Source organism: Uniformispora flossi (genome assembly GCF_049534875.1).
Classification (GTDB): Bacteria; Actinomycetota; Actinomycetes; order Streptomycetales; family Streptomycetaceae; genus Yinghuangia; species Yinghuangia aomiensis.
In genome coordinates this window covers 1-56574 of record NZ_JBMULZ010000034.1, presented here as the reverse complement: position 1 = coordinate 56574, position 56574 = coordinate 1, and the positions used below count along the sequence as shown (strand labels likewise).

Here is a 56574-nt window from a genome sequence, read left to right as displayed (position 1 = left end):
CCTGTGCGTTGGTCGCGGCGTTGACGTTGGGTACCACTGCCGGGACCCTCGCGGTCTCCGGTACTGCGTTCGCCGCACCCGCGGCCGACGCCAAGCAGCACGGCAAGACGGTTCTGTCCGGCGCGGCGGCGGAGGTCGCGGCGGACGGTACCGTCACGCTGACGTGGACGGCGTCGGGCAAGGCGAGCGCGGTGCGCGTGTATGCCTCGACGCACCCGACGCTGCCGGCCTTGACGGGCCGTCAGGTGGCTGTGGTGAACGGCTCTTCGGCCACCGTGACCGGGCTGGACCCGGCGCAGCGCTGGTACTTCCAGCTCGTTCCGGACGGCAATCCGTTCGGCGGCGTGGTCGTCGCGCAGCGTGGCCTGGGGCTTCCGGACGCGCCGAACGCGCGGGACATCGGCGGGTACCGCACCGCGAACGGCTTCACGGTGCGTTACGGCCAGGTGTTCCGGTCGGACGCGCTGATCAAGCTCAACGACGCCGAGCTGGCGAAGCTCGCGAAGCTGGGCGTGGACACGGCGGCCGATCTGCGGACCGACTTCGAGGTGAACCTGAACGGCCCGGACAAGGTGCCGGCCGGGACGGACGTGCTGCGCGTGCCGGTGTCGGACGGTGGCATGTACGCGAAGCTCAACGAGGTCATCGCGAGCAAGGACCCGGTCAAGCAGGCCGAGGCGCTCGGCAACGGCAAGGCCGAGCAGCTGCTGATCGACGCGAACAAGTCGTTCGTCGCCGACGCGTCGCAGCGTCAGCAGTTCGCGGCGGTGCTGAAGAAGATCGCCGCGGGTGAGACGGTGCTCTACAACTGCTCGGCGGGCAAGGACCGCACGGGCTGGATGACCGCGATCATCCTGAGCGCGGTCGGTGTGGACCGGGCCACGGTGACGCAGGACTACCTGCTGAGCAACACGTACCTGAAGGCCTCGAACGACCGGACGAAGATGGGCCTGAAGTACGCGGGCCTCATGCAGAACCCGGACCTGCTCGACCCGCTGCTGGGTGTGCAGAAGCAGTACCTGGACGCGGCGTTCGACCAGGTGGCGAAGCAGTACGGGTCCTTCGACCGGTTCCTGCGGGACGGTCTGGGTCTGGACGGGCGGACGCTGGCGCAGCTGAAGCTGCGGCTGCTGAGCGTCTGACCGCGAGTACGTGACGTCCGCCCCCGCGGTCCCGGCACCGGGACCGCGGGGGCGGCGGCATGTCGGGGGCAGGGTGTGTGCGTGCGGGTGCGGGGCGGGTGTGGTGCCGCTCACGCCCCCTGCGTACGGTCCCGTATGGATCGGTCGGCGGGGCGGTGACTAGGGTGGTCTCGCGCGTACCGGTTGCAGCGCCCCGCGTCTGTCCGCGGGTGTTCCCGGCGCGCTTCGTTCTTGGACCAACACGGGAGCACCACCGTATGCGCGCTCGTCGCACTCGTTTTGCCGCCGTTGCCGTGGCATCCGCCTTGGCTTTCGGCATTGCCGGTTCCTCCGCCGCGCTCGCGGACGACGGCAGTGCCGCCGACCCGGCCGCGTCGTCGGCGTCTCTGGCTTCCCTGCTCGACGCGTCGGTGACCGCCGGTGCGGACGGCTCGTACACCGTGCGCTGGACGGGCGTGCTGGCGTACGGCCAGGTCGACGTGTACGCCTCGACCGACTCCCGCGACCCGAAGGGCACGGGCAAGAAGGTCGCGTCGTCGCGCTCCGGCAGTGCCGTGGTGAGCGGGCTGGACGCGGGCAAGCGCTGGTACTTCGTGGTCGCGCCGGCCAACGGCGGCTACAGCGTGGAGACCGCGACCCGCGGTGTCGGCGTGCAGGGTGCGCTGAACACCCGTGACCTGGGCGGCTACCGGACGGCGAACGGCCGGACCGTGAAGTACGGCGAGGTCTTCCGGTCGGACAGCTTCGGCAAGGCGACCGACGCGGGCGTCGCGAAGCTGGCCGGGCTGGGCCTGGATGCGGTCTACGACTTCCGGGTCACCGGCGAGATCGGCAGCAACGGCCCGAACCGCCTTCCGGCGGGCGTGGATTCGCGTTCGGTGCCGCTGTCCGACGGCGGTGTGCTGGCGACGGTGGTGGCGGCGGTCTCCAGCGGCGACCCGGTCAAGCAGCAGGAGATGCTGGGCGACGGCAAGGCGCAGAAGTTCATGGAGGACGTGAACCGGTCCTTCGTGAACGACCCGGCCAAGCGCGCCGAGTTCGCGGCGGTGCTGAAGGCGGTGGCGTCCGGTGCGCGGGTGGCGTTCAACTGCTCGGCGGGCAAGGACCGTACGGGCTGGATGGCGGCCACGCTGCTGACCGCGCTGGGCGTCGACAAGGGCACCGTGTACACGGACTACCTGGCGAGCAACGACTACCTCAAGCCGAGCATCGACGCGACGATCAACGGCATGGTGGCGTCGGGCGCGCTGCAGAACCCGGAGCTGGTGCGTCCGCTGCTGGGCGTGCAGACCTCGTACCTGGACGCCGGGTTCGACGAGGTGCGCAAGGTGTACGGCTCGTTCGACAACTACCTGCGCAACGGCCTGGGCATCGACGGCCTGACGCTGGCGAAGCTCAAGCTGCGGCTGCTGTCGGTCTGATCCGGCCTTCCGGACGGCCTTCCCGGCGCGGACTCGCGCTCGGTGTGGTCCCCGGGAACCGATCGCCCCGCCTCGACGTCCCCGACCGCGACACGGTGTCGCGGGCGGCGGCGTCCAGGCGGGGCGACAAGTTGCTTTTTGGACTTGTCCACGAGTCCTGGCCCTCCGGTGACGGCGTTCTCTCCCGGGGCGTTGCGATCACCGATGTGTGGTGGTTCCCCAACCATTCCTATGCGTTTCCTGGTGGGAAACGGCGGTCCTGCACGGTGTCCGAGCTTCCGCAGGCGCGGCCGACGGTGACGTTCGCGGTGGCGGTCACTGTGTCGACTGTCGTGCGGACGGGTCCCCTCCCGGTTCCCCCGCGCCCCCGTGGACGTGCGCCGCGCCGGTTCGCGGTGGAACGAAACTACGTTCAGCAGTCGCCCAGTTCGCTGCGCAGGCGGGTGAGCGTGCGGGACAGCAGGCGGGAGACGTGCATCTGCGAGATGCCCAGTTCGGTGGCGATCTGCGACTGGGACATGCTGTTGAAGAAGCGCATCATGAGGATCTTGCGCTCGCGGGCCGGGAGGCGGCTGAGCAGCGGGCGCAGCGCCTCGCGGTACTCGACGCCTTCGAGGGCCTGGTCCTGGTAGCCGAGCCGGTCGGCGAGCGTGCGCTCGTCGGAGCCGTCGGTGGCGTCCAGCGACGACGGCGCGTAGGCGTTGGTGGCTTCCAGGCAGGCGACCACTTCTTCCTGCGTGACCTGCAGGTATGCGGCCATCTCCGCGACGGTCGGCGCCCGGTCGTTGGCCTGCGACAGGGTCTCGATCGCCTCGGAGAGGGACAGCCACAGTTCCTGGACCCGGCGGGGGACCCGCAGGGACCAGCCGCTGTCGCGGAAGTAGCGCTTGATCTCGCCGATGATCGTCGGCATGGCGTAGGACGGGAACTGCACGCCGCGGTCGGGGTCGAAGCGGTCGATGGCCTTGATGAGGCCGATGGTGCCGACCTGGACGACGTCCTCGTGCGGTTCGTTGCGGTGCCGGAAGCGGTTGGCCGCGTAGCGGACCAGCGGCAGGTTCTGCCGGATGAGCTGGTCGCGGACGAAGGTGTGCTCGGGGGTGCCGCGTTCGAGGGTGGCCAGGCGGGCGAAGAGCACGGCCGACAGCTTGCGGACGTCGGAGCCGGCGCCGTCTTCGGCGTCCGTTCCGGCATCGGATACGGCGTCGGGCGAGCGGGCGGTGAGCTGTCCCGGGTCGGCGGCGGACCGCCGCCCGGAGGGGACCTCGGGGAGAGTGCGAGGTACCGGTTCGGACTGAACGTGCTGCTGAACGTGCTGGCTCTCGAGCAGGGCAGACATCCGTACCTCATCGCGGGGTCGTCTAGTACCGGCGTTTCCGGACTGGCCGGATCGATACCGGTCGGTGTCCATCAGATCAATACCAGAAGCGCGGGCCTTATCAAACCGCTTCGGGTAAACCAGACATTTTGCATCAAAATTCTTCATATCACACAGACTTGGTAGTGGTACAGGTCAAATCAAGGCGAATGTCGATCAAGATACGTAGCTGTTTATGCTCACGAGTGGCGCGAATGGGCTGTTATTGCTATAGGTGTGTTGTCCAGCCAAGCCGTTTACCACCCGCGTAACCTTGCGCGACGTACGCCACAGGGAGAGCGCGCGTGACGGTGACGGGAAAACGGGTATCCGGCGGCGATGAGCAAGCGGAGCACGGGGATCACGGGGAACACCGCGCGGGACAGGCCAGGTGAGGCTATGAGCAGTGCCGTGACGCCGCTTCCCGGCCCTCGCGCGGTCGGCGCGTACGCCCCCGCCTGGTCGTGGTCCGGCCTGCAGGACGCCCTCGAGCCGCTGCTCGCCGACATCACCGACACGTGCGCCGGCTTCGCCGAGGTCGCCGCGGTCCTCGTCCACGTGTCGCACGACGACATCGCCGAGCTGCGCGGCGCGGCCGGCCTGGTGGCCGACGGCACCCCGGAACCGGCGACCGTGCACCTCTACAGCCGGATCCTGCACGACGAGCGCCTGCCGGTCACCGACGCGCTGCACACCGGCCGCCCGGTGATCCTCGAAGACCGCGTCCTCGGCACCGCCCGGTACCCGCGGCACGACAGCCGGACCTGGGGCGAGGGCGCCGGCGCCTGCGTGTGCGTGCCGATGAGCGGCACGATAGGCAGCGCGCCCGATCCCGCGGAGCCCGCACGCGGCGTGCTCACCGTGGCGTTCCGCGACACCGTCCCGTTCGACCGGCGGCTCCTCGCCCGGATCCGCGCCTACGCCGAGCTGATCGGCGACGAGATCGCCCGGCTCGGCGACCCGCCCCGGGCCGAGGACTTCCTCGGCGCGCACACCGACGCCGCCCCGCGGCGCGCGTCCGGCCGCCGCTCGGCCGCGCTGGCCCGCGCCGAGGCCACCCTCGCCACCCTGGACGCGGTCGGCACCGGCACCTTCGACTGGGACCTGGCGGCCGGCCAGGTCGCCTTCGACACCCGGCTGAGCCGGGTGTTCGGTCTGGAAGGCCGCTACTCCGGCCCCATCGAACCGGTGCTGTGCGCCTTCCACCGCGACGACTTCCCCGGACTGCGGCTCCAGCTCGCCGAGGCGTTCACCGCCGACGACGTCTTCCACGTCGGGCACCGCCTGCACGACGCCGACGGCCGCGAGCACTGGGTCGAGGTCCGCGCCGGGGTCGCCCCGGCCGACCGGGACCGGCCGCGCCGCCTGCGCGGCGTGGTCACCGACGTCACCGAGCTGCCCGACCTACGGCTCACCCTCGCCCGGCAGGCCGAGGAGATCGACGCCCTGGTGATCGTTGTCGACGGCGAATGGCGGCTCGTCTACGCCAACGCCGCCAGCGAGCGGCTGTTCCGCCGCCCGCGCGCCGACATCCTCGGCCACCCCCTGCACGCCCTGCTCCCCGAAGCGCGGCACCACGGCTGGGGACGCCGGCTGTTCACCGCACTCCAGGAACACCGTGCGCAAACGTTCACCCTGCATGTCCCGGAAGACGACCGCTGGTTCCGGGTCAGCGCGTATCCGCGGCAGCGGCAGATGCTGCTGTTCTGCGTCGAGATCACCGCGGAACGCCGCCACGAGGCCAAGCTCCGCGAAGCCGCGCAGGTGGCCGCCGCCCAGCAGGCCCGCATCCAGCTGCTGACCGCCGCGCTCGCCGAGTCCCTCACCGTCCACGAAGTGGTGCGCGCCGCACGGCGGATGCCCGCGGTGTGCGGTGCGGACGGGCTGGCGATCGGCATGGTGCAGGACGGGCGGCTGCGCGTCGTCGGGCACGCCGGGTATCCGCCGCGCGCCGCCGCCGGATACCCGGTGTGGGAACTCGACGACGACGCGCCGTTCGTCGAGGCGATCCGGCGCCGCAGCGCCTTCGCGATCCGGTCACGGGCCGAATACCTGCGCCGCTACCCGCACTTGGACATCCTCGCCGACGCCGCGGGGCGGCAGGCGTGGGTGTTCCTCCCGCTGATCGCGTCGGGGGAGTCGGTCGGTACCGCGGTGCTGTCGTACAACCGCGAACGCGACTTCGGGCCGGACGACTTCCGGCTGTTCGGGCAACTGCGCGCACTGCTCGCCCGCGCGCTGCACCGGGCGCGCCGCTACGACGACGAGCACGCGATGTCCGCGGGCCTGCAGCGCGGCCTGCTGCCCGGGCGGCCCGCACGCATCGGCGGCCTGACCATCGCCACCCGGTACATACCCGCGACCGTCGGCATGCAGGTCGGCGGCGACTGGCACGACGTGATCTCGCTGCCCAACGGCAAAGCCGGGCTGGTCATCGGCGACGTGCAGGGCCACGGCGTGGACGCCGCGGCGATCATGGGCATGCTCCGCACGGCGGTCCTGGCGTACGCGGTGGAAGGCCACGAACCGTCCGAAGTGGTGCGGCGCACGAACGCGCTGACCGCGGGGCTCGGCACCGACCTGTTCGCGACCTGCGCGTACGTCGAATTCGACCCGTCGAACGGCCGCGCGGTGATCGTCCGCGCCGGACACACGCATCCGGCCGTGCTCGGCCGCGACGGCACCCGGCTCGTCGACGTGCCCGGCGGCCTGCCGCTGGGCATCGACACCGGCGCCCGCTACCCCGCCACCGAGGTCGCGCTTGCGCCCGGCGACGTGCTCGTGCTGTGCACCGACGGACTGGTCGAGTCGCGCGGGCTCAGCCTGGACGACGGTGTCGCGTGGATGCTCGACACCCTCGAGCACGGCCGCGGCATGACCCCGGACGGCCTCGCCGGACACCTGATCGCCCGGCGCATCGGCGAACTGGGCGACGACATCGCCCTGCTGCTCGCCCGGTACGACGGCGCCGGCCGGGCGTAGGGCATGCCCGGGTGCGTGCCCTGGTCATGCCGCTGCCACGCCCCTGGGACGCCGCCGGTTGCCGCGTTTCCCCGGTCTTCCCAGGTTTTCCCAGGTTTTCCCAGGTCTTCTCGGGTCTTCTCGGGTCTTCTCAGGTCTTGTCGGGTCTTCTCGGTTCTTCTCAGGCGGACAGGTCCGCGCGCAGCCGGGCCAGCGCGCGGGCCAGCAGCCGGGACACGTGCATCTGGGAGATGCCGAGCCGTTCGCCGATCTGCGACTGGGTCATGTTGCCGAAGAACCGCAGCATGATGATCTGCCGGTCACGCGGTGCCATCCGGGCCAGCAGCGGCCGCAGCGCTTCGCGGTACTCGACGCCGTCGAGGGCTTCGTCCTCCTGCCCGAGGCGCGCGATGAGGGCGTTGTCGCGGTCGTCGTCGAGGTCGTGGGCGTCCAGCGAGGCCGGCGAGTAGGCGTTGGCCGCCTCCATGCCTTCCAGCACCTCGTCCACGGTCATGCCGAGATGCCCGGCGAGTTCCACCACGGTCGGCGCACGGTCGTGCTTGTGCGAGAACTCCTCGGTGGCCTCGGCCAGCGCGAGGCGCAGCTCCTGGAGGCGCCGCGGGACCCGCACGCTCCACGACGTATCGCGGAAGAAGCGCTTGATCTCGCCGATGATCGTCGGAACGGCGTAGGTCGGGAACTCGACGCCGCGGTGCGGGTCGAACCGGTCGATCGCCTTGATGAGGCCGATCGTGCCGACCTGCAGCACGTCCTCGTACTGGTCGGTGCGGCTGCGGAACCGGTTGGCCGCGAACCGGACCAGGGGGAGGTTGAGTTCGACGAGCGTGCTGCGTACGTACGCATGCTCGGGCGAGCCTTCCTCGACCTCCGACAAGCGGAGCAGCAGGGTGCGGGAGAGCACGCGGGTGTCGAGTGACGCCTCCGCCGCACGTGGCGCGGGGACTGGCGCGGGCTGCGCCGCGGCGTCGGTCGTCTCGGTCGTTTCCGCCGCCTGCGCCGTCACGGCCGTCTCCGCAGTCTCTGCGGTTTCCACCGTGGCCACCGGCGCGTCCGTCTCGCGAACCAGCACGGGAAAGCCCACCTCCTCATCGGAGCCGAACCCGGTCGGCTGGTCCGCCCCGTCCGGCGGGCAGCCGTTGTTCGCTCTCCACATACCGGCGCCGCGCGCTCCCAAACCCCTTGCGACATCTTGGATTTGTCCGGTGAAGCGCATCAACTCGGGCGCTTGCACCGGTCAATCGGTGAGGAATCGGACAAAATTCGAGGCGGAAAGTCGAGAAATACACGAAAGTTACCCGCGGGTCACCGGGTTCGGGGCGTGCGGCGGGCCCGGATCCGGGTCGGTGCTCTTCCGGATCCGGGCCGCACGGAGGGGGCCCGGTACAGGCTTCGGGTCAGCTCTCCAGGTCGGCGATGACCCAGGTGGCGAACTCGCGCCACTTCGCCGCGGCGGCCTGGTGGTCCGGGTGGGTGAGGTAGCGCTGGAGGGCGTCGGCGTCGGCGACGTCCGAGACGATGGCGTAGTCGTACGCGATGTCCCGGTCGGTGATGTTCCAGCCGCACTGCCAGAAGGTCAGCTCGGGGATGGTGTCGCCGAGGGCCCGGAAGGCCGCGTCACCTTCGGCCACGCGCGGTTCGTCGCGCGAGACGCCCTCGTTGAGCTTGAAGAGGACCAGGTGGCGGATCATCGCTTACCCCTCGGATGGTTCGGATTTCTTCGGTACGGGTTTTCTCGGTCCCGGCGGCTTCGGTACCGGGGCCTCGGACGCCGGGGTCTTGGCCGCGGATGCCGACGACGGGTACAGGAGGTCGCACATCCGCACATAGACCGTGTCCGGCCACGGAACATACTCCACTGCCTGGAGCGCCTCCTCGGAGACTTCCGACTCCAGCACCAGCGTGCCGTGGCCGAGGATCCGGCCGGCCAGCGGCCGCTCGAACTTCAGCTCCGAGACCTCGGCGAGCGGCAGCATCAGCACCCGGCGGGTCAGCACGCCGGTGGTCACCATCACCCGCCGGTCGGTGACGAAGAAGTAGTCGTGCCGCCAGACCAGGTAGTGCCAGGTCAGCCACAGCACGGACGCGGCGACGACCGGCCACAGGGCCAGATGCACGACGACGTTCTCGTCCGGGAAGTACAGCGCGAGCAGGACGGCCAGCGCGGTCGCGCCGAAGGCGGTGGAGCCGGGCCGCAGCAGGACGGACCAGTGGCGGCGGACCGCGATGGCGCACCGCTCGCCGGGCAGCAGGTACCGCTGCACGGTCTTCGGGCGTATCGACGGGTCCAGCATCGGCGGCGGGTCTCGGGGCTTCCGGGTCAGGGTTCGGGCAGGCGTGGGGCGCGGGCGGGCAGGGCGGCGGGCGGTATCGGCACGGGTGTTTCGGGGCGCGCGGGCGTACCGCGCGGCTCAGTTGATCAGATTGCCGATCTGGTTGCCGACCCACTTGGACGACGACGAGATCGCCGAGAACCACTGCGCGATGAGGTCCGACGCCTTGTCCGGCGTGGCGATGATCGTATAGATGACGAAGCTTATGAGCAGTACGCCGACGATCTTCTTGGCCTGCACCTGCATCGTCCCGCCTCCCCTGAGAAGCACCGCCCAGGCGCTCACCCTCATTGATACCGGTCGCTGCGGACTGCGGCGAGCCTCCACGCCGTTCGCGCACCCGAAGGGCCCGAAGGCGTAGCTCGAATGTCCGGGAATGCGGGATTGGTCGCGGTCTCCCTGCCCGGAACTTGGCTTGCGCATTGCCCGTGCTTTTGCCGGGGGTGTGTCGCCTCGAGGCGAACGTCCGTGCGGCTCCGGGGGTGGCGTCCGGCCGCGCGAGGGCGGGGGAAGGGGCGGGCGGGAAGCGTGGACGGGAAGGGCCGGGACGGGCGGTCCGGGGCGGGACGGGCGGTCCGGGCAAGGGAAAAGGGAGCGGCCGCGGGGGGATGTCGGTCGCTCCCTCTTCCATCTGGGACCCGGCCGGAGCAACGGTGGGTCGTACCGTCGCAGGCATCGGCCCGGAGTCCCGGGGTGTCGGGGGCTCCTGCCCAGCCCCGGACACACCATCCAGTCTGCGCCGCACGGCGGCCCGCCGCATCCGGCGGACGTCCCGCCGCGCCGGGACTTTCGGCCCGGAAACACGGACGTGCTTGGCGGTACGGGGAGTTGGCGTGGGACGTCGGTGACGGTCGCCCGGTCGGCCGCGGCCGGACGGGTCAGGCGGTGCCGTACAGCCGGTCGCCCGCGTCGCCCAGTCCGGGAACGATGTAGCCGTGCTCGTTGAGCCGCTCGTCGACCGACGCGGTCACCACGGTCACCGGAACGGGCGCGTCCTTGAAGGCCTCCTGCATCAGTGCGACGCCTTCCGGCGCGGCCAGCAGGCAGATCGCCGTCACGTCGGCGGCGCCGCGGTCGATCAGCAACTGCGTCGAGGCGACGAGCGTGCCGCCGGTGGCGAGCATCGGGTCGAGCACGTAGGCCTGGCGGCCGGTGAGGTCGTCGGGCATCCGGGTCGCGTACGTCGACGGCTGCAGGGTGCCCTCGTCGCGGATCATGCCGAGGAACCCGACCTCGGCCGTCGGCAGCAGCCGCACCATGCCGTCCAGCATCCCGAGCCCGGCCCGCAGGATCGGCACCACGAGCGGCCGCGGGTACGACAGCTTCACCCCGGTGGTGGCCGCCACCGGCGTCCGCACCTCGACCTGGTCCACCCGGACGTCCCGGGTGGCCTCGTACGCCAACAACGTCACCAGTTCGTCGGCAAGGCGCCGGAACGTCGGCGAATCGGTGCGCTCGTCCCGCAGGGTCGTGAGCTTGTGGGCGACGAGAGGGTGATCGACGACGTGAATCCGCATGGTGAGACAGTATCGCGCGGCCGGGGGTGGGCCGGGACGGCGTGGTGGGCCCGGAGGTGAGGCTGGACGAGGCCGGCCAATGCCGGCGCGTCGTGCTCGGTCGTGCCTGGGGCGGCGCCGGGGCGGCCGGTGGCGGGCGGAGGTGTGGTCGGGGCACTCGGTGTGGGCTCGGGGGTGCTTGGTGGAGTCGGTAGGCCGGGTCGGAGCGCTGCTCGGCGGGCCGCCGATAGTTGCGGGCGGCCGACCGGGCTCGGCGCGGTTGTCAGGGGCGGGAATGGGGTGCCGTGTGACCGCCGGGGGCCCTGGCTTTGCTCCGCTATTCCGGTGGGCACCGTGGCGGTTTCCCCGGCGCTGCCGTCGCGGCGTTCGAGTCGGTGGCGGGGGCCGTCTGCTGGGGCGGATCCGACGGCTGTCGACTGCCGGTGGGGCGGTGTCGGCGGGGCGCGGGTGCGTGGGCGGCCGGTTTGCCCTGGCGAGGTCGGGGCACCGCCCCTGGCATGGGCCAGGTGTGCGGGGACAGTGTCGCGGGCTGGTTGCGGTGGCGCATTTCCGGCCGAGCGGGCAGGTTGGTGAGGTCGGGTCGTAGAGGTGCACCGCGAGGGGGCCCTATGGGGCAGCAGCCAGGGCGCAACACCAACGCGACCGAATCCGCCCCGGCGGCCGCCCGCTCGGCGCGCGGCGATCGTGCCGCCGGAGCGCGCGCGCCCGACGCCTCGGGTGTGTCACGCGACGGGTCCGCGGTGCCTGGGGAAGCCGCCTCGCGGAACGGGCGCGACGAAGCTGCCGCGCAAAACGGACGCGTGGAAGCTGTGGCGCGGAACGGAACCGCTTCGCGCCGGGACCCTTCACGTGCCACGGCGTCCCGTGCCGCAGGTGCGGTTGCGGCACGCAAGGCGTCCGTGGGGAGTGAAAGCGTCCGGGCTCGTCAGGAGGCCGCGTCTGCGGGCGGGGCTGTGGCGCGTACTGCGCGGGCCGGCACGACGGGCACCGCGGTGGCGGCGCTTCGTGCAGGTGAGGTCGCCAGGACCGGCGCCGGGGCTCCGCACCAGGCCGCGGCCGTGCGTGCGTCCGTCGCTGCGGGGGCGGTGTCCCGTGGCGGTGCCGCCGTAGCGGACGCCGAGGTGGGACATGGTCGACCCGTCGGGGACGCCTCCGGCCCGGCGTCCGGGCAGCCCGGCGACTCGTCCCTCGAACGCCCGCACGCGCGCTCGGCCACGGGGGCGGCGCGGGGTGGCAAGAACGGCACGGCCGCGGCCGCCACGGCCGGCTCGTCGCGATCAGGTGCGGACAAGGGCAAGGGCACGTTGGTGGAACGGCGCGGTGACTCGGCCTCGTCCGGTCGGCCGCGTGGCGGTGGCGACGCGGCGCGGGCGCAGTCCGGCGCGCATTCCGGTGAGCCGCGGGCGACCGGTTCGGCGGCCGGCAAGGCGCGCTCGGCGTCGGCGGCGCGAGTCGGTGACCAGGACGGTGCCGACCGGCCGCGGCGCAAGTCCCGTGACACCGAACCCGCCTCGGCCGCAAAGCCCGCGCGGGCCAAGCGGCGCACGGGGCGGGCGCCCGCGGCCGACCCCGAGCGCGCGTCCGGGCCGGCCGACGGGCCGGAAGCGACGGCGCGTTCCCGAACCCGCGCGGGCAAGGCATCACGCGGCAGCGGCAGCGGCAGCGGCGGCGGCAAGGCAGGGCGGGGCGCCGGCGCGACGTCCCGAGCCGGTGGCGAACAGGCGACCGACGGCGGCGCAGCCTCCCCTTCGGGTTCCGCAGGCCGCGCTGCCCCCGCTGACCGACGCGCCGCTTCGCCGCGTCGCGCCGGGCAAGACGCCGCTGCCGACGAGCGGGGCACCGGTCGTCGACGTCGTGCTGCCACCGACGACCGCGGCGCCGTCGCACGCCGCGCGGCCAACGCTCCTGCCGCCACGAGCCGCACCGCCGGCGCCACGTCGAGCGAACGCGGCCCGGTGGTCGCCCCGGGCGCCGCCGCAGGATCCTCGGACCAGGTCCGCAAAAGCGCCACCACCACGGACCGGCCCCCGACTCCGCAAGACCGCGACGCCGACGGCACTGCTTCGGCGGCCCGGCGTGCCTCCTCCCGGAGGCGTCGCGGCCCCGACGCCGCCACCGCTCAAGCCCGCGACGCAGCTCCCGACGACCAGACCGCTTTCGCGCACAAGCGCGAGGCCGACGGCATTGCCTCGGCGGCCCGGCGTGCGTCCTCCCGGATGCGCGGGCCTGACGCCGTCGCCTCCCAAGCCCGCGAAGCGGCGGTCGACGATGCCGCCGCCGACACCCGTGCCTCCGTCGGCCGACGCGCCGCGTCGTCACCCCAGCGGCCCGACACCGCCGCCGCCCAAGACCGCGGCGATGCCCCCGACGGCCACCCGGAGGACGCCCCCGACCCCGTCTCCGGCGACGTCCCCGTCATCTCCACGCCCATCCGCGCGCCCGAAGGGCGCCCCGAGGAGACCGACGCCGAGCGGCTGCGCCGACGGGCTTTGTTTCTCCGGGAGTTGGCCGAAGCGCACGAGCTGCGGGAGCGGATCCAGCCGCGCCGTACCCGCACCGCGCGACTGCGGCAGATGATGCGGATGCGGACATTCCGCTACTGACACTCCGTCAGGTCGACAAACCCCCGCACGACGCACCGGGTCGGGCATCCCCAATCCGCGCGGAGACGCCCCCGTTTCTGCCACGATGCGGGAGGGAAGCACCACCGTGGTTCCGGGCCCGGAACCGGCCCCTCCCGTTTCGCGAGCCGGGGGAAGGCAGCGGTGGGACCCGACAAAATCACGGCAGTGCGCGCGGACCGGGAGACCGGCCGCGCCGAGTCCGACGACCTGGGAGAGTCCGGTGGCGTACTTCGCCGCAGTGCTTGTGCGCACTGAACAGACATGGGAGGCGCGAGAGGTCGACCTCGACGACGTCGAGGACCTCGACGGGATCGCCGATCTCGCGCGCGCTTCCTCCGTCGACGAGGAGCCGGTCCTCGTGCTCGTCGAGCAGGAGGACACCTGGTTCGCCGTCGTCCGCGTGGACGGCGAAGAGGATCCGCGCATCTACGTCTCCGACGCCGCCGCGGTGGGCCGCAGCGCGTACGGCGACACCCTGCTGACCGCCGACGTCCTCGGGCACGACCCGGACGACGACGAGGAAGCGCCGCCGAGCGGCCCGGCCGGCGACGAGTCGGTCCTGGCCGACCTCGGCGTCACCGCCGACGAACTCGCCGAACTGGGCGGCGGCGGACGCCTCCCGGCCGACGCCCTCGTCGTCATCGCCGAACGCCTCGGCTGCGCCGACGAACTGGAGACCGTGCGTTGACGGACGTCCCGGATACCGCGCCGGACCGCCGAGGCCCGGTACGGACCCGGTACGAACCGTGGATGCGCCTCGCACTCGACGAGGCGGCCTTGGCCCCGGCCACCGGCGACGTCCCCATCGGGTGCGTCGTCCTCGACCGCGACGGCGCGGTGGTCGGCCGGGGCCGCAACGAGCGCGAGGCGCACGGCGACCCGACGGCGCACGCCGAGATCGTCGCCCTGCGCGAGGCCGCCAAGGCGGTCGGCGAATGGCGGCTGTCCGGCTGCACCCTGGTCGTCACCCTCGAACCGTGCACGATGTGCGCGGGCGCGATCGTGCTGGCCCGGGTCGACCGCGTCGTCTTCGGCGCGTGGGACGAGAAGGCCGGCGCGGCCGGCTCACTCCGCGACGTCCTGCGCGACCGCCGCCTCAACCACCGCCCCGAAGTGATCTCCGGCGTCCTCGAAAACGCGTGCGCCGAGGTCCTCACCGCCTTCTTCCGCGAATCCGGTTTCGGAGCACGGGGTGACGTCGGGTAGGCTCTCCCTCGGTAGCGTGTCCGAGCGGCCTAAGGAGCACGCCTCGAAAGCGTGTGAGGGGGCAACTCCTCCGTGGGTTCAAATCCCACCGCTACCGCTCTCAGCAGTAAGGAAGCCGAGTTGGTCCGTAAGGACCGGCCCGGCTTCCTGCTTTTCGGGCGCGGGGATTCGGGGGACCGGGTCGGAGTGAGCGAGCCTCGGCGGCCGGTGCGGCGGGATGGTGTGGCGGCAGGGGTGCCGGGTCGGGTGTGGTACGCGGCGTATGCGTCGAATATGCATGCGGCGCGGTTCGCCTGCTACCTGCGCGGCGGTCGGCCCGCGGGCGGGGCGCGGGTGTATCCGGGGTGCCGGGATGCCGCGCCGCCGGGGCGCACGGTGCCGGTGGTGCTGCCGGGGCGGCTGTATTTCGCGTTGGAGTCGCACGTCTGGACGGGTGGGCTGGGGTTGTACGACCCAGGCGACAGCGGGGAGGCGGTCGGCCGGGCGTACCTGGTCACCGTGGGGCAGTTCTCCGACATCGCGGCGCAGGAGATGCGTCGGCTGCCGGACGGCGACCTCGATCCGGCGCGGGCCGTGCGGGACGGGAGGGACGCGCTCGGTCCCGGGCGCTACGAGACGGTGGTGTGCCCCGGGTGGCTGGACGGATTCCCCGTGCTCACTGTCACTGCCCCGTGGCGGAGCGGCGATGTGCCGTGGAACGCGCCGGCCGCGGCGTATCTGCGGCATCTGGGGGCCGGGCTGTGCGAGGCGCACGGGTGGACGGCGGAGCGGAGCGCGGCGTACTTGGCGGAGTGCCCGGGGGCGCGGGGCGTGTGGTCGCCGGGCGAGATCGCGCGGCTCCTGCGGGAAAGCCCGCTGTCGCCGGAGTGCTGACCGTCGCGGTGGCGCCGACCGTCACGAGTGCCCGTGGTGTGGGCGGCCGGGATGCGGGTCGCCCGCCCGGCGGGCCTCGAGCCGGCGCCGCATCGGCACCGACCACGACACCAGGACGCATCCGGCGGCCAACAGTTGGAGCAGCCGCGTGTAGCGCGCGGGGTAGACGGCGCCTTGGAGGTAGGTGTCGATGAAGCCGTGCGTGAGGCGAGGCTGTCCGCCCTGTTCGCGTGCCCAGTTCTCCAGCAGGGTGAGCGGGCAGTCGACGGCCGTGACGACGATCGCCAGGCCCCACGCGGCGGCGAGGAGGTGGGGCCAGATCATCCGCGGGTGGCGCCAGGCCAGGAAGCCGCCGGACACGACGTAGCCGAGGAAGGCGAAGTGCACGACCACGGTGGCGTCGGCCAGGATCCGGTACCCCATACCGGTCCCATGCCCGGAAACCGGGCCGAATAGGGCCGCCGGCCGGACCGGAAACAGCGCTGCCCCGCCGCGGACGTCGCGCGGGGGGCAGCGGAGGTGCCGGAGGCAGGTCCGAGGACGGTGCCGAGGGCCGAAAGGAAAGGTCAGCAGTGCGCCGGTGTCGACGCCGCCGGAGCGGGCGGCGGGGCGAGGGCGGCCGCGGCCGCTTCCGGGGTGGCCAGGGTCTGGAACCCCTCGCCGAGGACCAGGTCGACCGACCCGTCGGTGCGGGCGTCCTCGACGGCCTGGGTGCCGGCCAGGTGGGCGGCGACGACGGTGCTCGGGCCCTTGCCGGGCACGCCGGCGCGGAGTTGGCCGGGTCCGGTGATCTGCTGCTTGAGCGGATCGTTGGTGACCTTGCCGATCACGAAGCCGCGCTTCTTCAGCTCGTCGGCGACGCCCTTGGCGAGGCCCGGCCGCTGGGTCGCGTTGTACACGTTGACCGTGATCGCGGACGGCGCGGGCAGGTTGGCAAGCGAGACCGGTTGGGCGGCCGGGGTCGCCGGTGCGCCGGAGGCGGAGGGCGACTTGCTCGGGCAGCCGGCGGCGGCGTTCGAGGACGAGTCGTCCTTCGTGAAGTGGTAGACGGCGAACGCGCCGGTACTCAGGACGGTGAGCGCGACGAGGCACGCCACGACCACCGGCCACTTGCGGCGCCGGCGGGTCATCCGCGGGTAGATCTTGCCGGTGATCTTGTACTGACCCCGCATGCCGCGGGGAGTGAGCATGCTCATCGACGCGCCCCCATCCTCCTCGCGCCCCCGGCTGACGACCGGTCAGGGCGATGTGTGTGTGCGCGCCGGAACCCGGCGTCGGTCCCGGTCGCCGTGCTGCCGACACTAACGCCGCACCCCGCGAACGCGCGCGCGGGAGCCGGGCCTACGACCGCCGTCGGCTGCGCCGTCCGGGCGAGCCCGGACGGGTGGCGGCGGTTCCCCCCTCGCCCGTCAGCCGAGGTCGAGCACGCGGGCGTGGAGCACTTGGCGTTGCTGGAGGGCAGCGCGAACCGCGCGATGGAGCCCGTCCTCCAGATAGAGGTCGCCTTGCCACTTGACCACGTGGGCGAACAGGTCGCCGTAGAACGTCGAGTCCTCGGCCAGGAGGGTGTCCAGGTCGAGCTGGCGCTTCGTCGTGATGAGCTGGTCCAGACGCACCGGCCGCGGGGCGATGTCGGCCCACTGGCGGGCACCCGACCTCCCGTGGTCCGGGTACGGCTTGCCGTCACCGATCCGCTTGAAGATCACAGGGTGCAGCCTACCGGGGCCCGGGTGCGTGCGGTCCCCGCCGTGGCCTACTCGTCGCCGACTCGTCGGCTTCTCGTCGATTCCGGCGGGCGCGTCGCGCGCCTTGGGTGGGTGAACAAATGGGATATTTCTCTTGTATTGGTACGAATGGCTGGCGCATGCCGCCGGCGAGCGACGAGGGAGCGCCGATGGCGGCTCAGAGCGGCGGCACCGGCAACGTCGAAAACGGCGGCGAGGGCGGCGGGAGTCCTGCCGCGGTCGCCGCGATTTCCGACGGATACGCGTTCACCGGCCCCGCACTCGACCTCGGCGCGCTCGTCGTGGACGGTGCGGGCCGCCGCGACGCGCAGATCCGCATCCCCCTCGGCATGCTCAACCGGCACGGCTTGGTCGCCGGGGCGACCGGCACCGGCAAGACCAAGACGCTCCAGCTGATCGCCGAGCAGCTTGCCGCGCAGGGCGTGCCGGTATTCCTCGCCGACATCAAGGGCGACGTGTCGGGGATCTCGCAGCCCGGCGTGCCCAACGACAAGCTGCAGGCGCGCACCGCGGAGATCGGGCAGGACTGGCAGCCGCACGGCTATCCCACCGAGTTCTATGCGCTGGGCGGCCTGGGCACCGGCATTCCGGTGCGCGCCACGATCACCGCGTTCGGGCCGACCCTGCTCGCCAAGATCCTCGGCCTCAACGAGACCCAGGAGTCCTCGCTCGGCCTGATCTTCCACTACGCCGACGAGCGCGGCCTCGAACTGTTCGACCTGAAGGACCTGCGCGCGGTCATCCAGCACCTCACGTCCGACGAGGGCAAGGAGGAGCTGAAGAACGTCGGGGGCCTGTCGTCGGCCACCGCGGGGGTGATCCTGCGCTCGCTGATCACGCTGGAGAACAACGGCGGCGACGTGTTCTTCGGCGAGCCCGAGTTCGAGACCGCGGAACTGCTGCGCACCGCGGCGGACGGCCGCGGCATGGTGTCGGTCCTCGAACTCAACGCCGTGCAGGACAAGCCGCAGCTGTTCTCCACGTTCCTGATGTGGCTGCTCGCCGACCTGTTCGCCGACCTTCCGGAGGTCGGCGACCTGGACAAGCCGAAGCTGGTGTTCTTTTTCGACGAAGCCCACCTGCTCTTCAACGGCGCGTCCAAGTCGTTCCTGACCGCGATCACCCAGACCGTGCGGCTGATCCGGTCGAAGGGCGTCGGGATCTTCTTCGTCACGCAGACGCCCAAGGACGTGCCCGGCGACGTGCTCGCCCAGCTCGGCAACCGGGTGCAGCACGCGCTGCGCGCGTTCACGCCGGAGGACGCGAAGGCGCTCAAGGCGACGGTGTCGACGTTCCCCAAGTCGTCGTACGACCTCGGGGAAGTCCTCACCCAGCTCGGCACCGGCGAGGCCGTGGTCACCGTGCTGTCCGAGAAGGGCGCACCGACCCCGGTCGCGTGGACCCGGCTGCGGGCGCCCGAGTCGCTGATGGGGCAGGTCGACGCGGCGCAGATGCAGGCCGCGGTGGCCGCGTCGCCGCTGCTGGCGAAGTACGGCACCGCCGTCGACCGGGAGTCGGCGTTCGAGAAGCTCACCGCCGCCCAGCAAGCCGCCGCCCAGCAGGCCGCGGACCAGGCGCAGGCGGACGAGCGCGCCAAGGCCGACGAAGCCGAACGGAAGGATGCCGCCTGGGGCGACGGGGACGGGCGCCGCCGCGGCGGCAAGCAGGATCAGACGATGGTCGAGCAGATCATGAAGAGTTCGGCGGTCAAAGGCGCGGTCAACACCGCCGTGCGGGAGATCACCCGCAGCCTTTTCGGCACGGCCAAGCGGCGCCGCTGACACCCGCCGCTGACATACTCGGCCGGGTCGCCACCGTGCCCGACCCGGGGGAGAGATGTCCGCAAAGCCGCCCGTTCATTTGGTGATTGCCGCGTTGGCCGAACGCGACGCGGAGACGGCGGGGCGGGTGGTGCGCCGGGTGGCCGGTGCCATGGCGCCCGGCGCGTTCGCCGAACTGCTGGCGGTGCCGGTGGCGCTGCCCGACGCGTTCGTGCGGGTCGTCGCCGGGCACGGCGCGGCGGAGGACGTCGTCGCGCTGGCCGGCAACCCGCACCTGACCCCACGGCAACTGGCCTGGCTCATCGAAGCGGGGGGCGACGACATACGCCGGAAGGCGTTCGATCCTGACCAGCCGCTGCCGTTCTTCGCACGCACGCTCGCCGAGATGCGTGCGGAGGCGGAGGCATCGCCGGACAACGCGGATGCCCCGGGAGCGGCGCACGCGGGTGTGCCGGGGAACGCCGCCGACGGTGCCTGGCTGCGTATCCGGGAGGCGGACTGCGGTGCGGACGAGGCCGTCCGGCTGCTCGCCGCGCACCCCGAGGTCGGGTACACGGCCCGCGTGCGTGCCGACCCCGCGCCCGGTTGGCGGTCGCGGCACGCGGACCTCCGGCCTCTCCTGCACGACCCTGACGTCCCGCGGGGGTCCAGCGCGGAGATCGCGCCGGCGGTCGAGTCCGCCCTCGCTCTGGGGGCCGTGGATCCCGCCGCGCTGTGGACCCGGATGTCCCCGGCGCTGGTCGCCGTGCAGGTGCTCGCCAAGCTCACCCGCGAGCACGCCGCGCAGTTCGCGCGGGAATCCGACGCCGACGCGATGCTGCGCCCGCTTCTCGCCCGCACGCTCGGCACCAAGCCCGAGGCCTGGGCCGCCCTCGGCGCGCGCTTGGCCCGCGCCGAGGTGCCGCTGTCCGTGCTGCTCGACGAGATCGCGGGTTCGCCCGACGGCCCCGACGGCCCCGACGGCGCCACCCGCGCCGTGCCGACGGTGATCACCGCGTCGGCGAAGGTCCGCCCCGCACTGCTCTTCCTGATCCGGCGCCTCGACATCGCGGATGTGGAGGCCGTGCTGCCGTATCTGGACGGCGATCTGGTCCGCGACCTGATCCAGGGCCACGTCCCCATCCCGGCCGAGGTGATCGAACTCGCGCACCGCAGCGGCCATCCGGTGCTCCTCGCGAAAGCCGCGGGGCACCAGCACCTGCGGGACGCCGAAGCGCGCCGCCTTCAGGCGTACGAAGACCCGGCGCTCGACCGGATCCTCGCGCTCAACAAGTCCGGGGTGAGCGCTGCCGTCCGGCGCGAAATCCTCGGCGGCGTCTCGCCGAGCGGCGGGCCGCGCAGGCCGATGGATCCGGAGCTGCGGCAGGCGGTCATCGACGACCCGGCCGCGGCCGAATGGTCGACCGCGGTCTACTCCGGCGACCCCGCGCTGGTCTGCGAGGCACTCCCGAAAGCCGCGCGGCTGCGCCGCATCGACCAGCTCGACGTGGTCCTCGCGCTGTGGGAACGCGGGGGCGCGCAAGCGGTCGAGGGTGTGCTGACATCCGTGCCGGACGGGCTGAGCGCGGTCATCGCCAAGAAAGCGGAAGCGGCGCTCGCCGCCGGGACTCCCGACACGCTGACCGCCGAACGCGCCAAGCTGCACGCCCGCACCAAGCCGCCGGTGCCCCGGCCCCGCGATCAGTGGGACTACCGACCGGACGAGCGGATCCGGGAGTTTCCGCTGGAAGCCCAGGACAGCCGCAATCAGTGGGTACGGTTCGTGGACCCGGAGCAGCTCCTGGCCGTCGCCAACCCTGCTGCCGCGGCGCTGGCCGCATTGCCGCGCCACTGCTCCGACGCCCGCGGCCCCGAGGTCCTCGCCGCCCTCGGCACCCACGCCGTCCGCCACTTGGGCACCGAGCCCGAGGCCTGGGCGGTGTTCGTGCAGCTCCTGCCGGAATTCGCCGGGACGGTCGCCGAACTCGCCGAAGTGTGTGCGGCGGTCGGGACGCCGGCGGCGGGCGCCGAAGGCTGACCGGCGGGGGCATGCCCGGCCGGATCCGCGCCCGGCCCCGCACGGCCGCGGGTATGGCGCGGCCGGGTGCCGACCTCCGTCGGCACCCGGCCACCGTGTCCGTCCCGGATCAGCCCCGCGGCATCCGCGCGAACGCGTCGATCCAGAACCGCTGCTTCTCCGCCGACTGCCCCACCAGGTAGCTGGATTTGAGCTTCGCCGGGAGGCAGGCCAGCAGGCGGGCGACCGTGTCGATGTGCTCGCGGAGCTGGGACAGCTCGGCGTTGGCGAGCACTTGGTGCACGACGTCGGTGTCGTTGGTGCCCTCGCCGGAGACCTCGTTGCCGGCCCGCAGGCGGGCTTCCCACGCCTCCAGGTCGGCGGCCAGGTCGCCGAGGCCGGTGCGCGGCTTGTCGGCGAGCCGGGCTTCGAGGGCGTTGAGCGGCACCGGGGCGTATTCGCCGTCGCCCAGGTAGACCTTCGCCATCTCCAGGTCCATGCCGCGCCGGTGGAGCTTGATGAGGCGTTCGAGGGTGCGCTTGGTGATCCACTCGCGGCCCTCGTCGTCGATGTCGCTCTTCCACCACTCCAGCACGGTCTCGGCGACCGGGCCGTAGGTGGCGATGAGCCACTCGTTGGCCGGGATGTCCTCCGGGCGGACCTGCAGCGACGCGGTGAAGCGGCTGGCCTGCGCGATGTTGTTGCGCGCGACGAGCATCTTGCGGCCGAGGTGGTACGGCGGGTTCTGCAGCGCGATCTGGGCGCGAAGCCCGGGAATCCGCCGCCCGGCGATCGACCACTCCTGGGTGATCTCCATGAGCTTGGCGAACGCCGACTTGTCCTTGGGCCGGTTGTACTCGTCCCACACGATGACCTTGTCGCCCGGCGCCGTGAAGCGCTGCGCGAGCAGGTTGTCGAGGGACCCGTCGATGGTGGGGACCGGCGCGCACAGGTCTTCCACATTGGTGACCGGCAGCGAGAAGTAGATCGGGTCGTGGCCGAGTTCCTCGCGGACGACCTCGCGCACCACCTCGGTCTTGCCGCACCCGGGCGGGCCTTGGATGAGGACCGCCCAGCGGCGGGCGACCGCTTCGCGCACGACGCGGCGGACCGCGTCGGGGGTGTGGGCGTGGTTCGGGACGCCGAGCGCGGCGGCTATCCGGTCAAGTGTCTCGTCGGTGCGGTCCGGGCCGGGCGAACCGTCCTTGAGCGGTTCGATCAGGCGCAGGCGGTCGCCGTTGAGCAGGGGGAGCCCCCACTCCAGGGGGAATCCGGCGAGCGCGCAGTCGAGGATGTGCTCGACGGTGCGCGGCGACAGGAGCTGGCGCAGCGTGGGGGACAGCGCCGTCCACACCTTGAAGACACCGGTCAGGTCGGTGCGGGCGAACCGTTCGGCGAGCTTGATGCGCCAGGCGGTGTCCGTCGCGGTGATCTTGACGGTGACCATGCGGTCGAGGATCGCCAGGTCGCTGCGGCGCGCGGAGGTCTCGGTGAGGGACTCGTTGTCGGTGAGGAAGACGCCGATGCAGCCGAGTTCGCGCAGGTCGTACTCGCCGAGCGTCCAGTTGCAGGCGATCTGCATGAGCTGCGACTGGATGGTCTCGCCGGCCTGCAGCGCGTCGTCGATGAGCAGCACGAACTTGGTGCCGGGCCGCAGCTGCCGCATGATCAGCTGGCGCAGCACGAGTTCGTCGGTGCGGGGGTCCCGGACCGGCGCGTTGATCAGCAGGTCGTCGGGGGTGAGGTTGGCGGCCGGCACGAACACCAGCTCGGTGTCCGGGTAGTGCTCGGGGATGTGGGTGAAGAACGTGGCGGTCTTGCCGATGCCGTGCTCGCCGAAGATCTGCCCGGTCTGTCCGAGCTCGATCATCGCGTCGACGAACTCCTCGAGCTTGGACATGCCCTTCCAGCCGCGCGGCGCCTCGGGGTAGGTCGCGGTGGCCTTCCAGCGCGGGCGCGCGGGGCGGCTCCCGGTCTGCGGGGTGTCAGCGGTGATGGTCATGGGTCCTTCCGCACACAAGGCAGTCGTCACACAGGAAAGTCGTCGCACGGGCAGTCGTCGGCCGCGGGGTTCCGCGGTGCGGCGGCGCGTACGCCGCGGGGTTTCCGGGCGGGACAGCGGTGGGTCAGTGGTCGCCGGTGACGACACGGTGGCAGGCCATCGGCGGGTTGTGCCGCTCGGGCCAGTCGTCGCCGCCTTCGGTGATCAGCCAGATCCACTTGTCGGGTTCGGCCGGGGTGATCGCCGGAGCGTAGCCGTCGGTGAGCATCAGGACGGCGTCGGCGGTGTCGTCGAAGCGTTCGCCGTCGACCGCGAGGCGGCCTTCGACGTAGTCGGCGACCTGCTGGAAGTCGGTGCCGCCGCCGCCGAACACGCGCTCGCCGGGCTTGAACGGCATGAGGGCGCCGTCGAAGCTCAGCCAGTGCGCGTCGACGCCGTCGGTGTGTCCGACCAGCTCGGTGAGCCAGTCGACGACGTGGGTGGGCATCGAGCCGGAGGTGTCGTAGGCGACGACGATGACCTTGGTGCGTTCCTGGCCGCGCCGGGCGAGCATCGGGTCGTGGCCGAGCGTGGCCAGCAGGGCGCCGCGCTTCTTCGGGTAGACCAGGCGTTCGCCGTCGCGCAGCTTGGATGCGAGGACGTCGACCAGCCACTGCTGCCACCAGTCGACCCGGCGGGTCTTCTGGGTCTCGCCGCGTAGGAAGCCCGCACCCAGGTCGCCCCACAGTTTGCTGACGCTGTCGGTGGCGCCGTCGGTGCGCTTGAGCAGTTCGAGGAGTTCCTCGCGGGCCAGCCGCATGCCGCGGCGGGCGGACAGCAGGACGCCGCGCAGGACTTCGGAGGAGACCCGGCGCACGGTCTCCGGGTCGAGTCCGTCGCCCTCTCCAGTGCCGTTGCCGAGCTGCAGGTGGATGCACAGCGGCGGCGGGACGGGCGGGTTCTTCATGCGCTTCAGCTCGGCGTAGACGAGGGCGTCGGTTTCGATGAACTCGTCGTACGGGAGCGGGGTCAGGTTCTGCTCGGTGAGGTCGGCGACGTAGGCCTCGTGCACCTTGCGCGGGTCGACGCCGGTGGGGTCCTCGGTGACCTCGCCGGTGTCCGGGTCGGTGCGCCGCAGGGTCGGGAGTTCGGTGCGGCCGAGGCGGCGCAGGGCGACGTGGTTGATCGTCACTTCGGCGGCCAGGGTGAACACCGGGTCGGCGCGCAGCTCCGGGTCGGCGAACAGGTGGCGCTGGATGAGGTGCCGGGCTTCGTGGAAGAGCACGAACTTGACGCCGTCCAGGCCGAGGGCGACGAAGAAGTCCGGGTTGTAGAGCAGCAGGCAGGTGCCGTCGCCGGAGGCCATGACGGCCGCGGTGTCGACGGCGGTGGTCGGAATCTGGTGGTGGCACTTGGTGTAGAGCCACGAGGCGATGACGCTGGCCTGCATGCCGAAGTCGAGCAGCGCCTGTTCTTTGAGTTCGCGGGCGCGGGCGATGGTCTCGTCGTCGGCCGGATCCCAGGACTCCAGGGCCCGGCGGTCGGTCAGTTGGACCACCAGCGGCTTGGCGGCGTTGGTGTCGCCGTATGCCATGTCGATCACCTCCCCTCGTGTAGTGCAGATGGTTCCAGTCGGGGCTGACACCCGTCCAAGCAATTGACGCGCGGGCGGTGGGCCGGGGTTCCGGCTTCGCCTTGCCCGGTCGGCCGGGCCGGGAGTCGGGGGTGCGGGTCGGGGTTCGGGTAGGGGTGCGGGGTGCGGTTGCGGGTCAGGCGCTCACCGCCTCGACGGTATCGGCGAGTTCACGGAGTGTGCCGTGGAAGTCCGGGAGGAGGTGGGCGGCGATCACCCAGGCTTCCACGTCGTCGGTGAATCGGGCGAACAAGGTGTGGAGGTGTGCGGCGGCTTCGGCGTGGACTTCGGGGAGCACGGCATGCACGTCGTCGAGAGCGTCGAAGGCGCGGGCCGCGGGGTGGGCAAGGTCGACGAATTCCGCGGCGGTGATGTCGCGGTCGGCCAGCGCGGTCAGGTACCAGGCGGGCGGCGGGGTCTGCCAGGCCCGGGGGGCTATGCGCAGGGGGTGCCGCAGTGCGGTCAGCGCGTATGGCCGACCGCGGCCGCCCATGATGTCGGCTGCCGCGGGAATCGCATGACAGGCGGCGAGCCGCAGGGAATCGGGGCACCCGAGGTTGTCGGCCAGCACGGCCAAGGTGCGTTCGGGAAAGGGGTCGCGGGCGTGCGCCGTCTCGATGGCCGGCCACGCACCGGCCGGTATGGGGACGTCGGCGGCCGGCGGTTGCGCTCGCAGTGCCGCGACGACGTCTTCGGGGGAGGTGTCGTCGTCTTCCGGAGGGGGCGTCCAGCGCGGGAATTCCGCGAGGACGAGGTCGACGACCGCGGGGTCAGGGTGCGTGAGCATGCGACGCATGCCGCGCGGCGCCTGGAGGAGCTGCGGGACGAGCATCTTGGCCAGTGCGGGGGCAGCGCGCAGGGCGGGGACGACCAGCGATGCGGGCAGCCCGGGCATCTGCGCGAAGGTACTGAGCATCGCGACCGGGGCGCCGCGCACGATTCGTTCGGCGACCCGCGGCGGCGCGTAGCGGAGCAGGCCGGCAGGGCTGGTGAACTCCCAGTGCACGGCGCGGCCGGGGGCGGCCGCGACCGCGGGGGTGGTCGCCGGGTCGCGGACGGCGGCGCACAGTTCGGGGAAGGTGCCGGGGAAGTAGGGGCCCACGGTGACGAGCCGCTGCCAGGCGTCCGCGTCGTCGCCCGGCAACAGGGCGGCGGACTCGTGGAAGAGGAGGCGGATGGGGTGCAACCACTTGCCGTAGGTGGTGGCGTAGCGCTCCAGGGTGCGGACGGCCGACCACGCGGGCGTGGCTTCGTGGAGCACTTGGTGCGGGGTGACCACGCCGCGCTGGAGGGCGGCGGCGAGGGTCGCCGTGCCGTGCCCGCGGCGGCTGGTGGAGTGCGCGGTGACCAGCGCCAGGGCGGCGTGCGCGGGGCAGTCGGGGCGGGCGACGAGGCCGGCGCCGATGACGTCGGGGAAGGGAGCGCGGCGGTGTTCGGCGGTGATGAGGTCCCAGTCGGTGACGACGACGCCGTCCAGCACGTAGCGGGGGTCTTTGCCGCGGCCGGAGCGCAGCCGGGCGATGACGTCGCCGGGGGCGTGGCCGGCCGGGGGTTCGGGCGGGGGCGGTTGCGGGAGGTCGAGGCGGGTCGCGGCGGCGGCCCGCGTCGGCGGGTCGGCGTACCGCAGGAGCGGGTGGCCGTCCGCAGCGGTCATGCGGCCGCCCGGGCGGTGGCGGCGAGTTCGGCGAGGGTGGCGGCGGGGCGGTCGGCGAGCATCCGGGCGAGGATCGTCCAGGCGTCGACGGCGTCCGCGGTGTCGCCCAGGGCGTCGCCGAGCAGGCGGGCGACGGCGCGGGCCAGCGGGGGATGGTGGGCGGACGCGTCGACGGCCTGGGCGGCGTCGGAGACCGCGGTGAACTCGTCCGCGGTGATCGCGCCGGACTTCAGGGCGGTGAACGAGTTGTCCCAGACGAGCGGCGGGGCGCCGAGGACCTCTTCGACGAGGGGCCGGTGCCGGGCGAGGGCGGCGGCGTGGATCGAGCGGCGGCCTTCCGAACGGCCCACGTCGTCCCGGTGCAGGCGGCCCAACTCCAGCGGTATGTCGGGGCGTTGGGCGAGGGAGTGGAAGACGTGACCGACGATGCGCTCGCTGCGGACGCGGGCGAGGACGTCGCTCCAGTCGAGTCCGGGATCGCCGTACACGTGGTCGTGCGTCGGGCCATGCGTGGTGTGCCCGAAGTCCGGGTCGGACAACAGCTTTTCCGTCACACGCCGGTGCTCGGCGAGAGCCTCGGCGATCGGTGCGGCCGTCCCCGTCTCGCGCGCGGCGGCCACCGCCTCGCCGGGCAGCCCCTCGAGGGCGGCGAGGCCGTGCGTTTCGGCGATGCGTGCCGCGGCGCGCAGCTGCCGGATCCCGGCGGCTCTGCCGGTCGCGGTCGCGGCGTGCCGGAGGAGTTCGAGGTCGGGTGAGGCGAGCAGCGGCCAGATGTCGAGGTCGCGGGCTTGGCGGAGTTCGGTGCGCAGGTCGTCGGTGATGCCGTCGATGGACAGGATGTACTGGCGGAGCGCGAACGGGCAGCGCGGGTTGCGGTAGGCGGTCGAGGCGATCTCCCGGTCGCCGGACAGCACCAGCGGGGTGAGCAGGTCCTGGCGGAGGTCCGGGTTGGCGGCGAGGACGCGGTGGGTGAGCGGGCCGCCGTGCGCGAGGGCGTGGTCGGCGACGTCCTGCGGGAGTTCGCGGGCGCCGGCGACCGGGGCGAGGTGCTCGTCGGAGAGGAATTCCAGTGCTGCGGCGGTGTGTTCGGGACCGGCGATGCCGATGAGCGTGGCGTAGGCCCAGGCGGCTTGGCGGCCGGGGCGTTTGACCGCGGAATCGGCGGACGGCGGTTCCGCGGCCAGGAGTTCGGCGGCGCTGCCGGTGAAGTCGGGCAGTGCCGCGTACAGGTGGCGCCAGCCGCCGGGGTGGGCGACGTGCCGGAGCAGCAGCGGCCGGATCAGCCGGATCGCGTGTGCTTGGGCGGCGACCGCTTCCACGCCGCCGTGCACGAGGGCGGTGAGGGCGAGTCGGGCCGGGCGTGCGGTGGTGAGCAGGTGCTCGGGGGCGAGCGACCCGGCGGCGAGGCCGCGCAGGAGGACGGTTTTGGTCAGGGTGTCCTCGTCGACCGCCGTGCAGTGCGCGAGGACGTCGGGTCCGGGGTCGCCGACGAACTGCACGGCGCGCGGGTGGGTGTCGAGCAGGGCCGCGCGGAACGCGTCGGGGCAGCGGGGGTGTTCGACGAGCGCGACGGCGGCGCCCCAGGGCAGCGGCGCGGCCAAATGCCGCATGTGGAGGGTCTGCCAGCCGGGGTGGAGGACATTCCGCAGCAGCCCGCGGCCGTGTGCGGTGCGCTTGGCGAGGCTCAGCCGCTCGAAGAGCGTCTCGGGCCGGGCTTCCTGCGCGACGGCCTGGTCCAGTGTGCCGGGGCGGCTGCGGCCGTGGACGATCTCTTCGGCGGTGCCGGGCGGCAGGCCGTGCGGTATTCGCATGGGAGCGGTGTCGAGGACATGGCGCACTTGGGCGCGCCGGTTGTGGACGGCGCCGAGCCGCCACGCGGCGTGGGCGCGGGTCAGCTCGCCGCCGTAGGCGGCGCCCACCGCGCCGGACACCAGGGCCCAGAACAGCAGGTCCGGATCGGCCGCGGACAGCGCGGCGTGCAGGTCGTCGCGGGCGCCCTCGGCGAAGATCCGGTCGCGGAGTCCGGCGGCGAGCGGCAGCAGCTCGGGCGCGTCCGGAGGCCGGGGCGCGAACCGCTGCTGCGCGAGGACCGCCTGCCGGAGCACGGGCCAGTCGCTGCGGGCGAACAGCACGGCGTTGACCTCGGGGTCGTCGCGTTCCAGCAGCCGCAGCAGCAGGTCGGGGTCGCCCGGCCCGTTCCGCGACCATTTGCGCACGTGGTACGGGCCGACGACACCGTTCGTGTCGCCGCGCCGCACCGCGTGCTCGACCAGCGCCGGCGGCAGCGCGGTGTTCGACCCGACCGGACCCGGCCCCGGCACGCCGAGCCGGCCCAGCACGTCGGCGCCCAGGTCGCGGCCGGTGTGCCAGAACAGCGCGCGCGGCGCGGAATCCATGCGGTCCCTCTTCTGTCGCAGCCTCGTGCGGGGCGGATGTGCGGCCGCCCGCGCAGGTCCCACATTGTGTCCCGGAGGCGGTGCGCCGGGCAGCCCGGTTTTCGGCGCGTTGCCGCGGCGCCCCGGGCGATTGCGGCGATGCTGGGGACGGGCCCGGCCCCGGGTCCGCGCCGTTCCGAAAGGCCGGGTCCGATGACCACGCAGCAGCTCAGCCGGGAACGCCAGGACTTCCTGCAGACCCTGGCCAAACACCGCGGCTTCCTCCGCTACACCGTGGAGGGCCTGACCGACGCGCAGGCCGCGCAGCGCACCACGGTCAGCGAACTGACCCTCGGCGGGCTCGTCAAGCATGTGGCGGACGTGGAGGCGCGGTGGATGCGGTTCGCGGTCGGCGGCGCGGCCGCGATGCGCAGCGAACCGGTCGACTGGGAGAACCAGTTCCGCATGGGCGAGGGCGAGACGCTGGCCGGGCTGCTGGCCGCGTACGACCGCGTCGCGGCGGCGACCGACGAACTGGTCGCCACCCTTCCCGACCTGGACGAGGCGCACCCGCTGCCGGAAGCGCCGTGGTTCGAGCCCGGCGCGAGCTGGTCGGTGCGCCGGGTGCTGCTGCACGTCGTCGCGGAGACCGCACAGCATGCCGGGCATGCGGACATCCTCCGCGAGGCGATCGACGGGCAGAAGACGATGGGCTGACCCCGCCAGGCCGACGATGTGGGTCCGCACCGCCCGCCCGCGCGGGCCCCGGCCGGTGTGCCGGGGCCCCGCATGCGGTCAGGAGCCGTCCGGCGCCTGGATGCCCAGGGCGGCGAGCCGCTTGGGGTCGGCGATGATGTGCAGCTCGGCGACCTTGCCGTCGGTGAACGTGTACGCCATGAGCGCCGTGGGCTTGCCGTCCGTCTCGCTGAGCAGCCCCACCGCGCCGTTGACGACCACGACCCGGCCGGTGGTGACGAACTTGGCGTACATGACGGCGCGTCCGGCCACCGCCGCGGCGCCGCGCACGTATTCCAGGACGCCCACGCCGGTGTCCACGCGCAGGACGATGCCCGGGTCGAGGATCTCCAGCAGCGCTTCGAAGTCGCCGCCGCGCGCGGCGGCCAGGAACGCGTCGACGACCTTGCGCTGCCGCGGCAGGTTCGGCTCGCCGCGCGGCACTTCGCCCTGCACCTTGCGGCGGGCCCGGCTGGCCAGCTGCCGTGTGGCGGCGGGCGTCTTGTCCACGATCGGCGCGATGTCGTCGAACGGCACCGCGAACATGTCGTGCAGCACGAACGCGACGCGTTCGGCGGGCGGCAGCGTGTCGAGCACGACGAGCATCGCCATGCCGATCGAGTCGACCTGCTCGGCCTCGTGCGCCGGGTCGCTCGGTGCGTCGGTGACCACCGGGTCGGGCAGCCGGGTCTCCAGCGAGTCCTCGCGGCGCGAGGTGCGGGACCGCAGCATGTCCAGGCACACCCGGCCGACCACGGTGGTCAGCCAGCCGCCCAGGTTGTCCACTCCGGACACGTCCGTGCGGCTGAGCTTGAGCCAGCCTTCCTGGACGGCGTCCTCGGCGTCGCTGAGCGAACCGAGCATGCGGTAGGCGACCGCGCGGAGGTGGCTCCGGTTCTCCTCGAACCGGGTGGCCAGCTCGTCCTGGGTGACGGGCACGGGGTCAGCCGGCTTTGCGGTCGGCGAGGACGTACGACGCGGCGGCGACGCCGCCGGACACCGCGAACACCGACGGCCAGGCGCCGATCTTCTTGGCGAGCGGGTGCGACGCGCCGAACGCGGCGGTGTACAGGCCGGTCAGCGCGGCCGCGGTCGGGACGCCCGCGCTGCGCGCCCACTGCTTGGCGGCGACCGCGCCGGCGGCGGCGAGGACGGCGCCGCCGAGCGGGCGCTGCTTGCTGAAGCGGGCGACGGCGTAGCCGCCGACCAGGCCGGTCGCGGCGATGGCGGCGGTGGGAATGCGGGCCATGGGTGCTCCTCGGGCGTGCTCGGGTCCTGCGCGTCGGCCGGCCCGCCGCCCGCGGACGGGTCCCGCGGACACAGGTGACCGGCCGGTACGAACGTAGCCCGCCGCGGACCCGGGCGCGTCGGCGGCGTCCGGTTCACGCGGTGCGGGCCGTCCTGTGCGGCGGGTGCGGGGCTGCCCGTGCGGCGGGTCCGGGGCCGCGATGCGGTACCCATCGCAAAGCTTGACTGGTACAACGACCGGGTCGGGTCCGCGCCCGATGCCCATGCCGTACCCCGTGCCGTACTTGGAGGACGCCATGCCCAACCCCACGTTCCGGCTCGACGGCAAGGTGGCCGTGGTCACCGGCGGCAGCAAAGGCCTCGGCCGGGCGATGGCGCTCGGTTTCGCGGAGGCGGGCGCGGATGTGGTGGTGTCCAGCCGCAAGGCCGACGCGTGCGAGGCGGTGGCCGCCGAGATCCGGGCGCTGGGCCGGGCCGCGCTGGCGGTGCCGTGCCACGTCGGCGACTGGGACGCGTGCGCGGCGCTCGTGGACCGCACGGTCGCCGAGTTCGGCCGGATCGACGTGCTGGTCAACAACGCGGGCATCGCGCCGGTGGCGCCGTCGCTGAAGGCGGTCACGCCCGAGCTGTTCGACAAGACGATCGGCGTGAACCTCAAGGGCCCCCTGCGGCTCACCGCGCTAGCCGCCGAGCACATGCCGTCCGGCGGCACGGTGATCAACATCAGCTCGAAGGCGTCGACCCATCCGACCCCGCTGACCACGGTGTACGCGGCGGCGAAGGCCGGTCTCAACGCGCTGACCATCGCGACCGCGCAGGAGCTGGCGCCGCGCGGTATCCGGGTCAACGCGATCGTCTGCGGCATGTTCCGCACCGACAGTCTGGCGCGTTCGCTGCCCGACGAGGCGGCGGAGCGGGCGATGGCCGGCCGTGTCGCGCTGGGCCGGATCGCCGACCCGACGGAGATCGTCGGCACCGCGCTGTACTTGGCCACGGACGCGTCCGGGTACCTGACGGGACGGCTGATCAGCCTGGACGGCGGCGGGAGCGCCTGACCGCGTCCCGTCCCCGCGCGGGTCTTCCACCCGCGGCCTGCGACTCCTATCATGACCGGACTTTCGACCACGGAGTACGAATACTCATACCCGCGGGAGCGTGGTGCGCTGTGTGGAAGCCCGACGACCTCGTCCTGTGCGCCGGCACCGTCCTCGGCAGCGGCTTCCGCGAACGCGTCGAAGCAGCCGCCGCGGCGGGCTACTCCGGCATCACGCTGTGGGCCCAGGACTGGCGGCAGGCCCAGGACGCGGAAGGCCTGACGCCCGCCGACATGCGCGCCATGCTCGACGACCACGGCCTGCGGATCGGCGAACTGGACGGTGTCACCGACTGGCTGCCGGGCCCCGTCTCGGCGGGCGAGTACGCGGTTCCCGCCGACCTCTTCTGGGAGATCGCCGAAGGCGTCGGCGGACGCTCGCTCAACGTCGTGGAGATCGCCGGAGCGCACGTCGAACCGGAGGCCGCCGCCGAAGCGTTCGCCGCGCTGTGCGACCGGGCCGCGGACCACGGGTTGCTCGTGCACCTGGAATTCCTGCCGTGGTCCGGCATCCCCGACCTCGCCGCGGCGGTCCGTATCGCCGCGCTCGCGGACCGCCCCAACGGCGGCGTCCTCCTGGACACCTGGCACCTCTACCGGTCCGGCGGCAGCGCCGCCGACCTCACCACGGACGCCGCCCGGCACATCGTCGGCATCCAGATCAGCGACGCCCCGGCGCCCGCCCGGTCCGACGCGGACGCCGCGGCGATGATGGACGAGACGATGAACCGCCGCCTGCCGCCCGGCGAAGGCGCCGCCGATGTGGCCGGAGTGCTGCGCGCCCTGCGCGCCGCGGGCGTCGATGCTCCCGTCGGCGTCGAGGTGTTCTCCGCCGAACTCCGCGACGCCGGAACGGCCGAGGCCGCCCGCCGCTGTGCGGAGGCGACCCGGACCGTGCTGGCCGCGGCGCGCTGACCTGCCCCCGGGGCATACGGGGCTCCGGTGGCGGGGCGGCCAACTGTGCGGTGGCGGGGCGGGTGATCTTTGGGTCTTCGCACAGTCGGCCGCCGTGCGGCTCAGTGGAACAGCATCGGCGCGTCCGGGCGCGGTGCGGCCTGCGGACCGGCGGTGAGGCCGCCGTCGACGGGGAAGTCGGCGCCGGTGACGTAGGACGCGCCGGGGGAGACCAGGAACGCCGCCATGTGCGCGATCTCGTCGGCCTCTCCGGGGCGGCCGAGGGGCAGCCGGTCGAAGCGGGTGTCGCGCTCGGCGCCGCTGCGGTCCGGCGGCAGCATCGCGGTCTTGATGACGCCCGGCACGAGGGTGTTGACACGGATGCCGTCCGGGCCCAGCTCGATGGCCGCGGTGCGGGTGAGTCCGCGGATGCCCCACTTGGACGCCGAGTACGCGGACGCCCAGGCCTGGCCCTGCAGCCCGCTCACCGACGCGACGTTGACGATCGACCCGCCGCCGCTCGCGCGCATCGCCGGGGCCGCGGCGCGGATGCCGAGGAACGTGCCGGTGAGGTTGATGTCGAGGATGCGGCGGAAGCCGTCGGCGGTCTCGTCCGCGATCGGCACGATGCGCATGGCCGCCGCGTTGTTGACCAGGGCGTCCAGCGCGCCGAACGTGTCGACGGCGAACGCCACGGCGGCTTCCCAGGCCTTCTCGTCGGACACGTCCAGCGCGACGAACTTCGCCTTCCCGCCGATCTCCGCGGCGACCTGCGCGCCGAGTTCCGCCTGCACGTCGGTGAGCACGACGTTCGCGCCGCAGGCCGCGAACAGGCGTGCCTCGGCGGCGCCTTGGCCCTGGGCGGCGCCGGTGACGAGGACGGTCTTGCCGGTGAGGTCGTACATGGTGGCCTTTCGTGGGTACGGCGGGGCTACTGCGGGACGTGCCACTGGAGTTCGATGTGCTGGCCGAGGCACAGCAGGCCGGTGGCGACCACGTCGGTGTGCAGGAACGCCTGGACCATCGTGTCGGTGGCGGCGTCCGGGTCCTCGGGGCGGAAGATACGGCGCACCTCGATGCGGCCGGCCAGCTCGGGGTCGGTTTCCGAGGCTTCGGAGATGCGGGCGACGATCGCCTCGAGTTCGCCGAGCGTCGCGCAGCGCAGCCCGAAGTGCGCGGAGTACTGCGGCCGGGACCGGAAGTGGTCGAGGTAGGCGCGGGCGCTGTCACCGAGCGGGCCGGGGGTGTCGAGTGCGGCGGTGAGCGCGTCCTCGAAACGGCACTGCTCGGGGGTGGCCTCGGACGCGTACAGGATGTTGCTGCGCCAGTCGGTGACGGCGGGGTCGACCATGACCGAGAAGAAATGCCCGCCGCGGTCCACCGGGCGGCACCCGAGGAGTTCGAAGAGGCGCTGGGCGAGCGCGCGTTCGCCGGGACGGTGGAGGAGTTCGACGTGGGTGAGGCGGCGGGGGTCCATGCCGTGTTCCTGCCTGTGTCGGTGTGCGGTGGGGTGTGCGGTGGGGGTGCGCTTCGGGGTGGTGTCCTTCTGCGTGTCCTCTTGCGTGTCCCTCGGGGGCTTCGTGGCGGCCTTCGGGTATGCGGTGAGGGCACTCTGGCACAGCCGGGCCTTATTTTCTAGCTATCATAGCTATGATTGATGGTATGGGCGTGTCAGGGGATGCCGCCATGACACGCAGCGGGCCCGTCCTCCAGGATTGATCCCCATGAGCAGCACGCAGCGCACCCCCGCCACGTCGGCCCTTGGCCCGGTGAGCGTCGTCGAGAGCCTCGCCGGTGTGCTGCGGCGGCACATCCTCAGCGGCCAACTCGCCGACGGCGACCTCCTGCCCAAGCAGGACGAGCTGCTGGCCCGCTACGACGTGGGCCGCACCACCCTGCGGCAGGCCTTGCGGATCCTGGAGAACGAGGGGCTGGTGACGGTGCGCCGCGGCCGGGTCGGCGGCGCGGTCGTCCACGTCCCGGAGGCGGCCGACGCGGCCCGCACGATCGGCCTGGTCCTCCAGTCCCGCGCCGTCCCCCTCGACGACCTGGGCATGGCGAGGCGCCGTTTGGAACCGGTGTGCGCGGCCTTGTGCGCGGAGCGGGAGGACCGGGCGACCACGGTCGTCCCGCACTTGGAAGCGGCCCTGGACGGCGCGGAAGCCGAGTCCGGCGACCCGGCGGCCTTCCTCCGCGGCAACACCCGCTTCCACGAGGCCATCGTCGCCAACTGCGGCAACGAGACCATGCGCGTGCTGCTCGGCAGCATCGAATCCCTGTGGAGTGCCCAGGAACCGGACTGGACGGAGGACTCCGCCTTCGCCGCCGGCCACGAGGACCGCCTGGCAGCGGTCCGCGGCCACCGCGCCATCGTGCGCTGCATCGCCGAGGGCGACGACGCCGGCGCCTACTACCTGACGAGCCGACACCTGGAAGCCGCCCAGGCCTACGCGGTGAAGGTGGCGGGAGACCGCCCGGTACAGATCCTGGATCCGGTGCACGGGCATCCGAGGATCTGACGACCGCGCACACGAACCCCGAGGTCACACCAGCGCCGCCGGCACGGCCGCCAGTACCACCGCCAGTACCACCGCCAGTACCACCGTCAGAAACCCCACCACGAACAAGCCGCAGCCGTCTCCGCCGCCGCCCCGGCTGTTCCGTGCCGCTGCCCGGCTGCGCCTCCTCTGGCTGCGCGCCGCGACCGCGGAGCCCGAGTGGGCTCGGCAGTACCGCGAACCCGGCATCGCGTTGTTGCGGCACATGATCGCGCCCCCGCCTCGTACCCGCGTGCGCTGGCACTTCGCCACGGCTGTCCTCCCCCGAACCCCGTCCGTGTCTTCCGTCCGAGTCCTCACCAGTTCGTTGGGCCGCCAACCCTCGACCATTTCGGGTGACCGACGACACCCCGGCCCCTCGGCGTGCCGCGGCTACACTGGGTGGCTGCGAAGGGGAGTAGTCCTTCAACGTCGGTCGGTCGACACACTGGGTTTCCGCGGAGACCCCGGCCACCGAGCCGCGCACCGGGTGCGGGGCGGACGAGACCTTCGGCCAAGGCATGACCGGGCCCGTGCGACCGTGCGGGTCCGTACCGTCGTGCCGGGCCGATCGGTCGTTCCCGCCGCCCGCCAGGGTTGCCGTACGAAGCGCTCGGCCCGGTGCCCCGTCAGAAAGCAGTACCGGCCGTGAACCTCGACCCCCTGGCGATCCTCACCGCCTTCGGGCTCATCTTCCTCGCCGAGCTTCCGGACAAGACGATGTTCGCCTCGCTGGCCATGGGCACGCGCATGCGTCCGCTCTATGTCTGGTTCGGCACGTCGACGGCGTTCATCGTGCACGTCGCCCTCGCGGTCGGCGCCGGCAGCCTGCTCGGCCTGCTGCCCGACCTGGCCGTGAAGCTCGTGTCCGCGTCGCTCTTCGCGTTCGGCGCCTTCATGCTGCTGCGCGGCGGCGACGGCGACGAGGACGACGAGGCGGGGCGCACCGTCACGGGCTTCTGGCCGGTGTACGGGACCGCCTTCATGGCCGTCTTCATCAGCGAGTGGGGCGACCTGACGCAGATCACCACCGCGAACCTCGCCGCCACCAACGGCTGGCTCCCCACCGCCATCGGCTCGGCCGCGGCGCTCATGTCGGTCTCCGCGCTGGCGCTCTTGGTCGGCCGGTTCATCGCGAAGCGCGTCCCGCTGAAGACCGTCCAGCGCGTCGGCGGCGCCTGCATGGCAGGCCTGGCGGTCTGGACGCTGATCGAGGCCTTCGTCTGATCCGCCCCGGCCCCGCTGTCCCTCCGGACGGCGGGGCCCAGGCCGTGTTTAGCCGCCGACCGGCACCGGTCGCTCCGGGCCCCGGAACACCTGCTCCGTGTGCCACGACCGGTGTGCCGCCGCTATCGCCGGCGTCCCCGGCTGCGGGCCGGACAGCGGGCGTCCGGCCAGCGCGACGACCTGGTCGCGGGCGGCCGGGCTGTGGCCGACGAACCTCTGCGACACCATCACCCGGTGGTCGCCGCTCACGCCGAGGACACCCTTGTCGAACAGCTTGTGGTGCAGCGAGCACAGGCAGACCGCGTTGGACACCTCGTCCGGACCGTCGAAAGCCCACCACTGGACGTGCGCGGCTTCGAGACCGACGGGGATCGCGCCGATCCGCCCGTCGTAGCCGCAGAACGCGCAGCGGTACTCGTACGCCGTCAGCACCATGTCCCGAAGTGCCTGGCTCCGTCGGCGGTTTCGCGGGGCGGGCAGCGGTGCCGGAACGGCGTCGAGTTCCAACCCGGCCGCTTCGCACAGCTCCGGGTGCAGGGACGGCGGGAAGTGGCGGTCGAGCAGCATCCGCGCGATGCGGTCGAGCAAGGGCGGGTCGGTGCGCAGCGCCGCCCGCAGATCGGGCGACAGTCGTCCCGCGGCGCCGGACGCCCGCAGCTCCCGCACGCCGCTCCCCGGACTGCCCGGGCCTCGGTCGGTGCGGACTTCCCACACTCCGTCGCTCACCAGGTGGTGGAACGGGTACGCGGGAGTCGTCTTATTGCCCGGCCCGTACTCGGCGAGGAGCCGCTTGAGGTCTTCTTCGACGGCGCTGTAGACGAGTTCCTGCCCGGCGTCCCGCTGGTACCGGCCGAGCGCGTACAGCAGCAGCAACGGCTTGTGCGGCGCCCGTACGCCGTTCCCGGTCCACTGCCGCAACGCCCCCGCCCGCGCAAGCCAATCCATGGGGAGGATCTTAGAAACGGCGACGGCGGTACCGCGACGTACGAGCCCGCAGTGCCGACCAGGGCCCGCTCAGCGCTCAGGACTGCCCGAACGCCCCGGCCGCGTCCACCGTTTCCACCGTCGTCACGAACGGCGCCAGACGCGGATCCGCCGACGCCTGGTCGAGTGCCTCGCGCAGTGCCGCGTCGTGGGTGGGCCGGGCCTCGGCGAGCAGGGCGAGGCCGGCCGGGGTGACGTCGGTGTAGATGCCGCGGCGGTCGGTGACGCACAGGTAGCGGGACAGCAGGCCGCGGTCTTCGAGGCGGGTGACCAGCCGGGTCGTGGCGCTCTGGCTGAGGACGACCGCATCGGCGACCTGGTTCATGCGCAGGTGGCCGCCTTCGCCGCTGTGCTGGTGGCTGAGGACGTCCAGCAGCGAGTACTCGCGCGCGCTCAGGTCGTGGCCGCTCTGGAGGGCGCGTTCGAGGTGGCTCTCGATCCGGCCGTGCAGGAGCGAGAGGGCGTACCAGCCGTGGGCGAGGCCGATGGAGGCCGTGTCGGCGGCGGTCATTGGCGTCTCCTTCCGCGCCGTTCCGAACGCAAATATACCGCGTCTGCAATCGTTGCGTTTGCAAGTACATGCGAGTGCAATTATTGTCTGAGCCTGTAAAGCGCACACGCAATCGAGTTGCCTGGAGGGCCGCCGCATGCCTCTCGCGCTCCTCGCCCTGGCCATCGGGGCGTTCGGGATCGGCACCACCGAGTTCGTCGTCATGGGCCTACTGCCGCAGATCGCCGACGACTTCGGGGTGTCCATCCCGTCGGCCGGCTTCCTGGTCACCGGCTACGCGCTCGGCGTCGTCGTCGGCGCACCGCTGATGACGCTGCTCGGCACCAAGGTCGGCCGCAAGACGATGCTCATGCTCCTCATGGGCGTGTTCGCCGTCGGCAACCTGCTGTCCGCACTCGCGCCGACGTTCCCGCTGATGCTCGTGGGGCGCATCGTGACGTCGCTCGCGCACGGAGCCTTCTTCGGCATCGGCGCGGTCGTCGCCGCCGAGCTGGTCGCGCCGCACAAGAAGGCGGGCGCCATCGCCACCATGTTCACCGGCCTCACGGTCGCCAACATCGTGGGGGTGCCGCTGGGCACGTTCATCGGCCAGGCCGTCGGCTGGCGGCTCACCTTCGCGGGCGTCGCGGCACTGGGCGTCGTCGGACTGTTCGGCATCGCCAAGCTCGTCCCGCCGATGCCCCGCCCCGAAGGCGCGCATCTGCGGCGCGAAGTGGACGCGTTCCGCAACGTGCAGGTCGTCCTGGCCATGGGGATGACCGTGCTCGGCTTCGGCGGCGTCTTCGCGGCGGTCACCTACATCGCGCCGATGATGACCCACGTCGCGGGCTACTCCGACGGCGCGGTCACCTGGCTGCTGGTGCTGCTCGGCATCGGCATGTTCCTCGGCAACCTGATCGGCGGACGGTACGCCGACCGGGCCCTGATGCCGATGCTCTACACCACCCTCGGCGGCCTGGCCGTCGCACTCGCGCTGTTCACCTTCACCGCGCACAACAAGATCCTCGCCGCGGTCACGCTGCTGCTCGTCGGCGCGCTCGGCTTCGCCACGGTGCCGCCGCTGCAGAAGCGCGTCCTCGACCAGGCACACGGCGCGCCGACCCTGGCCTCGGCCGTCAACATCGGCGCGTTCAACCTCGGCAACGCCTTGGCCGCCTGGCTCGGCGGGATCGTCATCAGCGCCGGGTTCGGATACACCGCCCCGAACTGGGTAGGCGCACTTCTCGCGGCGGCGGCGCTCGTGCTGGCGCTGTGGTCGGCGGCCTTGGAACGCCGGACGTCGGCGCGTGCCGAGGCGGCCGTCCCCACCGCGACCGTCGCGCCCGCGGCGAGGATCCCCGTCCACCACTGACCGGCCGTCGCCACGTCACACACGGCCATCGATCAACGCCACCGCTTTCGCCATCGCACATCGGCAAGGAAAGAACCAAGAACCATGACGACCACCCCCGCCATCCCCACCGTCAAGCTGAACAACGGCGTCGAGATCCCCCAGCTCGGCTTCGGCGTCTTCCAGGTGCCGGACGACCAGACCACCGCGGCCGTCGCCGAGGCCCTCGCGGCCGGCTACCGCAGCATCGACACCGCCGCGATCTACGGCAACGAGACCGGGGTCGGCCGGGCCCTCGCCGACGCCGGGCTGCCCCGCGAGGAACTGTTCGTCACCACCAAGGTGTGGAACTCCGACCAGGGCTACGACGCGACCCTGCGCGCCTTCGACGCCAGCGTCGCCAAACTGGGCCTCGACTACGTCGACCTGTACCTCATCCACTGGCCGACGCCCGCCCGCGACCTGTACACGGACACCTGGCGCGCCCTCGAACGCCTCAACGCCGACGGCCGCATCCGCGCCGCGGGCGTCTCCAACTTCCAGCCCGCCCACCTGCAGCGGCTCCTCGACACGAGCGAACTCGCCCCGGCCGTCAACCAGGTCGAACTCCACCCCGGCCTCCAGCAGGCCGAGCTGCGCGCCTTCCACGCCCTCCACGGCATCGCCACCGAGGCCTGGAGCCCCCTGGCCCAGGGCGCGGTCCTGGACGACCCCGCCATCACCGCGATCGCCGCGCGCACCGGCAAGTCCGCGGCCCAGGTCGTCCTGCGCTGGCACCTCCAGCTCGGCAACATCGTCATCCCGAAGTCGGTGACCCCGGCGCGCATCCGCGAGAACCTCGACCTCTTCGACTTCCACCTGACGGACGAGGACATGGCCGCCATCGCGAGCACCGACCGAGGGCTGCGGATCGGCCCGAACCCGGACGAGTTCAACTGACGGACGGCGGGGGCGTTGGTCGCGCCGTGCCCTGGATCCTCGCTCAGGGCGGAAGGCGCTGCCGCGCCGCATCCGTGTCCGTGTCCGAACAGGACGGCTACCAAAGCCAATCCGCCCATTGCTCCGACAAGTTGGGCCGCGACGAAGCCCGGAACGGAGGCCGGTGCGATCCCGCCGAAGCTGTCCGAGAACGCCCGGCCGACGGTGAGCGCCGGATTCGCGAACGACGTCGATGACGTGAACCAGTAGGCCGCGCCGATGTACGCCAAGACCGCGACGGGCGCGAAGCGCAGCCGCCGGGTGCGGGCGAGCCCGAAGGTCTTGCTGCCTGCCCGCGTCGGACAGCGGGGTCCCCCGGTGCCCGCCGTCGCGCCGATCCGACTTCGGCTTGCGAACTCGGGCGGCTGCTGCGGCTGATCCCGGCGCGCCCTACGCCGCGGCCGGCGCGGTCTTGGGGGACCCGGACCGGGACTGCCCCGAGGTGGCGGAGACGAGGGCGAACCAGATCAGGGCTGCGCCGAGCGGGAGGAAGTCCATGTTGGCGGTGATGCCTACGAACCCGAGGAGGACCAGCGCCGGGCTCACGGCCGCCCCGGGACCGCGCCGAGGGCCTACGACCGCGTACTGGACGAGCATCGCGACAAGGCCCGCCATGAAGAGCACCGGACCGATCTCGTAGAGCGCCTGGGGAAGGACCGCCGGGACATCGGCGTAGCGGTCCGACAAGGCGCTTTTCTCGGCCGCGTCGGCCGCCTTCAGGCCGACGACGATGTCGAGGACCGCCACCCGGACGAAGGCGGCGAGTCCGACGCCGGCCGTGACGGTGAGAACCCCGGCAGTGATCCGGCGCGCCCGGCCGCCGCCTTCCGCCGCGAGGATGCGGCGCCGCAGTCCCGCGATCACCGCTCCGTACAGCAGGAGCGACCCGAGAAAGAACAGATGGCCGATCGTCCAAGCGGGCCCGGGCCCGTGCTCGCCATCGCGGCCGTCGACGAGGCGGACGACGCCGTAGACGGCCATGAGGGCGGGGGCGAGGTGGAAGGCGATCCTCTTCATGAGCGGTTCTCCCGGAGGGTGCGGAACGGGTGTTTCCGTGTGCCTCAATCCTTCGGAGAACGGCAGCCGGGGGGATCGCCGCCGTCGGCGATCTTCCGGCATGGGCCGCGCGGGGGAGACCGCCTGCTCGGCTCCCTCGCGCGACCGATGCTCAGGAGGGCTCGATCAGCCGGGTCTCGTACGCGGCGATGACGGCCTGCACCCGGTCGCGGATGCCGAGCTTGGAGAGCACGTTGCTCACGTGCGTCTTGACCGTGTGCTCGCTGACCACGAGGGCGGCGGCGATTTCGGCGTTCGACAGGCCGCGGCCGAGCAGCCGCAGCGTCTCGCGTTCGCGGCCGGTCAGGACGGCCAGGCGCGCGGAAGCGGTCGTGCCGGCGCGCGGGCGGTTGCGGGTGATGTCGGAGATCAGGCGACGGGTGACGGCGGGGGCGAGCAGCGACTCGCCCGCCGCGACCACCCGGACCGCGTGCACGAGGTCGTCCCGCCGCACGTCCTTGAGCAAGAACCCGCTCGCCCCGGCGTAGAGGGCGTCGTAGACGTAGTCGTCCTGGTCGAACGTCGTCAGCATGATCGCCCGGGTCGCGGTCTCGGCGCACACGATCTTCGCGGCCTCGATGCCGTCCAGGCCCGGCATGCGGATGTCGAGCAGGACCACGTCGGGGGCGTGTTCGCGGACGGCGGCCACGGCGGACGTGCCCTCCTCCGCCTCACCCACCACCGCGATGTCCGGCTGCGCGTCCAGGATCATCGCGAAGCCGCTGCGCACCAGCTCCTGGTCGTCGGCCAGCACCACGCGGATCACGAGGACACCACCGCGGCCGAGGCGTAGGGGAGACGCGCGCGGACGCGGAACCCGCCGCCGGGCAGCGGGCCTGCCTCGGCCGTTCCGCCGCAGGCGAGGGCGCGTTCGCGGATGCCGATCAGGCCGTCCCCGCCGCGCCGCCAGCCCGCGGGATTTGCTGTGCTGCCCCTGCCGTCGTCGGTCACGGCGATCTCCAGTTCGTTGCCGGTCCAGGTCAGCCGTACCTCCACCGCGGAGGCGCCGGCGTGCTTGACCGTATTCGTGAGGGCTTCCTGGACGATGCGGTACGCGGCCAGTTCCGCGTCGGCGGGCAGGTCGCGCCGGTCCCCTTCGACGGTGAGCCGGGCGCGGACCTGCGTGCGGTCCACGTGCCCGATCAGCTGGGGGAGCGTGTCCACGGTCGGCTGGGGCGCGCGGGCGCCGGTGCCCTGGTCGTCCTTGAGGACGCCCAGCATGCGGCGCAGCTGCGCCATCGCGTCGCGTCCGGCCTCCGCGATCGCGTCGAAGGAGCGTTCCGCCCGGTCGGGGTCCGTCCGGACCACCACGGGCCCGGCCTCCGCCTGGACGATCATGATGCTGACCGCGTGTGCGAGGACGTCGTGCATGTCGCGGGCGATGCGGGCGCGTTCCTCGGCTGCCGCCCGCGCGGCCTCGGCCTCGCGTTCGCGTTCCAGCTGGGCGGATCGTTCCAGCAGTGCGTTCGACCGCTCCCGCGCGGCGCGGGCGAGCAGGCCCATGAGGAACGCCATGACGGGCAGGAGCAGCGTGAACATGAACTGGCCCGCGTCGTTGTCCTTGACCATCAGCGCCCCGAACGGCGTGGTGGCGGTGAGCACGCCGATGAACCCCCAGCGCTGCCAGCGGTGCTTTCCGCGGTCCGCGAGGGTGTAGATGGCCGCCAGCGCGCCGTACTGCAGTGTCTGCCCGGGGCGGTCGTGCAGGGAGACGGCCGTGGCGAAGAACGCCACGGCCAGCGCCACCGCGAACGGCGCGCGGCGGCGCCAGAACAGCGGCACGACGGTGCCGAGGTTCACCGCGAAGCCGAGCGGCGTCACGTCGGGCGCGGTCGCGAACGGGACGAACACCGCGACGGCCACGGCCGCCACGACGATCGCGTCCACGAGCCGGCCGTTGCCGGTGCGCAGACGCGCGCTGATGCTGTGGAACCCATCTGACATCCGGTCAGTATGTGGGGGTCGCGGGTCGCGGGTCCTCAGTCGTGCGAGGGATTCGGCGAGATGGCCCGGCAGGCATCGGCCCCTCTCGCGTCCACGGCCGAGGCCTTCAGTAGCTTCGCTGGTCATGTGGCACAAGGGCGGACCTACCAGGACCGACGCGCCGTCGGCAGTCGAGCGGGCCGCGGCGGAGAGCGGCTTTGTCCTCGACGCGGCCCAGCGGGTCGCGGCCGAGCGGCTGGGGGTGCTGGCCGCGGAGCTGGGCCCGCGGGGGCGACGGCGGCGGGATTCGGTGCGTGGGGTGTATCTGTGGGGGCCGCCCGGGCGGGGGAAGAGCTGGATCACCGACACCTGGTACCGCGCGCTGCCGCCCGGGACGGCGTATCGCGTGCACTTCCACGACTTCTTCCGTCGCCTGCAGGACGCGGTCTTCGCGCACCGCGACGAGGCCGGCGCGATCGACACCGCGATGTCCGAACTGGTCGGGCGGGCGGCAGTGGTGTGCTTCGACGAGTTCCACGTGCACGACCCCGGCGACGCCATGCTGGTGACCCGACTGCTACGGGAGCTGTTCGAACGCCGCACCACGCTCGTCGCGACGTCCAACTACCCGCCGGACGGCCTGCTGCCGAACCCGCTCCACCACCATGTGTTCGAACCCGCGATCCGGCTCGTCGAGGACCGCCTCGACGTCGTCGAGGTCGCGGGCCCGCGCGACTACCGGACGTTGCGCCAAGGACCGCCCCCGCGCTCCGGGTTCCGTGCCGGAGCGCTGATCACCGCGGCCGCCGCGGGGTGGCCTGGCGCGTACGGCCTCACCGCCCCACGCCCCGGATCCGCCGCCCCGCTGCTCGTCAACCGGCGCACCCTGACCGCACGTGCCATCCAGGACGGCACCTTGTGGATCGACTACCCGCAGTTGTGCGAGACCACGACGTCGACCGCCGACTACGTCGTCCTCGCCGAACGCTTCGACACGTGGGTCGTGGACGCCGTTCCCGCCTGGCAGGACTGCAGCGCCGACGGCCGCCAACGCCTCGGCTCGGTCGTCGACATCGCGTACGACCGGGACATACGCCTGTTCCTCGCCGGGCCCGACAACCCCGGCCGGCCTCCGGCCGGCGCCGCCGTGCCACCGGACCACTTCCGGACGGCGAGCCGCCTTGCCCAACTTCAGGCGACCGGCTGACGCCCCGCGTGCCGCGGCCGGTCGTCGGAACCGCCGCTACCGGTTGCCGTCGCCGACGTCCGCACCCCATCGCGCACGCAGGCCCGCCAGCGCGTCGTGGAATTCCGGGAACGTCTTGCGCACGCACCCCGGGTTGTCCAACTCCAGCCCCGGTGCGCGGATCGCGGTCACGCTGAAGCTCATGGCGATGCGGTGGTCGTCGCGGCAGGCGATCACCGCCGGACGCGGCGCGGCCGGGGCGATCTCGATCCAGTCGCGGCCTTCGGCCACCGGGACGCCGAGCCGCCGCAGGTTCTCGGCGCAGGCGTCCAGCCGGTCGCATTCCTTGACCCGGGTGTTGTGGACGTCCGTGATGCGTACCGGCCCGTCCGCGAACGGCGCGATCGCGGCCAGTGTGGGCATCGTGTCGGAGATGTCGCGCATGTTGACGTCGATGCCGCGCAGCCGGCCGGTGCCCGCCACCGTCACCACGTCCCGGCCGATCTCGACGTCGGCGCCCATCGCGCGCAGCACCTCGGCGAACTTGATGTCGCCTTGCAGCGATTCGGTGCCGAGGCCGGGCACGGTCACGCGCTGCCCGGTCAACGCGGCCGCGGCGAAGAAGTAGCTGCTCGTCGACGCATCCGGCTCGACGGCGTGCTCCCGCGCCCGATAGCCCGTCGGCTCGACGTCGAACCGCATGCCGTCGCGCCGCACGACCGCCCCGAACTCGCGCATGAGCGCCAGCGTCATCTCCACATAGGGCTCGGACACCAGGTCGGTGATCTCGATCCGCAGGCCGCGGCGCGTCAGCGGGCCGACCATGAGCAACGCGGTCAGGAACTGGGACGACAGGCCCGCGTCCATGCCGACCGTGCCGCCCTCAAGGCCGTCCGAGGCCACCTCGATCGGCAGATGCCCTTCCGCCCCCAGGTACCGCACGCGTGCGCCCAGGGCCCGCAATGCCTCCACCACCGGGCCGACCGGGCGTCGGCGCATCTGCGCGGAGGCATCGAACCGGTACGTCCCGCGCCCCGCGGCGGCCAACGCCGGAAGGAACCGCGCGGTGGTCCCGGAGTCGCGGCAGTAGACGTCGGCCTCGCCCGCGGGCGGCCCGGACGCACTCCCGTCGACCGACCACTCGTCCGCCGACCGGCGGACCCCGAAACCCAGCGCACCGAGCCTGTCGGCGAACGCCTCGGTGTCATCGGAGACCAGCGGATACCCGAGTGTGGAACGGCCGTCCGCACATGCGCTCAGGAACAGCGCACGCGCCGTGGTGGACTTCGACCCGGGAACGCGGACTACGGCCACAGTGCTCCATTACGGCGAAGGCGTCAGCATCCGACAGCGCGCGGAGCTCGCCGGACGCTCTGGTTCGCCGCCGATCCTGTCAGGGCCGGCGGGGGCCGGACACGCGATTATCGTCGGGCCGTGTCACCGGCTTTTGCGTCCAGGGGAGTTCGGGTTCAGCCCCGGCCGCGGCCTCAGCCCAGCGACAACCAGCGAATGCCCGCGCGTTCCACCTCGGCGGACTCCGCTCCGGTCAACGGCTCGCGGCCGGTGGCCTTGCGGAGGAACGTCACCCGATCCCAGCCCAATACGTCCACCTCCGCCAACCCCCCTTGTCCCAGGAGCAATCGGGCGAGGAGATCACCGGCGGACGCGGACAACCACGGCTCCCGCCCGACGGCCGCGGCAAGGTCCAGCCCATGCACGGCGACCTCGACGACCCGCGTGACCAGGAAGTCGGTCAGCAGCATCGGATCACCGTGGCGCGTACGCACCACCCGATCGTCCGGCTCCGCCGCGCACAGCCGCGCCGCGAGCCGCCACACCTCGTCGAACTCGCTTGCGAGGTCGCCTCCTTCGGTTACCTGCGCCGCACGCTCACGGGCCAGTCCGATACGCCGGTCGTTGCTCTCCGGCGAAAACCGTCCGTCGCCCCGGTAGTAGTCCACAGCCGAGACGGTCGCCCGCGCCGGCGCCTCACCCGCCACCATGCCCGGTAACCAGCCGACGACGACCGTCACATGCCCCAGCAACTCCCGCACGGTCCACGGCACACACACCGTCGGCCGCGACCACGCCTCGTCCCCGAGCCCGCGCACTCCCGCCGAAAGCCGCTCGGCCTCCGCAGTGAACGCCCCCACAACCTCATGACGCCGCATACGCGGAACGGTAGTCAGACCGGTGGCCGCGAGTCGTACCGGACACCCGGAACTCTCCGACGCCCTGGCGCGCATGACTGCCGACGAACGGTGGCGCGTCGACGACGAATCAGCACGGGGCACCTGCCTGTGCGCCATCGCCGCCGACGCCCGAGCCGGTTGGCGCTCGTCCATGGACGCGAACGGCCGCGATCTGCTCGACCACGACGAACGCGACGTGCGGACCCAACGGCAGGTGTTCCGCAAAGCGAGCCGGGCTGCTGAGCGTGGCCTTGGCCGAGACCGGCTCTCATGCGGCCCCCTCCGCGACCGGGCGCAGATCATCAGGGTTCCAGACCTGCTTGGCGATCTCCCGGTAAAGGCCTCCGCGTTCGAGGATGTCCGCAGCCTTGAACTCCTCGTGGGCGTGGAACTGCAGACCCGAACTCTTGAGGAGGGCCAGGAAGCCCGGGTTCTTTTCATAGGACTGGGGATCGAGGCTGGCCGCGAGCAGGTTCTGGCTGTAGTACCTCGGGCGCTTCTGGGCGTACGTCTCGTCCTGGTAGCTCGCGTTGAACTGCTTCGGCAGGAGCAGCAGGCCGCCCACGCGGTTGCGGTGCCGAGCGAATTCGGCCTCGTGGGTGAATTCCTCCGCGTGCCGCTCGTAGTGATCAGCCCAGATGTGCTCGACCTCGTACTTCACCTTCGCGCCATTGGTCAGCTCGATGTAGTTCGAGGCCTGGCCGGACTGCACGGTGATGTGGTCGGTGAGCCGAGCGAGGATCTTGTGGAGCTGGCTGCGGTTCTGCTGGTGGACGTGGAGGCCGTCGAAGTCGAACGACTCGTCCATGTTGTCCAGGTATTTGCGCAGGAATGCGGCGAGGTCGCCCTCGTCAAGACCCCTGATGCCGCGCATCACCGTGAACATCGCGTACTGCATCGTCGAGTACGCGGTCGCGCGGAAGTTCCAGATGCGCCGAGCAAGCAGGATGTCGGTGAACCGGCCGACCAGCTCCAGCTTCTTGTCGATCGCGGCCGCGCTGTCGTCCACCCGCAGCGGCGCCAGCAGCAGCTGGTTCTGGAGGGTGAAGCCGAGGTCGGCATTGAAACGGATGAAGCGCAACGGGCTGTCCGGTTGAAAGGGGCCGGTGGACGCGTCGAGGATGCGCAGATACTGGCGGCTGTAGAAGTCGAGGTCGCGGACGACGAACCGGCGGTAGTCCTCGGGCGTCTTGAGGCCGACGCTGTCACGCGCCCCGCGCAGCCACCGGTGGAACTCGGTGCCGATCCGGTCCCAGTCTTCCGGCCCAGCGCCCTTCCGGCGTTCCCGGATCTTGGCGGAGTACTGGCTCCTCAACCAGGTCTTGAGGAAGTCCGAGCCGGCGTCCTCCGCCCGCTCGTCGAGGTTGCGAAGGCTCGTCCTCCACCTGTCGTTCGCCTGCGTTCTGGGTTCGCCGACCGCCATGTTGGCGAGCAGGTATCCCTTGAGCATGTCGGCCGGGGTGAGCTTCAGGCCGCGGTCGTTCATCGTTTCGAAGATGGCGTAGGCGTCGTCGTCGTTGTAAGCGGTGATCTGGACGAGCTGGACGCGGTCCTTCAGCCAGTCGATGAAGAACGGAAGCGCGTCTCCTTTCAACTCCTCGGGGAACAGTCCCTCAAGTTCGGCGTACCGGTCGACCAGCGCGTGCACCGACTCCGTTGCTTCCACGGGCGGTTCGTACTCACCGGTCTCGAACAAGGCCTCCATGCAGGCGTTGCGATCGGCGACGTCGAGGTTGAACGACTTCTCACCGAACTTCTCGGAGTAGATGAGTTCGTCGATGTTGACGACGTCCTCGCGTCCCTCCTGAAGGCGCCGCAGGAAGGTCAGGAACAGCGTGAGGCTGGTGAGCCGTTGCTGCCCGTCGACGACGAAGGGCTGGCTCCCCTTCTGCGATATGACGATCGATCCGAGGTAGTAGCCGGGGTACTTCGCGACGTCCTTGCGGGCATGATCGGATTCGTGGAGGGCGAGGAACTTCGCCGTGAGGTCGGCGACCAGCTCGGCGATCTGCTTGGACTCCCACTTGTACTCGCGCTGGTAGTAGTCGATCGAGTACTTCTTCTTCTCCAGGACTTCGGCAACCGTCTTGGCAACACCGTCGATCGTGCGATCGAGCTCAGTCATCGCGATCCCTCTCCGTTGCGCTCATCGAGCGGCCAACCGGCGGAACAGCTCAGCCCAAGGCCCCCGGCTCGCGCGAGATCACCACGAGGTCCTGCCGGTCTGTCCGAGTGACGGCGGACGGCCCCGCACGGTTCGAGCCACCGGGTCGTGAAGGTCGAGGAGACGGCCGCCGCCACGAGTCTCCCCTGCGGGCCCCGTGTCATCAGGCAGTTGGACGTTTTCTCCCTGTTTCCCGAGGAGTTCGACGACTGCCGTGCCGGCGGAAGAATCGGTTCGGAAGCGCGGCAGGGCCTGCCACGCCTGTTGGCAGTACGAAGCGGCAACGGGCCACCGGAGGACTCTCTGGGGCCCGCCGCCAGTCGAGTCCCGGCCGCCCAGCGTCTTGACCAGCGGGTGGGGACGGAGAGCCGCTGTCCCAACGAGAAACGGCCCGACCTGCGTTTCCGCAGGTCAGGCCGCATCTGGCGGAGGATACGAGATTCGAACTCGTGAGGGGTTGCCCCCAACACGCTTTCCAATTGATCGTCCGCCGGTTCGGCGGCCTTCGCCGACGTCCTGACCTGCGGTAGAGCAGCTACGCCCCACCCCTCCAGACCCCCGCGTACACCGGTGAACGAGACCAGAACTGAGACCAGGATTGAGACCACGGCCGCATGGGCGGAGCGCCTATGCGTTGGGCTTCACTGCTCGCACAGGCCCGGACGCCACTGCCGTACTTCGTCATCGAAGCGTCCGGCCGCGACGTCCTTCAAGGCTGCCGCGTACCCGACCTCGATTGCCTGCTCGACCAGCTTGCGGATCTCGTCAGGGGCATAGAGCAGGGCATGCCCAGCCCCCGAGCAGAGGCTGGCCATGGCTTCGTGCGCGGCCTTGGCGTACTCAGCTTCGACGGTGCCGGTGTGCATGATCGATATGGCGTCGGCCGTGGCGGTGATCTCTTCAGGCAGTGATGAGGGCATGCCCCAGTATTGGCTGACTTGCGCCCACAGCGAGGTCGATTCATCGACTGTGAACGGCCCACAGCGTTTGGCGGCCGTGTCCGGGCGCAAACGCCCGAGCCTCCCCGCCTCTGCGCTGTGGCCGTCAGCGCCTCACAGCCCTGCCGGGTGGCATCTGCCGGCCTTGCGGCCAGAGCCGCAGGGGCACGCGGCGTTCTTCGGGACGGAACGTCCAGGTCCCTGCGGCTTGGTCTTGGGCGTTGAACGGCCCGTGGTCTGCTGCCGGCCGCGCTCACGCCAGCGAGATAGGGCTGGTGGAAGGGCTTCGCCCTGTTCGAGTAGCCATTCGGCGGCTGCTCGACCAGATTTATCGCGGAAGGTCTGTGCCGCGTCTCGGAGCCCATCGTCAGTGAGAAACCACGCTGCGATGGTTGCGTACGACGACTCCTGGAAACCCTTCATTCCTCGCAGGCGGAAGGCGTTACGGGCATAGCCTGCGCCTGCCATGACGGCAGCACCGACGATCGTGTCTCCGGGGTTATCCTCGCCTGCCGGGGCGCTGATGGCGTTGAAGCGATCTACCAGTGTCCTCTCGCCGCGCGAGACGTCGACGGGTCTCTCTGCAGTGAGAAGCTCCTGGTATCGATCATGGAGCTCGTCGCGGTCAGAGTATGTGACCTGGTCTACAGCTGACTTGTGGACGAAGTGCACGACGTACATGTCCTCCTGAAGCCCAGAAGGCCTGATCTCAACGGCCTCCGTGCTTGCGTAGCCAGCGGCGAGCACGTTCGCTGGTCGGCGCTGGCCACGGCGGCCGTCGTCACCCAGGCGCGCGCCGGGAGACGAGAGGAACGGGCAGGTTTGCGCGGCGTAGACCCCGCATATCTCGTGCACTGGAGCCTCACCGCTCCAGAAGGTCTGGGCACTGGTTCCTTCGGGCACGTGCAGCAGGAACTGCCACCGCGCCTCGTCGCGGAACGGCAAACCGCAGACGGCGCACCAGTCAAAGGTTGCGAGGACCAGCTTCCGCCGTTCGTCGATCGAGCCGAAGTCAACGCCGTCATCGTCCCGGTGGACCGTAGCGATCACCGGATACCCGCGAGGGTCGCGATTGAGGTGCCCCAGCCGCTGAGGGATGGTGATGTCGCCCGGTTTCACACTTGCCCCCTGGTGATCTTCTGCGGACCTGTAGCGAGCATATGGGTGGCTTGCGGCAGGAGTGAGGGAGACCAAGGAACGGTTCCGATGCGAGTCATGCTTCGCTCCGCGGACCGTCGGGTCAGTGCGTGCGACAGGCGAGTGCGGTGATCGCCCCTCCAACCGAAGCCGCCTGGAAGTAGCCCTGGCTGCCCGCATTGTGCGGGCCGGGGGACTCCAGCCAGCTGTGTGGCGGCCGCACGTCTCAGGCTTGGGCCGCGAATTGCGGTCCGAGCCCTGGGCGATCACCTTCGGATCTTCGAACTGCTCTGCCCTCACATCGATGCATCTCCGGCCGTCGTGTGCGCGGTGCGGCTCCGGCGCTGTCGGCGGGTGGGAAGCGTCGGCACCAACTATTGCGGGGACACCCTTCACGGGTACCCCGGCGGCACCCGACAAGTTTTGGCATCATGGACCGCATTCGCGGTGGGCCGCAGATGGGGAGGTAGGGGCGTGGACGCGCAGAGCACCCGCTTCTTGCCTACCGCCGGATGGACTACATACCGCGGTGTTGGACTTCCGCCAACGGCCCTCGACCGCGACTTCGATGCCCACCACGACGGACGACACCACTGGGACGTGGTCCGGCGTGTTCTCGCACTTGCCCCGTACGAACCTCGGTCAGGTAGGCCTCCTAGCGCCGACGACTTACGGGCGCGAGCCAGGCAGATTGCCTGGGAGGTGTTGGACGGCGCCCGCGACTCCTTGATGGCCGATGGCTGGTCCGTCGCCGTCAAGTCGGCTGCGCGGTTCGACGCCAGGGCGGTTCAGGAAGCTGTTGGGCAGCTAGATGCCTCCCTCTCGGCAATGGCCGACGCCGCAGGCTCGATCGGCGACGCGTACGTGTTCGGCGAACACGGCGTCATGGTCGTGGAGTGCAAGCGTGCCGACTGGGTGGACCAGCCGCTGCGCCATCCTCAGCTGCGGGGGAAAACCGAAGCATTGGTCGCGGCCATGCTCGCGGCCCGGGTGCGCGCCGACGTCAGAGAGCGTCTCGCCCGCATGCCGATGTCGGAACGGCGGATCGTCCGCGCGTTCCTAGGTACTTTCCTCCCTCGCTGGGTTTCTCGCGGTACAGATGCCGTGCTGCGGGTACGGTGTCAGGCCTGCCCGCCGCTGTTGTTTCGTACGGGGCCACTCACCGGTGCCGCGACCCGACACGCTCCGCCTGCAGCCGGCATGGCGCGGACCGTGATGGCGATGACCGGCGCATCCGTGTCCGCATACGAACTAGCGGCGTAGAAACCGGCTTTCCTGCTTCCGCGACCGGTCCGCGGTGTGGAGCCGTCATGTCCATCTCGAGTCTGGCCTTGCTTCCGCCCTGGGCGTTCGTCCCCGTGGTGTGTATTTGGGCAGCGGTTGTCATCGCAAAGAAGCTCATCGATGCCAAGAAGGCCGTTGTCCTTGGACGCGTTGCCCTCGAACGGGCTCGGGCCGATGACATCCCCGATGTCACGCATGAGCTGATGGCGGGCAGCCAGGCGCCTTCTGTTCCTCGGGATCGGCGACGTCGCGGCCGCTGACCTGGAGTCACGTTATGGGCCTGCCCCCGCGTCCTCAGGACCGGGTTCGGGACAGACCCGGTCCACGCTGGGTGCAGTCGGCTGCGGGGACGAGAGTGACCGCCAATTCCACCCGTGCTTCATGACGTACGGCTGTGGTGGTTGCCGAACGACTGCGAGCACGTCGGCGGAAGGGCAACGCGAGTCGGCGACAGTTCGGGAACCCAGACCAAGGCTGAGACCAAGCCGACGTCGGCCCTGACCGCAGCAGCGGTCGGGGCCGACGTTTCGCCTGTTTAGGCTGGCGGAGGATGCGAGATTCGAACTCGTGAGGGGTTGCCGCCGACACGCTTTCCAATGGACCGCACCTGCGTTCGCCGGGCCTCGCCAACGTTCTGACCTGCAGCCGAGCGTACGAGGGGCTGCCCGGTGAACGTCTCCGTACGTCCGCGAATGCAACCAGAACTGCAACCAGGATCCGTGCGGGATGGTTGCAGTTCCGCGGGCGGAACGTGTCGACGGCACTCACGTCACCAGCCCTTCGTGACGGCGGCGGCGAGGCTGAAGGGTGGCGACAGCTTGCCGGAGCAGCCCTGCCCGTGTCGGTGCCAACTCCTACCCTGCACAGGCACCGGCAGCATCATCGGTGTACGGAGGTTGGGGCGGAATGGCCAGGCCACCGGGCAACCTGCTCATGTGCGGGCCTTGCGGCAACAGGCGGAGCGGCCCGCCAGTGCGACCACTGGCGCGCTGCTCGCATGCGCGCAGTCGAAGCGCGCGACCGAGCACTGGCCTAAGAACTGGCCGGACTCGCTCAGCTGGACTGAGCACGGCTGCCCCTGGCCTCCGGCTCGATGGCTCGGCGGCAGCCATGTCCCTATCCCCGTCGATTCGTGGCTGCGTTGCCTGCACCAACGTGGTCTATGCGCGACCGGGCACTCGGCCAGTCAGCGAGCCTGATGCAGATGCCCCCTCCGCGTCAGCCGATGAAGCCATGATGAAAGTTGCTTGAGAAAAACTAAAGTGATACAACTGGCGGGCACCGCCGCAATGAAGCGTCGAGCCCGGAGGACCGGTGACCGTGGACATCCCTCTCTCGCCTTGGAGCGAGGACATCTTTAGGAACAGGGCTGAGATCGTCCGATCCCGACTTGGGCTGGCGCTTCAGGAGATGCAAGCCAACGCCGAGGCAGCCCAGAGAGATGCAGACACCCCCAGCACGGACACGTACGGCAGCTCGCGCTGGACGAACTCGTACTTCCGGCTGGAAGAACACGTAGGTTCCCTGGACGGCGCGCGGTTGATCAAGCCGAAGAACTTCCGGTTTCGCCTCGTCCTGGTGGAACGCGGGTTGCTGCTGCCGTTCCGCTATGCGAAGCGGCATGCCGACGTTCGGGCAGCCCGGATCCCGAACGTGACCGAGGTGATTCGCGAGCTTTTCCGTCTCGCGCCTGAGCCGTCCAAGCCGATTGCGGTCCAAGACGACCTGTTCGGTTCCGAGCTCGCGCAGCCGGCGCGGATGGCGGCGACGGATGTCGACCCGTGGGCAGGAATCGTGCCGCCCGATACCCGGCTCGTCCTGGTTCCTTACGCCTGTAACGCTGACGGGCTGCTGGATCCCTACTGGGGTGTCGCTGCCCTCCGTGACGGCGACGGCGGGCTGGAATGGGTTCACCAGCCCGAGCCCCTGCCCATGCCGGCGGCGCCGGTCACCAGGCGCATGCTCGCCAGTGTCGAGGACCCCAGTGAGCACCGCCGGTTCAGTGAGGGCGACCAGCCCTCGATCACCTTGTCCGCCCGGTCGAAGGAAGAGCGTGTCCTCGACGTTCCGCCGCCGACTGAGCCCGAGCCGAACGAGCCCCAGACTGATGAAGACGACAGGCACTGATCAGCAACTGCTGTTGGGGATGGAGGACGGGGACATCACTCCGCGGCTTGTCAGCGAGGTGTTCGACCCGTCTCGGCTCACTCAAGCCCGACGCTTGTCGGAGTTGACGAAGAAGGAACTCGCCGAGCGTGTCGGAGTCACCCCGGCTGCGGTGGGACAGTATGAGACGGGCGTGGCGCGCCCGCGGCCGGAGCTGATCTCGAGGCTTTCCCAAGTGCTGGACGCCCCGATCGCGTTTTTTATGGCCGGGCGGCCTAGCAGTCGTCTCGACGCGTCGATGACCTACTTCCGGAGCCTGCGGAGTACACCGAAAGCCATGCGCGAGAAGGCGGCGGCTTTCGCTGAACAGGTTTGGGAGTTGACGAACGCGCTGGAGAGGCGAGTTCGGCTGCCGTACGTTGATGTCCCTGGGTTTGCCGGTGGCGAAGTCCACCCTGGGTTGGTGGTTCCCGACGAACCAGTGGCTGCAGCACGTGAGTTGAGGAAACTCTGGGGCCTCGGTGATGGACCGGTTACCCACCTGACTCGACGCATGGAGTCGCATGGGATCGTCGTAGTGCTTCCCCCGCGCGCTGACTCCGCTGCGGCGACTGTTGACGCGTTCTCCTCGCGGTTGACACGGCCACTGGTGGTCCTCACACACAATCGTGCCGATGATGTGTATCGGCATCGATTTACGGCCGCACACGAACTCGGGCACCTGCTGCTGCACAGCGAGGCCACTGGTGATAGCCGGCAAGAGCGTGAAGCCGACGCATTCGCTGCGGAGTTCCTCACCCCGAAATCCAGCATTCTCCCCGCGTTGCCGAGTCGCATGGATCTCGCCCGTCTGGCCGAGCTTCGCGAGATCTGGGGCGTCTCTGTTCATTCACTCGTCTACCGATGCCGGGAAGTCGGACTGTTCTCGGACGCGACTGCAAGTCGCGCGTACCAGAAGCTGAGAGTGCTGGCGGAGCAACCCGGATTCGCACCTGAGCCGGTCAGCGGATTCCCGGGCGAACAGCCCGTTCTGCTTTCTCAAGCGTTTGAACTGGCTGCCACGGAGACTGGCCTGACTGTCGAGAGTCTGGCCCGCGAACTGTGCTGGAAGCCCGAGCGAGTCCGCGAGCTCCTGGGCGTGCCGGATCAGCGGCCGGTATTGCATTTGGTCCGATAGGAACGTTCTATGCAGCGCAGGGGGTGCTATGCGCATTGCCGCAGTGATGCAGTTCTACTTCGACGCCGTGCTTCCGCGTGATCCGAGTTGGGCGTCTTGGGGCGGGGTCAGTCTCCAGGCTGACGGGTTTAGCGCGGACGTTCGCCCGTGGGACCCAGCCTCGCAAGCCCTCTTCCCAAACGAGATTGACCGCAGCCTGGCCGGTGCGGCGCTGTCCATTGCGCCATTCGGGGTGGCTGGGGGCGCGATCAGCCGGCGGATCGCTGACACGGTGGTCGACCGAATCCAGGTAATCCTTCGGTGGGAGCACGAGAGCGCTGTCGGCGACACGCTGCACTTCGACTTCGAACGGACACAGGACCGGGGCGTTGACGCAGCCAACGTCCTGGTCGAGCATCTCCGAAGTGCTGGCCGAGTTGCATGGATGCCCCGGCTGAAACGGGCCTGGCGGCCCGAGGACGGCCGCTTCTACCTGCTATCGCCATGGACGGTGTCCGTCTTCGACGCCGACACGGGCTCGGGCCTGCCGGTCTTCGCCGGAGTTAACGGCCACCTGTCGACAGGTGCGGTCCGCAGCCCCGGAACCGGGGCGATCCCCGTCGACGGTCTGGAGGCCTCCCTCAAACGTGGGGCGGAACCTGCGCTGCACGACGTCTTGCTCGTCGACGCTGAGACTGCCGTCCAGTCCCTCTCCTTGCGCGAGGCGATTCTCTCCATGGCTTCGGCTTGTGAGACTGCAGCGCATACCTATGTTGCGGCGATGACTGGGGCAGCAGCCAAGACGTATGAGAAGAACCTGGAGAAATCTGGTGGCAGCTTTGCCGTGAAATATTATGAGCGTGCAACCGCTGACCTTTCGTCTCGGTCTTTCCGGCACGAGGATCCGTCGGCATTCGCGATGATCGAAGAGATGTACCGGGAGCGAAACCGGCTCATGCACGGCGGTCGGGTAACCGGTCGTCTGGCTGATCTCGATTCCCGCGAGCGTCAACGGACGGTCTACGGGTTCCTGGGGGCAGCTGGTCGCGCCGTGGACTGGATCACCGCCCTATGACGCCAGATGGGAGCCAACGACGAGTCTCGTCCTCCGGTGAGTCGCGGCGCCACCTTGGTTGCCACGCGCCCGTGGCGAACTGACGGTCGCGCGGCTTGAGCTTGCCCATGGGCTTGATTCGCTTTGACGGACACCCTGGCTGAGGGGCTGCGGCCCTTTCGGGAGGATGTCCATCATGGAGAGCATGGGGAAGAAGAAGCCTC

49 protein-coding genes, 1 tRNA gene and 1 pseudogene (1 of these 51 only partly in view) are annotated in these 56574 nt (G+C 71.3%); 23 read left to right on the top strand and 28 right to left on the bottom strand.

Annotation, left to right across the window (positions count from 1 at the left end; all coding sequences use genetic code 11):
• Together ACPA54_RS38125 and ACPA54_RS38120 are read left to right on the top strand one after the other, a co-directional pair.
• Positions 1-1142, top strand: partial view of a tyrosine-protein phosphatase gene (locus tag ACPA54_RS38125; RefSeq protein ID WP_423537007.1) — the 3' portion only. 28 nt of this gene lie to the left of the window's left edge; only the last 1142 of its 1170 coding nucleotides appear in the window; its start codon lies beyond the left edge, outside the window; its stop codon occupies positions 1140-1142.
• Positions 1143-1447: 305 nt separating this feature from the next.
• The gene (locus ACPA54_RS38120; RefSeq protein WP_423537005.1) at positions 1448-2563 is read left to right on the top strand and encodes a tyrosine-protein phosphatase; all 1116 of its coding nucleotides are present in this window, start codon (positions 1448-1450) and stop codon (positions 2561-2563) included.
• Positions 2564-2975: 412 nt separating this feature from the next.
• On the opposite strand, the gene ACPA54_RS38115 is transcribed toward ACPA54_RS38120, so the two are convergent.
• The gene (locus ACPA54_RS38115; RefSeq protein ID WP_423537003.1) at positions 2976-3902 is read right to left on the bottom strand and encodes an RNA polymerase sigma factor SigF; all 927 of its coding nucleotides are present in this window, start codon (positions 3900-3902) and stop codon (positions 2976-2978) included.
• A 417-nt stretch (positions 3903-4319) separates the two neighbouring features.
• On the opposite strand from ACPA54_RS38115, the gene ACPA54_RS38110 reads away from it, so the two are divergent.
• Positions 4320-6902, top strand: coding sequence for a SpoIIE family protein phosphatase (locus ACPA54_RS38110; RefSeq protein ID WP_423537002.1), 2583 nt, complete (start codon positions 4320-4322; stop codon positions 6900-6902).
• Between the two features lie 160 nt (positions 6903-7062).
• Here the strand turns inward: ACPA54_RS38110 and ACPA54_RS38105 are convergent, their stop codons facing one another.
• The 5 genes from ACPA54_RS38105 to upp form a co-directional block, all read right to left on the bottom strand.
• On the bottom strand, positions 7063-7971 hold the full coding sequence (locus ACPA54_RS38105) for a SigB/SigF/SigG family RNA polymerase sigma factor (RefSeq protein WP_423537000.1): 909 nt from the start codon (positions 7969-7971) through the stop codon (positions 7063-7065).
• A gap of 325 nt (positions 7972-8296) precedes the next feature.
• Positions 8297-8590: a Dabb family protein gene (locus ACPA54_RS38100; protein ID WP_423536999.1), complete on the bottom strand. Its 294-nt coding sequence runs from the start codon at positions 8588-8590 to the stop codon at positions 8297-8299.
• Between the two features lie 3 nt (positions 8591-8593).
• Positions 8594-9193, bottom strand: coding sequence for a PH domain-containing protein (locus ACPA54_RS38095; RefSeq protein ID WP_423536997.1), 600 nt, complete (start codon positions 9191-9193; stop codon positions 8594-8596).
• A 117-nt stretch (positions 9194-9310) separates the two neighbouring features.
• On the bottom strand, positions 9311-9502 hold the full coding sequence (locus ACPA54_RS38090) for a hypothetical protein (protein ID WP_423536995.1): 192 nt from the start codon (positions 9500-9502) through the stop codon (positions 9311-9313).
• Positions 9503-10110: 608 nt separating this feature from the next.
• Complete coding sequence (gene upp, locus ACPA54_RS38085) at positions 10111-10749, bottom strand: uracil phosphoribosyltransferase (RefSeq protein WP_345680816.1); 639 nt, start codon at positions 10747-10749, stop codon at positions 10111-10113.
• A gap of 2216 nt (positions 10750-12965) precedes the next feature.
• Between upp and ACPA54_RS38080 the strand changes: the two genes are divergently transcribed.
• The 5 genes from ACPA54_RS38080 (at position 12966) to ACPA54_RS38060 (ending at position 15452) form a co-directional block, all read left to right on the top strand.
• The gene (locus ACPA54_RS38080) at positions 12966-13352 is read left to right on the top strand and encodes a hypothetical protein (protein ID WP_423536994.1); all 387 of its coding nucleotides are present in this window, start codon (positions 12966-12968) and stop codon (positions 13350-13352) included.
• Between the two features lie 265 nt (positions 13353-13617).
• Positions 13618-14061 (top strand): tRNA adenosine deaminase-associated protein, encoded by a 444-nt coding sequence (locus ACPA54_RS38075; RefSeq protein WP_423536992.1) that lies wholly within the window; start codon positions 13618-13620, stop codon positions 14059-14061.
• A gap of 62 nt (positions 14062-14123) precedes the next feature.
• Complete coding sequence (tadA, locus tag ACPA54_RS38070) at positions 14124-14579, top strand: tRNA adenosine(34) deaminase TadA (protein WP_423536990.1); 456 nt, start codon at positions 14124-14126, stop codon at positions 14577-14579.
• A 10-nt stretch (positions 14580-14589) separates the two neighbouring features.
• Positions 14590-14676 (top strand) — tRNA-Ser (locus tag ACPA54_RS38065).
• 176 nt (positions 14677-14852) lie between these two features.
• Positions 14853-15452: a histone deacetylase gene (locus ACPA54_RS38060; RefSeq protein WP_423537012.1), complete on the top strand. Its 600-nt coding sequence runs from the start codon at positions 14853-14855 to the stop codon at positions 15450-15452.
• Between the two features lie 21 nt (positions 15453-15473).
• On the opposite strand, the gene ACPA54_RS38055 is transcribed toward ACPA54_RS38060, so the two are convergent.
• From ACPA54_RS38055 to ACPA54_RS38045, 3 genes are all read right to left on the bottom strand, one after another.
• Positions 15474-15875 (bottom strand): DUF2784 domain-containing protein, encoded by a 402-nt coding sequence (locus ACPA54_RS38055; RefSeq protein WP_423536989.1) that lies wholly within the window; start codon positions 15873-15875, stop codon positions 15474-15476.
• Between the two features lie 143 nt (positions 15876-16018).
• Entirely contained in the window at positions 16019-16648 is a 630-nt protein-coding gene (locus ACPA54_RS38050; protein WP_423536988.1) for a LytR C-terminal domain-containing protein, read from the bottom strand.
• A gap of 213 nt (positions 16649-16861) precedes the next feature.
• Positions 16862-17158, bottom strand: coding sequence for a type II toxin-antitoxin system VapB family antitoxin (locus tag ACPA54_RS38045; protein ID WP_235057682.1), 297 nt, complete (start codon positions 17156-17158; stop codon positions 16862-16864).
• Positions 17159-17346: 188 nt separating this feature from the next.
• Between ACPA54_RS38045 and ACPA54_RS38040 the strand changes: the two genes are divergently transcribed.
• Both ACPA54_RS38040 and ACPA54_RS38035 read left to right on the top strand, forming a co-directional pair.
• Positions 17347-18978: a helicase HerA-like domain-containing protein gene (locus ACPA54_RS38040; protein WP_423536986.1), complete on the top strand. Its 1632-nt coding sequence runs from the start codon at positions 17347-17349 to the stop codon at positions 18976-18978.
• A 55-nt stretch (positions 18979-19033) separates the two neighbouring features.
• The gene (locus tag ACPA54_RS38035; protein ID WP_423536984.1) at positions 19034-20995 is read left to right on the top strand and encodes a hypothetical protein; all 1962 of its coding nucleotides are present in this window, start codon (positions 19034-19036) and stop codon (positions 20993-20995) included.
• A gap of 109 nt (positions 20996-21104) precedes the next feature.
• Here the strand turns inward: ACPA54_RS38035 and ACPA54_RS38030 are convergent, their stop codons facing one another.
• The 4 genes from ACPA54_RS38030 to ACPA54_RS38015 all read right to left on the bottom strand — a co-directional run bounded on the left by ACPA54_RS38030 (position 21105) and on the right by ACPA54_RS38015 (position 28638).
• Positions 21105-22976, bottom strand: a complete 1872-nt coding sequence (locus ACPA54_RS38030; protein ID WP_423536983.1) for an AAA family ATPase — start codon at positions 22974-22976, stop codon at positions 21105-21107.
• 124 nt (positions 22977-23100) lie between these two features.
• Complete coding sequence (locus ACPA54_RS38025) at positions 23101-24549, bottom strand: DUF2201 family putative metallopeptidase (RefSeq protein ID WP_423536982.1); 1449 nt, start codon at positions 24547-24549, stop codon at positions 23101-23103.
• A 175-nt stretch (positions 24550-24724) separates the two neighbouring features.
• The gene (locus tag ACPA54_RS38020) at positions 24725-26242 is read right to left on the bottom strand and encodes a hypothetical protein (RefSeq protein ID WP_423536980.1); all 1518 of its coding nucleotides are present in this window, start codon (positions 26240-26242) and stop codon (positions 24725-24727) included.
• Positions 26239-28638, bottom strand: a complete 2400-nt coding sequence (locus ACPA54_RS38015; RefSeq protein WP_423536978.1) for a hypothetical protein — start codon at positions 28636-28638, stop codon at positions 26239-26241. The genes ACPA54_RS38020 and ACPA54_RS38015 overlap by 4 nt, the downstream gene beginning before the upstream one ends.
• Before the next feature lie 192 nt (positions 28639-28830).
• Between ACPA54_RS38015 and ACPA54_RS38010 the strand changes: the two genes are divergently transcribed.
• Positions 28831-29334, top strand: a complete 504-nt coding sequence (locus tag ACPA54_RS38010) for a DinB family protein (RefSeq protein ID WP_423536977.1) — start codon at positions 28831-28833, stop codon at positions 29332-29334.
• 78 nt (positions 29335-29412) lie between these two features.
• Here ACPA54_RS38010 and ACPA54_RS38005 read toward each other — a convergent pair whose 3' ends face one another.
• Both ACPA54_RS38005 and ACPA54_RS38000 read right to left on the bottom strand, forming a co-directional pair.
• A complete protein-coding gene (locus tag ACPA54_RS38005) occupies positions 29413-30291 on the bottom strand; it encodes a sigma-70 family RNA polymerase sigma factor (RefSeq protein ID WP_423536975.1) in 879 nt (292 codons plus the stop codon).
• Between the two features lie 4 nt (positions 30292-30295).
• Positions 30296-30601 (bottom strand): hypothetical protein, encoded by a 306-nt coding sequence (locus tag ACPA54_RS38000; protein WP_423536974.1) that lies wholly within the window; start codon positions 30599-30601, stop codon positions 30296-30298.
• Between the two features lie 295 nt (positions 30602-30896).
• Here ACPA54_RS38000 and ACPA54_RS37995 point away from each other — a divergent pair, with 295 nt between their 5' ends.
• Both ACPA54_RS37995 and ACPA54_RS37990 read left to right on the top strand, forming a co-directional pair.
• Positions 30897-31655, top strand: coding sequence for an SDR family NAD(P)-dependent oxidoreductase (locus ACPA54_RS37995; RefSeq protein ID WP_423536973.1), 759 nt, complete (start codon positions 30897-30899; stop codon positions 31653-31655).
• A 110-nt stretch (positions 31656-31765) separates the two neighbouring features.
• Complete coding sequence (locus ACPA54_RS37990) at positions 31766-32608, top strand: sugar phosphate isomerase/epimerase family protein (RefSeq protein ID WP_423536971.1); 843 nt, start codon at positions 31766-31768, stop codon at positions 32606-32608.
• Positions 32609-32709: 101 nt separating this feature from the next.
• Here ACPA54_RS37990 and ACPA54_RS37985 read toward each other — a convergent pair whose 3' ends face one another.
• Together ACPA54_RS37985 and ACPA54_RS37980 are read right to left on the bottom strand one after the other, a co-directional pair.
• On the bottom strand, positions 32710-33492 hold the full coding sequence (locus ACPA54_RS37985) for an SDR family NAD(P)-dependent oxidoreductase (protein ID WP_423536969.1): 783 nt from the start codon (positions 33490-33492) through the stop codon (positions 32710-32712).
• A gap of 26 nt (positions 33493-33518) precedes the next feature.
• Entirely contained in the window at positions 33519-34064 is a 546-nt protein-coding gene (locus ACPA54_RS37980) for a hypothetical protein (RefSeq protein WP_423536967.1), read from the bottom strand.
• A 247-nt stretch (positions 34065-34311) separates the two neighbouring features.
• On the opposite strand from ACPA54_RS37980, the gene ACPA54_RS37975 reads away from it, so the two are divergent.
• Together ACPA54_RS37975 and ACPA54_RS37970 are read left to right on the top strand one after the other, a co-directional pair.
• Positions 34312-35106 carry a FadR/GntR family transcriptional regulator gene (locus ACPA54_RS37975; RefSeq protein WP_423536965.1) on the top strand — a complete coding sequence of 265 codons (795 nt, stop codon included), beginning with the start codon at positions 34312-34314 and terminating at the stop codon, positions 35104-35106.
• A 666-nt stretch (positions 35107-35772) separates the two neighbouring features.
• Positions 35773-36351 (top strand): TMEM165/GDT1 family protein, encoded by a 579-nt coding sequence (locus ACPA54_RS37970; RefSeq protein ID WP_423536964.1) that lies wholly within the window; start codon positions 35773-35775, stop codon positions 36349-36351.
• Positions 36352-36399: 48 nt separating this feature from the next.
• On the opposite strand, the gene ACPA54_RS37965 is transcribed toward ACPA54_RS37970, so the two are convergent.
• Positions 36400-37296 (bottom strand): phosphorothioated DNA-binding restriction endonuclease, encoded by an 897-nt coding sequence (locus ACPA54_RS37965; protein ID WP_423536963.1) that lies wholly within the window; start codon positions 37294-37296, stop codon positions 36400-36402.
• A gap of 76 nt (positions 37297-37372) precedes the next feature.
• The gene (locus tag ACPA54_RS37960) at positions 37373-37846 is read right to left on the bottom strand and encodes a MarR family winged helix-turn-helix transcriptional regulator (protein WP_423536962.1); all 474 of its coding nucleotides are present in this window, start codon (positions 37844-37846) and stop codon (positions 37373-37375) included.
• A 136-nt stretch (positions 37847-37982) separates the two neighbouring features.
• On the opposite strand from ACPA54_RS37960, the gene ACPA54_RS37955 reads away from it, so the two are divergent.
• Both ACPA54_RS37955 and ACPA54_RS37950 read left to right on the top strand, forming a co-directional pair.
• Complete coding sequence (locus ACPA54_RS37955) at positions 37983-39197, top strand: MFS transporter (protein ID WP_423536960.1); 1215 nt, start codon at positions 37983-37985, stop codon at positions 39195-39197.
• 84 nt (positions 39198-39281) lie between these two features.
• Positions 39282-40115, top strand: coding sequence for an aldo/keto reductase (locus ACPA54_RS37950; protein ID WP_423536958.1), 834 nt, complete (start codon positions 39282-39284; stop codon positions 40113-40115).
• Between the two features lie 77 nt (positions 40116-40192).
• Here ACPA54_RS37950 and ACPA54_RS37945 read toward each other — a convergent pair.
• From ACPA54_RS37945 to ACPA54_RS37930, 4 genes and pseudogenes are all read right to left on the bottom strand, one after another.
• Positions 40193-40432: pseudogene (locus ACPA54_RS37945) on the bottom strand (aquaporin family protein); the annotation flags it as partial.
• A gap of 112 nt (positions 40433-40544) precedes the next feature.
• Entirely contained in the window at positions 40545-41171 is a 627-nt protein-coding gene (locus ACPA54_RS37940; RefSeq protein WP_423536957.1) for a hypothetical protein, read from the bottom strand.
• Between the two features lie 151 nt (positions 41172-41322).
• Complete coding sequence (locus tag ACPA54_RS37935; RefSeq protein WP_423537011.1) at positions 41323-41922, bottom strand: response regulator; 600 nt, start codon at positions 41920-41922, stop codon at positions 41323-41325.
• A gap of 50 nt (positions 41923-41972) precedes the next feature.
• Positions 41973-43154 carry a sensor histidine kinase gene (locus ACPA54_RS37930; RefSeq protein WP_423536956.1) on the bottom strand — a complete coding sequence of 394 codons (1182 nt, stop codon included), beginning with the start codon at positions 43152-43154 and terminating at the stop codon, positions 41973-41975.
• Positions 43155-43278: 124 nt separating this feature from the next.
• Between ACPA54_RS37930 and zapE the strand changes: the two genes are divergently transcribed.
• The gene (zapE, locus tag ACPA54_RS37925) at positions 43279-44340 is read left to right on the top strand and encodes a cell division protein ZapE (protein ID WP_423536954.1); all 1062 of its coding nucleotides are present in this window, start codon (positions 43279-43281) and stop codon (positions 44338-44340) included.
• A 36-nt stretch (positions 44341-44376) separates the two neighbouring features.
• Here the strand turns inward: zapE and aroA are convergent, their stop codons facing one another.
• The 5 genes from aroA to ACPA54_RS37900 form a co-directional block, all read right to left on the bottom strand.
• On the bottom strand, positions 44377-45633 hold the full coding sequence (gene aroA, locus ACPA54_RS37920; protein ID WP_423536952.1) for a 3-phosphoshikimate 1-carboxyvinyltransferase: 1257 nt from the start codon (positions 45631-45633) through the stop codon (positions 44377-44379).
• A 173-nt stretch (positions 45634-45806) separates the two neighbouring features.
• Complete coding sequence (locus ACPA54_RS37915) at positions 45807-46490, bottom strand: maleylpyruvate isomerase family mycothiol-dependent enzyme (RefSeq protein WP_423536950.1); 684 nt, start codon at positions 46488-46490, stop codon at positions 45807-45809.
• Positions 46491-46779: 289 nt separating this feature from the next.
• The gene (locus ACPA54_RS37910; RefSeq protein WP_423536949.1) at positions 46780-48636 is read right to left on the bottom strand and encodes a DUF262 domain-containing protein; all 1857 of its coding nucleotides are present in this window, start codon (positions 48634-48636) and stop codon (positions 46780-46782) included.
• Positions 48637-49316: 680 nt separating this feature from the next.
• Entirely contained in the window at positions 49317-49685 is a 369-nt protein-coding gene (locus ACPA54_RS37905) for a hypothetical protein (protein ID WP_423536947.1), read from the bottom strand.
• A 42-nt stretch (positions 49686-49727) separates the two neighbouring features.
• Positions 49728-50732, bottom strand: a complete 1005-nt coding sequence (locus ACPA54_RS37900) for an SEC-C metal-binding domain-containing protein (protein ID WP_423536945.1) — start codon at positions 50730-50732, stop codon at positions 49728-49730.
• A 720-nt stretch (positions 50733-51452) separates the two neighbouring features.
• Here ACPA54_RS37900 and ACPA54_RS37895 point away from each other — a divergent pair.
• The 5 genes from ACPA54_RS37895 to ACPA54_RS37875 all read left to right on the top strand — a co-directional run bounded on the left by ACPA54_RS37895 (position 51453) and on the right by ACPA54_RS37875 (position 56371).
• Positions 51453-52013: a hypothetical protein gene (locus tag ACPA54_RS37895; protein WP_423536943.1), complete on the top strand. Its 561-nt coding sequence runs from the start codon at positions 51453-51455 to the stop codon at positions 52011-52013.
• Between the two features lie 47 nt (positions 52014-52060).
• The gene (locus ACPA54_RS37890; protein WP_423536941.1) at positions 52061-52294 is read left to right on the top strand and encodes a hypothetical protein; all 234 of its coding nucleotides are present in this window, start codon (positions 52061-52063) and stop codon (positions 52292-52294) included.
• Between the two features lie 1054 nt (positions 52295-53348).
• Positions 53349-54161 carry a hypothetical protein gene (locus ACPA54_RS37885; protein ID WP_423536940.1) on the top strand — a complete coding sequence of 271 codons (813 nt, stop codon included), beginning with the start codon at positions 53349-53351 and terminating at the stop codon, positions 54159-54161.
• Entirely contained in the window at positions 54142-55317 is a 1176-nt protein-coding gene (locus tag ACPA54_RS37880) for a helix-turn-helix domain-containing protein (protein WP_423536938.1), read from the top strand. The genes ACPA54_RS37885 and ACPA54_RS37880 overlap by 20 nt, the downstream gene beginning before the upstream one ends.
• A 28-nt stretch (positions 55318-55345) precedes the next feature.
• Positions 55346-56371, top strand: a complete 1026-nt coding sequence (locus tag ACPA54_RS37875; protein ID WP_423536936.1) for a hypothetical protein — start codon at positions 55346-55348, stop codon at positions 56369-56371.
• Positions 56372-56574: the final 203 nt, after the last annotated feature.

Excerpts from the sequence above, each read along its gene's own strand:
- ACPA54_RS38115 (WP_423537003.1), bottom strand. The coding sequence starts at position 3,902 with ATGTCTGCCCTGCTCGAGAGCCAGCACGTTCAGCAGCACGTTCAGTCC.
- ACPA54_RS38110 (WP_423537002.1), top strand. The coding sequence starts at position 4,320 with ATGAGCAGTGCCGTGACGCCGCTTCCCGGCCCTCGCGCGGTCGGCGCG.
- ACPA54_RS38100 (WP_423536999.1), bottom strand. The coding sequence starts at position 8,590 with ATGATCCGCCACCTGGTCCTCTTCAAGCTCAACGAGGGCGTCTCGCGC.
- ACPA54_RS38095 (WP_423536997.1), bottom strand. The coding sequence starts at position 9,193 with ATGCTGGACCCGTCGATACGCCCGAAGACCGTGCAGCGGTACCTGCTG.
- upp (WP_345680816.1), bottom strand. The coding sequence starts at position 10,749 with ATGCGGATTCACGTCGTCGATCACCCTCTCGTCGCCCACAAGCTCACG.
- ACPA54_RS38080 (WP_423536994.1), top strand. The coding sequence starts at position 12,966 with ATGCGCGGGCCTGACGCCGTCGCCTCCCAAGCCCGCGAAGCGGCGGTC.
- tadA (WP_423536990.1), top strand. The coding sequence starts at position 14,124 with ATGCGCCTCGCACTCGACGAGGCGGCCTTGGCCCCGGCCACCGGCGAC.
- ACPA54_RS38060 (WP_423537012.1), top strand. The coding sequence starts at position 14,853 with ATGCATGCGGCGCGGTTCGCCTGCTACCTGCGCGGCGGTCGGCCCGCG.
- ACPA54_RS38055 (WP_423536989.1), bottom strand. The coding sequence starts at position 15,875 with ATGGGGTACCGGATCCTGGCCGACGCCACCGTGGTCGTGCACTTCGCC.
- ACPA54_RS38050 (WP_423536988.1), bottom strand. The coding sequence starts at position 16,648 with ATGAGCATGCTCACTCCCCGCGGCATGCGGGGTCAGTACAAGATCACC.
- ACPA54_RS38040 (WP_423536986.1), top strand. The coding sequence starts at position 17,347 with ATGGCGGCTCAGAGCGGCGGCACCGGCAACGTCGAAAACGGCGGCGAG.
- ACPA54_RS38035 (WP_423536984.1), top strand. The coding sequence starts at position 19,034 with ATGTCCGCAAAGCCGCCCGTTCATTTGGTGATTGCCGCGTTGGCCGAA.
- ACPA54_RS38030 (WP_423536983.1), bottom strand. The coding sequence starts at position 22,976 with ATGACCATCACCGCTGACACCCCGCAGACCGGGAGCCGCCCCGCGCGC.
- ACPA54_RS38025 (WP_423536982.1), bottom strand. The coding sequence starts at position 24,549 with ATGGCATACGGCGACACCAACGCCGCCAAGCCGCTGGTGGTCCAACTG.
- ACPA54_RS38020 (WP_423536980.1), bottom strand. The coding sequence starts at position 26,242 with ATGACCGCTGCGGACGGCCACCCGCTCCTGCGGTACGCCGACCCGCCG.
- ACPA54_RS38015 (WP_423536978.1), bottom strand. The coding sequence starts at position 28,638 with ATGGATTCCGCGCCGCGCGCGCTGTTCTGGCACACCGGCCGCGACCTG.
- ACPA54_RS38010 (WP_423536977.1), top strand. The coding sequence starts at position 28,831 with ATGACCACGCAGCAGCTCAGCCGGGAACGCCAGGACTTCCTGCAGACC.
- ACPA54_RS38000 (WP_423536974.1), bottom strand. The coding sequence starts at position 30,601 with ATGGCCCGCATTCCCACCGCCGCCATCGCCGCGACCGGCCTGGTCGGC.
- ACPA54_RS37995 (WP_423536973.1), top strand. The coding sequence starts at position 30,897 with ATGCCCAACCCCACGTTCCGGCTCGACGGCAAGGTGGCCGTGGTCACC.
- ACPA54_RS37985 (WP_423536969.1), bottom strand. The coding sequence starts at position 33,492 with ATGTACGACCTCACCGGCAAGACCGTCCTCGTCACCGGCGCCGCCCAG.
- ACPA54_RS37980 (WP_423536967.1), bottom strand. The coding sequence starts at position 34,064 with ATGGACCCCCGCCGCCTCACCCACGTCGAACTCCTCCACCGTCCCGGC.
- ACPA54_RS37975 (WP_423536965.1), top strand. The coding sequence starts at position 34,312 with ATGAGCAGCACGCAGCGCACCCCCGCCACGTCGGCCCTTGGCCCGGTG.
- ACPA54_RS37965 (WP_423536963.1), bottom strand. The coding sequence starts at position 37,296 with ATGGATTGGCTTGCGCGGGCGGGGGCGTTGCGGCAGTGGACCGGGAAC.
- ACPA54_RS37960 (WP_423536962.1), bottom strand. The coding sequence starts at position 37,846 with ATGACCGCCGCCGACACGGCCTCCATCGGCCTCGCCCACGGCTGGTAC.
- ACPA54_RS37955 (WP_423536960.1), top strand. The coding sequence starts at position 37,983 with ATGCCTCTCGCGCTCCTCGCCCTGGCCATCGGGGCGTTCGGGATCGGC.
- ACPA54_RS37950 (WP_423536958.1), top strand. The coding sequence starts at position 39,282 with ATGACGACCACCCCCGCCATCCCCACCGTCAAGCTGAACAACGGCGTC.
- ACPA54_RS37940 (WP_423536957.1), bottom strand. The coding sequence starts at position 41,171 with ATGAAGAGGATCGCCTTCCACCTCGCCCCCGCCCTCATGGCCGTCTAC.
- ACPA54_RS37935 (WP_423537011.1), bottom strand. The coding sequence starts at position 41,922 with ATGATCCTGGACGCGCAGCCGGACATCGCGGTGGTGGGTGAGGCGGAG.
- ACPA54_RS37930 (WP_423536956.1), bottom strand. The coding sequence starts at position 43,154 with ATGTCAGATGGGTTCCACAGCATCAGCGCGCGTCTGCGCACCGGCAAC.
- zapE (WP_423536954.1), top strand. The coding sequence starts at position 43,279 with ATGTGGCACAAGGGCGGACCTACCAGGACCGACGCGCCGTCGGCAGTC.
- ACPA54_RS37915 (WP_423536950.1), bottom strand. The coding sequence starts at position 46,490 with ATGCGGCGTCATGAGGTTGTGGGGGCGTTCACTGCGGAGGCCGAGCGG.
- ACPA54_RS37910 (WP_423536949.1), bottom strand. The coding sequence starts at position 48,636 with ATGACTGAGCTCGATCGCACGATCGACGGTGTTGCCAAGACGGTTGCC.
- ACPA54_RS37890 (WP_423536941.1), top strand. The coding sequence starts at position 52,061 with ATGTCCATCTCGAGTCTGGCCTTGCTTCCGCCCTGGGCGTTCGTCCCC.
- ACPA54_RS37880 (WP_423536938.1), top strand. The coding sequence starts at position 54,142 with ATGAAGACGACAGGCACTGATCAGCAACTGCTGTTGGGGATGGAGGAC.
- ACPA54_RS37875 (WP_423536936.1), top strand. The coding sequence starts at position 55,346 with ATGCGCATTGCCGCAGTGATGCAGTTCTACTTCGACGCCGTGCTTCCG.